Origin of the sequence: Brachybacterium epidermidis (assembly GCF_015209585.1) — a bacterium.
Taxonomy (GTDB): domain Bacteria; phylum Actinomycetota; class Actinomycetes; order Actinomycetales; family Dermabacteraceae; genus Brachybacterium; species Brachybacterium epidermidis.
On record NZ_JADEYR010000007.1, the window covers coordinates 55,813 to 113,483 of the forward strand.

At 70.7% G+C, this 57,671-nt stretch carries 47 protein-coding genes and 2 pseudogenes (1 of these 49 running past the window's edge); 17 read left to right on the forward strand and 32 right to left on the reverse strand.

Annotated features, from left to right (window positions below; genetic code table 11):
• Positions 1-47: 47 nt before the first annotated feature.
• Positions 48-1,064 (forward strand): EamA family transporter, encoded by a 1,017-nt coding sequence (locus IOE58_RS08210; protein ID WP_193865968.1) that lies wholly within the window; start codon positions 48-50, stop codon positions 1,062-1,064.
• 62 nt (positions 1,065-1,126) lie between these two features.
• On the opposite strand, the gene leuA is transcribed toward IOE58_RS08210, so the two are convergent.
• The 6 genes from leuA to IOE58_RS08240 all read right to left on the reverse strand — a co-directional run bounded on the left by leuA (position 1,127) and on the right by IOE58_RS08240 (position 7,352).
• Positions 1,127-2,842, reverse strand: a complete 1,716-nt coding sequence (leuA, locus tag IOE58_RS08215; RefSeq protein WP_228019385.1) for a 2-isopropylmalate synthase — start codon at positions 2,840-2,842, stop codon at positions 1,127-1,129.
• 301 nt (positions 2,843-3,143) lie between these two features.
• Entirely contained in the window at positions 3,144-4,109 is a 966-nt protein-coding gene (gene era, locus IOE58_RS08220) for a GTPase Era (RefSeq protein ID WP_193865917.1), read from the reverse strand.
• Positions 4,099-5,466, reverse strand: coding sequence for a hemolysin family protein (locus IOE58_RS08225; RefSeq protein WP_193865918.1), 1,368 nt, complete (start codon positions 5,464-5,466; stop codon positions 4,099-4,101). The genes era and IOE58_RS08225 overlap by 11 nt, the downstream gene beginning before the upstream one ends.
• Positions 5,463-5,924, reverse strand: a complete 462-nt coding sequence (gene ybeY, locus IOE58_RS08230) for an rRNA maturation RNase YbeY (RefSeq protein WP_193865919.1) — start codon at positions 5,922-5,924, stop codon at positions 5,463-5,465. Before ybeY ends, IOE58_RS08225 begins: the two co-directional genes overlap by 4 nt.
• 1 nt (position 5,925) lies before the next feature.
• On the reverse strand, positions 5,926-6,993 hold the full coding sequence (locus IOE58_RS08235) for a PhoH family protein (protein WP_193865920.1): 1,068 nt from the start codon (positions 6,991-6,993) through the stop codon (positions 5,926-5,928).
• Positions 6,990-7,352: a histidine triad nucleotide-binding protein gene (locus IOE58_RS08240; protein ID WP_193865921.1), complete on the reverse strand. Its 363-nt coding sequence runs from the start codon at positions 7,350-7,352 to the stop codon at positions 6,990-6,992. Before IOE58_RS08240 ends, IOE58_RS08235 begins: the two co-directional genes overlap by 4 nt.
• A 98-nt stretch (positions 7,353-7,450) precedes the next feature.
• Between IOE58_RS08240 and IOE58_RS08245 the strand changes: the two genes are divergently transcribed.
• Positions 7,451-8,002, forward strand: a complete 552-nt coding sequence (locus IOE58_RS08245; RefSeq protein ID WP_193865922.1) for an NADPH-dependent FMN reductase — start codon at positions 7,451-7,453, stop codon at positions 8,000-8,002.
• 8 nt (positions 8,003-8,010) lie between these two features.
• On the opposite strand, the gene IOE58_RS08250 is transcribed toward IOE58_RS08245, so the two are convergent.
• The 3 genes from IOE58_RS08250 to hrcA all read right to left on the reverse strand — a co-directional run bounded on the left by IOE58_RS08250 (position 8,011) and on the right by hrcA (position 11,052).
• Positions 8,011-8,832 (reverse strand): 16S rRNA (uracil(1498)-N(3))-methyltransferase, encoded by an 822-nt coding sequence (locus tag IOE58_RS08250; RefSeq protein WP_193865923.1) that lies wholly within the window; start codon positions 8,830-8,832, stop codon positions 8,011-8,013.
• Positions 8,833-8,834: 2 nt separating this feature from the next.
• Positions 8,835-9,968: a molecular chaperone DnaJ gene (gene dnaJ, locus IOE58_RS08255; RefSeq protein WP_193865924.1), complete on the reverse strand. Its 1,134-nt coding sequence runs from the start codon at positions 9,966-9,968 to the stop codon at positions 8,835-8,837.
• A gap of 73 nt (positions 9,969-10,041) precedes the next feature.
• The gene (hrcA, locus tag IOE58_RS08260) at positions 10,042-11,052 is read right to left on the reverse strand and encodes a heat-inducible transcriptional repressor HrcA (protein WP_193865970.1); all 1,011 of its coding nucleotides are present in this window, start codon (positions 11,050-11,052) and stop codon (positions 10,042-10,044) included.
• 200 nt (positions 11,053-11,252) lie between these two features.
• Between hrcA and IOE58_RS08265 the strand changes: the two genes are divergently transcribed.
• Together IOE58_RS08265 and IOE58_RS14340 are read left to right on the forward strand one after the other, a co-directional pair.
• Complete coding sequence (locus IOE58_RS08265; protein ID WP_193865925.1) at positions 11,253-12,146, forward strand: DUF3097 domain-containing protein; 894 nt, start codon at positions 11,253-11,255, stop codon at positions 12,144-12,146.
• 485 nt (positions 12,147-12,631) lie between these two features.
• Positions 12,632-12,976 carry a DUF4870 domain-containing protein gene (locus IOE58_RS14340; protein ID WP_228019396.1) on the forward strand — a complete coding sequence of 115 codons (345 nt, stop codon included), beginning with the start codon at positions 12,632-12,634 and terminating at the stop codon, positions 12,974-12,976.
• 126 nt (positions 12,977-13,102) lie between these two features.
• Here IOE58_RS14340 and hemW read toward each other — a convergent pair.
• The 6 genes and pseudogenes from hemW to IOE58_RS08300 form a co-directional block, all read right to left on the reverse strand.
• A pseudogene (gene hemW / locus IOE58_RS08275) lies at positions 13,103-14,278 on the reverse strand (radical SAM family heme chaperone HemW); the annotation flags it as partial.
• Complete coding sequence (locus IOE58_RS08280) at positions 14,275-15,081, reverse strand: MOSC domain-containing protein (protein WP_259890633.1); 807 nt, start codon at positions 15,079-15,081, stop codon at positions 14,275-14,277. The pseudogene hemW and the gene IOE58_RS08280, both read right to left, overlap by 4 nt.
• A gap of 8 nt (positions 15,082-15,089) precedes the next feature.
• A complete protein-coding gene (gene lepA, locus IOE58_RS08285; protein ID WP_228019346.1) occupies positions 15,090-16,970 on the reverse strand; it encodes a translation elongation factor 4 in 1,881 nt (626 codons plus the stop codon).
• A gap of 158 nt (positions 16,971-17,128) precedes the next feature.
• On the reverse strand, positions 17,129-17,773 hold the full coding sequence (locus IOE58_RS08290; RefSeq protein WP_193865927.1) for a M23 family metallopeptidase: 645 nt from the start codon (positions 17,771-17,773) through the stop codon (positions 17,129-17,131).
• 43 nt (positions 17,774-17,816) lie between these two features.
• On the reverse strand, positions 17,817-18,731 hold the full coding sequence (locus tag IOE58_RS08295) for an alpha-E domain-containing protein (RefSeq protein ID WP_193865928.1): 915 nt from the start codon (positions 18,729-18,731) through the stop codon (positions 17,817-17,819).
• Positions 18,721-20,382, reverse strand: coding sequence for a circularly permuted type 2 ATP-grasp protein (locus tag IOE58_RS08300; RefSeq protein WP_193865929.1), 1,662 nt, complete (start codon positions 20,380-20,382; stop codon positions 18,721-18,723). The genes IOE58_RS08295 and IOE58_RS08300 overlap by 11 nt, the downstream gene beginning before the upstream one ends.
• A gap of 106 nt (positions 20,383-20,488) precedes the next feature.
• Between IOE58_RS08300 and IOE58_RS08305 the strand changes: the two genes are divergently transcribed.
• Together IOE58_RS08305 and rpsT are read left to right on the forward strand one after the other, a co-directional pair.
• Positions 20,489-21,136, forward strand: a complete 648-nt coding sequence (locus tag IOE58_RS08305; RefSeq protein ID WP_193865930.1) for a type II toxin-antitoxin system PemK/MazF family toxin — start codon at positions 20,489-20,491, stop codon at positions 21,134-21,136.
• Between the two features lie 253 nt (positions 21,137-21,389).
• Positions 21,390-21,656, forward strand: a complete 267-nt coding sequence (gene rpsT, locus IOE58_RS08310) for a 30S ribosomal protein S20 (protein ID WP_193865931.1) — start codon at positions 21,390-21,392, stop codon at positions 21,654-21,656.
• Positions 21,657-21,757: 101 nt separating this feature from the next.
• Here the strand turns inward: rpsT and holA are convergent, their stop codons facing one another.
• The 8 genes from holA to IOE58_RS08350 all read right to left on the reverse strand — a co-directional run bounded on the left by holA (position 21,758) and on the right by IOE58_RS08350 (position 32,917).
• The gene (holA, locus tag IOE58_RS08315) at positions 21,758-22,744 is read right to left on the reverse strand and encodes a DNA polymerase III subunit delta (protein ID WP_193865932.1); all 987 of its coding nucleotides are present in this window, start codon (positions 22,742-22,744) and stop codon (positions 21,758-21,760) included.
• Between the two features lie 125 nt (positions 22,745-22,869).
• Entirely contained in the window at positions 22,870-25,221 is a 2,352-nt protein-coding gene (locus IOE58_RS08320) for a ComEC/Rec2 family competence protein (RefSeq protein WP_193865933.1), read from the reverse strand.
• A 9-nt stretch (positions 25,222-25,230) separates the two neighbouring features.
• Positions 25,231-26,109 carry a ComEA family DNA-binding protein gene (locus tag IOE58_RS08325; protein WP_193865934.1) on the reverse strand — a complete coding sequence of 293 codons (879 nt, stop codon included), beginning with the start codon at positions 26,107-26,109 and terminating at the stop codon, positions 25,231-25,233.
• Positions 26,110-26,262: 153 nt separating this feature from the next.
• A complete protein-coding gene (locus tag IOE58_RS08330) occupies positions 26,263-27,015 on the reverse strand; it encodes a vitamin K epoxide reductase family protein (protein WP_193865935.1) in 753 nt (250 codons plus the stop codon).
• Positions 27,016-27,021: 6 nt separating this feature from the next.
• Positions 27,022-28,023 (reverse strand): NAD-dependent epimerase/dehydratase family protein, encoded by a 1,002-nt coding sequence (locus IOE58_RS08335; protein ID WP_193865936.1) that lies wholly within the window; start codon positions 28,021-28,023, stop codon positions 27,022-27,024.
• Complete coding sequence (locus tag IOE58_RS08340) at positions 28,020-30,728, reverse strand: alpha/beta fold hydrolase (RefSeq protein WP_193865937.1); 2,709 nt, start codon at positions 30,726-30,728, stop codon at positions 28,020-28,022. Before IOE58_RS08340 ends, IOE58_RS08335 begins: the two co-directional genes overlap by 4 nt.
• Positions 30,722-31,753, reverse strand: coding sequence for a 3-oxoacyl-ACP synthase III (locus IOE58_RS08345; protein ID WP_193865938.1), 1,032 nt, complete (start codon positions 31,751-31,753; stop codon positions 30,722-30,724). Before IOE58_RS08345 ends, IOE58_RS08340 begins: the two co-directional genes overlap by 7 nt.
• Positions 31,754-31,879: 126 nt before the next feature.
• A complete protein-coding gene (locus IOE58_RS08350; protein ID WP_193865939.1) occupies positions 31,880-32,917 on the reverse strand; it encodes a sugar phosphate isomerase/epimerase family protein in 1,038 nt (345 codons plus the stop codon).
• A gap of 124 nt (positions 32,918-33,041) precedes the next feature.
• On the opposite strand from IOE58_RS08350, the pseudogene IOE58_RS08355 reads away from it, so the two are divergent.
• Both IOE58_RS08355 and IOE58_RS08360 read left to right on the forward strand, forming a co-directional pair.
• Positions 33,042-33,809, forward strand: a pseudogene (locus IOE58_RS08355) (GNAT family N-acetyltransferase); the annotation flags it as partial.
• 604 nt (positions 33,810-34,413) lie between these two features.
• Positions 34,414-35,025 carry a thymidine kinase gene (locus IOE58_RS08360; RefSeq protein ID WP_193865940.1) on the forward strand — a complete coding sequence of 204 codons (612 nt, stop codon included), beginning with the start codon at positions 34,414-34,416 and terminating at the stop codon, positions 35,023-35,025.
• 157 nt (positions 35,026-35,182) lie between these two features.
• On the opposite strand, the gene IOE58_RS08365 is transcribed toward IOE58_RS08360, so the two are convergent.
• Entirely contained in the window at positions 35,183-35,584 is a 402-nt protein-coding gene (locus IOE58_RS08365; RefSeq protein ID WP_193865941.1) for a hypothetical protein, read from the reverse strand.
• A 257-nt stretch (positions 35,585-35,841) separates the two neighbouring features.
• Here IOE58_RS08365 and IOE58_RS08370 point away from each other — a divergent pair, with 257 nt between their 5' ends.
• Both IOE58_RS08370 and IOE58_RS08375 read left to right on the forward strand, forming a co-directional pair.
• Positions 35,842-39,312 carry a bifunctional proline dehydrogenase/L-glutamate gamma-semialdehyde dehydrogenase gene (locus IOE58_RS08370; RefSeq protein WP_193865973.1) on the forward strand — a complete coding sequence of 1,157 codons (3,471 nt, stop codon included), beginning with the start codon at positions 35,842-35,844 and terminating at the stop codon, positions 39,310-39,312.
• Positions 39,313-39,339: 27 nt separating this feature from the next.
• Entirely contained in the window at positions 39,340-40,515 is a 1,176-nt protein-coding gene (locus IOE58_RS08375) for a glycoside hydrolase family 76 protein (protein ID WP_193865942.1), read from the forward strand.
• A gap of 9 nt (positions 40,516-40,524) precedes the next feature.
• Here the strand turns inward: IOE58_RS08375 and IOE58_RS08380 are convergent, their stop codons facing one another.
• Positions 40,525-41,904, reverse strand: a complete 1,380-nt coding sequence (locus IOE58_RS08380) for a UTP--glucose-1-phosphate uridylyltransferase (protein WP_193865943.1) — start codon at positions 41,902-41,904, stop codon at positions 40,525-40,527.
• Between the two features lie 192 nt (positions 41,905-42,096).
• On the opposite strand from IOE58_RS08380, the gene IOE58_RS08385 reads away from it, so the two are divergent.
• From IOE58_RS08385 to IOE58_RS08395, 3 genes are all read left to right on the forward strand, one after another.
• Positions 42,097-42,750 (forward strand): HAD family hydrolase, encoded by a 654-nt coding sequence (locus IOE58_RS08385; RefSeq protein ID WP_259889366.1) that lies wholly within the window; start codon positions 42,097-42,099, stop codon positions 42,748-42,750.
• A gap of 277 nt (positions 42,751-43,027) precedes the next feature.
• Complete coding sequence (metG, locus tag IOE58_RS08390; RefSeq protein WP_193865944.1) at positions 43,028-44,854, forward strand: methionine--tRNA ligase; 1,827 nt, start codon at positions 43,028-43,030, stop codon at positions 44,852-44,854.
• A gap of 136 nt (positions 44,855-44,990) precedes the next feature.
• Entirely contained in the window at positions 44,991-46,235 is a 1,245-nt protein-coding gene (locus IOE58_RS08395; RefSeq protein ID WP_193865945.1) for a Fic family protein, read from the forward strand.
• A 12-nt stretch (positions 46,236-46,247) separates the two neighbouring features.
• Here IOE58_RS08395 and IOE58_RS08400 read toward each other — a convergent pair whose 3' ends face one another.
• The 4 genes from IOE58_RS08400 to IOE58_RS08415 all read right to left on the reverse strand — a co-directional run bounded on the left by IOE58_RS08400 (position 46,248) and on the right by IOE58_RS08415 (position 50,510).
• On the reverse strand, positions 46,248-47,009 hold the full coding sequence (locus IOE58_RS08400; RefSeq protein WP_193865946.1) for a PIG-L deacetylase family protein: 762 nt from the start codon (positions 47,007-47,009) through the stop codon (positions 46,248-46,250).
• Positions 47,010-47,037: 28 nt separating this feature from the next.
• The gene (locus IOE58_RS08405; RefSeq protein WP_228019348.1) at positions 47,038-48,255 is read right to left on the reverse strand and encodes an FAD-dependent oxidoreductase; all 1,218 of its coding nucleotides are present in this window, start codon (positions 48,253-48,255) and stop codon (positions 47,038-47,040) included.
• A 73-nt stretch (positions 48,256-48,328) separates the two neighbouring features.
• Complete coding sequence (locus tag IOE58_RS08410) at positions 48,329-49,714, reverse strand: O-acetylhomoserine aminocarboxypropyltransferase/cysteine synthase family protein (protein WP_193865948.1); 1,386 nt, start codon at positions 49,712-49,714, stop codon at positions 48,329-48,331.
• 142 nt (positions 49,715-49,856) lie between these two features.
• Positions 49,857-50,510, reverse strand: a complete 654-nt coding sequence (locus IOE58_RS08415; protein ID WP_228019351.1) for a DNA-3-methyladenine glycosylase I — start codon at positions 50,508-50,510, stop codon at positions 49,857-49,859.
• 130 nt (positions 50,511-50,640) lie between these two features.
• Here IOE58_RS08415 and IOE58_RS08420 point away from each other — a divergent pair, with 130 nt between their 5' ends.
• Complete coding sequence (locus IOE58_RS08420; protein ID WP_193865950.1) at positions 50,641-51,939, forward strand: cytochrome P450; 1,299 nt, start codon at positions 50,641-50,643, stop codon at positions 51,937-51,939.
• Positions 51,940-52,012: 73 nt separating this feature from the next.
• Here the strand turns inward: IOE58_RS08420 and IOE58_RS08425 are convergent, their stop codons facing one another.
• Together IOE58_RS08425 and IOE58_RS08430 are read right to left on the reverse strand one after the other, a co-directional pair.
• Positions 52,013-53,050 carry an alpha/beta hydrolase gene (locus tag IOE58_RS08425; protein ID WP_193865951.1) on the reverse strand — a complete coding sequence of 346 codons (1,038 nt, stop codon included), beginning with the start codon at positions 53,048-53,050 and terminating at the stop codon, positions 52,013-52,015.
• A gap of 44 nt (positions 53,051-53,094) precedes the next feature.
• Entirely contained in the window at positions 53,095-53,979 is an 885-nt protein-coding gene (locus IOE58_RS08430; RefSeq protein ID WP_193865952.1) for a siderophore-interacting protein, read from the reverse strand.
• A 92-nt stretch (positions 53,980-54,071) separates the two neighbouring features.
• Between IOE58_RS08430 and IOE58_RS08435 the strand changes: the two genes are divergently transcribed.
• Positions 54,072-55,583: a phytoene desaturase family protein gene (locus tag IOE58_RS08435; protein WP_193865953.1), complete on the forward strand. Its 1,512-nt coding sequence runs from the start codon at positions 54,072-54,074 to the stop codon at positions 55,581-55,583.
• A 120-nt stretch (positions 55,584-55,703) separates the two neighbouring features.
• Positions 55,704-56,204 (forward strand): DUF3592 domain-containing protein, encoded by a 501-nt coding sequence (locus IOE58_RS08440; protein WP_228019352.1) that lies wholly within the window; start codon positions 55,704-55,706, stop codon positions 56,202-56,204.
• Positions 56,205-56,230: 26 nt separating this feature from the next.
• Here the strand turns inward: IOE58_RS08440 and IOE58_RS08445 are convergent, their stop codons facing one another.
• Positions 56,231-57,442 (reverse strand): alpha-amylase family glycosyl hydrolase, encoded by a 1,212-nt coding sequence (locus tag IOE58_RS08445; RefSeq protein WP_193865954.1) that lies wholly within the window; start codon positions 57,440-57,442, stop codon positions 56,231-56,233.
• 92 nt (positions 57,443-57,534) lie between these two features.
• On the opposite strand from IOE58_RS08445, the gene IOE58_RS08450 reads away from it, so the two are divergent.
• Positions 57,535-57,671: the start of a TetR/AcrR family transcriptional regulator gene (locus IOE58_RS08450; protein ID WP_193865955.1), read on the forward strand. 472 nt of this gene lie beyond the right edge of the window; 137 of the gene's 609 nt are visible here — the first part of the coding sequence; the start codon lies at positions 57,535-57,537; its stop codon lies beyond the right edge, outside the window.

Sequence of the window (57,671 nt, forward strand, 5' to 3'; positions counted from 1 at the left end):
GCAGTGCCTCGGGTCCCGTGGGCACCGGCTCCCGCGGTCCGGGCGCCATGCCGGTGCTGATGATCCTGGCCTCCTGCATGTCCCTGCAGTTCGGGGCCGCGCTGGCGGTGCAGCTGTTCCCGGAGATCGGCTCCTGGGGCACCACCTCGCTGCGACTGGGCATCGCCGCGGTGGTGCTGCTGGCCCTCACCCGCCCCAAGCCGCACCGCTTCACAGGCCGTCAGTGGATCGCGGTGGCGGTGTTCGGCGTGGTGATCGGGGCGATGAACGGATCGTTCTACGCCTCCATCGAGAGGATCCCCCTGGGCACCGCGGTGGCGATCGAGTTCCTGGGCCCGCTCACCGTCGCGGCCGTGCTCTCCACCCGCCGCAGCGACCTGCTGTGGGTGGTGCTCGCACTGGCGGGTGTTGGCCTGTTCGGTCTGGAGTCCCTGACCGGGGCAGCTCAGCTGGACGTGCTGGGGGTGCTCCTGGCACTGGTCGCAGCAGTGTTCTGGGGCCTGTACGTGCTCAGCAGTGCCCGCGTGGGCCAATTGGTGCCCGGCCAGGACGGCCTGGCGGTGGCGATGGCCATCGGGGCGCTGACCGTGCTCCCCCTGGGGGCCCCGGGCGCCGTGGCCGGGCTGATGGACCTGCGGCTGCTGGCGCTCGCAGCCGGAACTGCGGTGCTGGCCTCGGTGCTGCCGTACACCCTGGAGCTCTCGGCCCTGCGTCGCCTGCCGCGGCACGTGTTCGGCATCCTGCTCAGCCTGGAGCCCGCGATCGCCCTGCTGGCGGGGGTGCTGCTGCTCAGCCAGGGCATCAGTGTGCTCAAGGTGGCCGCTGCGGCGCTGGTGATGGTGGCGAGCATCGGAGTCACCCTCACCGCGCGGGCGGCGAAGCCGGATCCCGCCACGGTGCTGGGCGGGGACGGCGGTGTCACCGCGGACGAGCCGGATGCTGAGGCCTCCCACGTGGTGGAGCCCGCCCCGTTCACCGACCAGATCCCGGTGATCGCCCACGCCACGGTGACCGGTGAGCTGCAGGCGCTGACCGAGGAGGACCTGGAACCGGACCGCCAGTGACACCCGGGCACGGCCCGGCCTCTCACTCTCCTTCGTATCCCGAGCCCTCGCTGCGGGTACGGTCAGGCCGCGGTGCGAGCGCGGTGCTCCCGGTTCAGGGCCGAGATGATCGCCTCCAGCGAGGCGCGCGTGATCGACCCGTCGATGCCCACCCCCCAGAAGATCCGGTCGCCGATCTCGCACTCGATGTAGGCGGCGGCCAGGGAGTCGTCGCCCTCGGCCAGGGCGTGCTCGGCGTAGTCCAGGATCCGCACGTCGATCTGGCGCTCCGCGAGGGCCTTGACGAAGCCGTCCAGCGGACCGTTACCGATGCCGGTGACCTCGTGCTCCTCCCCGTCCACCAGCAGCTGCACGGTGATGCGGTCGCTGCCCTCGCCCTCGGACTGCTGGTGCACGCCCCGGAAGCCGTAGCGGCCCCACCGCCGGGCCTCGTCGGTGGAGGGCAGGTACTCGTCTGTGAAGCAGTCCCACAGGGCTGCGGGCGAGACCTCCCCGCCCTCGGAGTCGGTGATGTGCTGGACCACACCGGAGAACTCGATCTGCAGGCGGCGCGGCAGGTCCAGGCCGTGCTCGGTGCGCAGGATGTAGGCCATGCCCCCCTTGCCGGACTGGGAGTTCACCCGGATCACGGCCTCGTAGGAACGGCCCACGTCCTTCGGGTCGATCGGCAGGTACGGCACCCGCCACACCAGCTCGTCGCGCTCGACCCCCGCCTTGGCGGCGTCGGCGTCCATGCGCTCCAGACCCTTCTTGATGGCGTCCTGGTGGGAGCCGGAGAACGCGGTGAACACCAGGTCACCGCCGTAGGGGCTGCGCTCGGGCACCGGCATCTGATTGCAGTGCTCCACGGTGCGGCGCACCTCGTCCAGGTCCGAGAAGTCGATCTGCGGGTCGATGCCCTGACTGAACAGGTTCAGGCCCAGCGTCACCAGGTCCACGTTGCCGGTGCGCTCGCCGTTGCCGAACAGGCACCCCTCGATGCGGTCGGCCCCTGCCATGTAGCCCAGCTCCGCGGCGGCCACGCCGGTGCCGCGATCGTTGTGGGGGTGCAGGGACAGCACCACGCAGTCGCGTCGGTCCAGGTGACGGTGCATCCACTCGATGGAATCGGCATAGACGTTCGGTGAGGCCATCTCCACCGTGGCCGGCAGGTTGATGATCACCTTGTCCTCGGGCGTGGGCTGGAACACCTCGATCACCGCGTTGCACACCCGCAGCGCGTACTCCAGCTCGGTGCCGGTGAAGGACTCCGGGGAGTACTCATAGGTGATGGCGGTCTCCGGCACCGTCTCCTCGTACTTCTTGCACAGCAGCGCGCCCTGCACCGCGATGTCCAGCACCGCGTTCTCATCGGCCCGGAACACCACGTCGCGCTGGACCACGGAGGTGGAGTTGTACAGGTGCACCACCGCGCGCTTGGCCCCGGCGATCGCCTCATAGGTGCGCTCGATCAGATGCTCACGGGACTGGGTGAGCACCTGTATGGTGACGTCCTCGGGGATGCGGTCGTCCTCGATCAGGGTGCGCACGAAGTCGAAGTCGGTCTGGGAGGCGGCGGGGAAGCCCACCTCGATCTCCTTGTACCCCATGCCCACCAGTAGGTCGAACATCCGCAGCTTGCGCTCGGGGTTCATGGGGTCGATCAGCGCCTGGTTGCCGTCGCGCAGGTCCACGGCGCACCAGCGGGGCGCCCGGGTGATGCGCTGGGAGGGCCAGGTGCGGTCCGGCAGATCCACCTGGATCTGTTCGTGGAACGGCAGGTACTTGTGGACGGGCATGCCGGAGGGCTGCTGCGGGGCATCGCCGCGGGAGCCGACGACGGGCAGCGAGGGATCGGCGGTCGCGGGAATCTGCTCGGAGGGTGCGGGGGCGGTGCCGGCCGCGGTGGGAATGCTGTTCACGGGTGGTCCTTCAGGCGTTCGATGCGGTTCGCCGGGGTGCATGACTGGTGCCGCGGCGAGGTCCCGGCGGTGTCAGGCCTCGACGCGGCGAAGAAGCAGGAGCGTCCCGTGCATCCCGTCACCGTAGCACTGGTGTGAGCCAGGTCGCCGGTGCGGTCCGGGAGGCGGACGCCCGGGGTCAGAACCCGAGGCGGCCCAGCTGCTTGGGGTCGCGCTGCCAGTCCTTGGCGACCTTGACCCGCAGGTCCAGGTGCACCTTGCGGCCCACCAGCTCGTTGATCCCGGCGCGGGCCCGGGAGCCCACCTCCTTCAAGCGGGACCCACCGCGGCCGATGATGATGCCCTTCTGGCTGTCGCGCTCCACGAACAGGCTGGCGCGCACGGTCAGTCGCCCCGTGCCGGGCTCCACCTGGGCGAAGGGGTCCCCACCCGGGTCCACCTCCACCACCTCCTCGACCACCACGGCGATCGAGTGCGGGAGCTCGTCCCGCACTCCTTCCAGTGCGGCCTCGCGGATCAGTTCGGCGATGCGGTCGTCCCGCGATTCCTCGGTGAGCTGGTCATCGGGGTACAGCGGAGGCCCTTCGGGCAGATGCTGTGCGATGACGTCCAGCAGCACGTCGATCTGCCTGCCCTGCACGGCGCTGATCGGCACGATGTCGTCGGTCTCCAGCATCTCGGAGACGGCCACCAGGTGCTCGGCCACCGCGTCACGGCTGACCAGGCCGGTCTTGGTGACCACAGCGATCACGCGGGGCCCGCGGCGACCCCGTCGCAGGTCGGCGAGATCCTCGGCGATGAAGCGGTCGCCGGGGCCGAGCTTCTGGTCGGCGGGCAGGCAGAAGCACACCACGTCCACCTCGGCGAGGGTCTCGCGCACCAGGTCGTTGAGGCGCTCGCCCAGCAGGGTGCGGGGCCGGTGAACCCCCGGGGTGTCCACCAGCACGATCTGGGCATCGGGGCGGGTGACGATCCCGCGGATCGCCCGCCGCGTGGTCTGGGGCTTGGACGAGGTGATGGCCACCTTGTCGCCCACCAGGGCATTGGTCAGGGTGGACTTGCCGACGTTGGGACGACCCACCAGGGCCACGAAGCCGGAGCGGTGCTGCGCTCGGTCCTGTGGTGCGGTCTGCTCACTGCTCACGGGTGTCCTCCTGCGGGGTGGGGCGGTCAGGGCCGATCGGATCGGCTGCCATGGAGCCGCCGGTGGGATGGTCGTCGTCCTCGCCGGGCCCGGCGGCGCGGGAGACCAGCAGGGTCGAGAGCCGCTTGCGCCGGCCGGTGGTCCTCTCGCCCTCGAGCTGCAGGCCATGGATGCTGCCGCGGGAGCCGACGATGGGGACGCGGCCGATGGCCTTGCCCAGCAGACCGCCGATGCTGTCGACGTCCTCGTCCTCGATGTCCAGGCCGAACAGCTCCCCCACTTCGGTGACGCTCTCCCGGGCCGGCACCCGGTACACCCCGTCGCCCAGGTCCTCGATCTGGGGCTCGCTGCGGTCGTGCTCGTCCTCGATGTCGCCCACGATCTCCTCGACCACGTCCTCGATGGTGACGATGCCGGAGACCCCGCCGTACTCGTCCACCACGATCGCGATGTGCACGTGGCTGGTCTGCATCTGCTGCAGTACCACATCGGCCGAGACGAACTCGGGGACGAAGTGGGCGCGGCGCGCGATGTCCTCGACAGCGCGGTCCGGGCGCGGATCCCACGGGGAGTGGATCGCCCGCATGACGTCCTTGACGTAGAGCATGCCCAGCACGTCGTCGACGCTCTCGCCCACCACCGGGATGCGGGAGAAGCCCGAGCGCACGAACAGCCGCACGGCCTGCTCGGCGGTGGCGCCGGCGGCGATGGCGAGCATGTCGGTGCGAGGCACCATGAGCTCGCGCACGATGGTGTCGCGCAGGTCGAACACGCCCTGGATCATGTCGTGCTCGACGATCTCCAGGTGCTGCTTCTCCAGGGCGCGGTCCACGCTGGAGCGCAGCTCGGGATCGACGCCGTAGGGGCCGTCCTCCCGGTCGGCACCCGGGGTGACCACGCTGCTGACGGCGATCAGTGCGCTCGCAGGCGGCCACAGCAGCGTGCGCACCGCAGCGATCAGACCGGAGGTGGAGATCAGCACGGACTCCGGCCGGCGCCTGCCGATGGTGCGGGGGGAGGCCGACAGTCCGATGAACAGTCCGACGGACGAGATGGCCAGGGCCACCAGCACCGGCACCACCCAGCCGTCCAGCCACAGGAACACCAGCGCGGTGACCGCCACCGCCATCACTGCCTCGGCGAGGATGCGGCCCAGGCCCACGGCGGCCTGGGTGCGGCGGGAGTCCTCGTGCTGGCGCAGCACCCGGCGCCGCAGCCCCTCGGGGCGCTCCTCCAGGGCACGCTCGAGAGCGGAACGGGTCGTGGCGGCGAGGGCCGAATCCGCTGCGGTGAGCACAGCGCCGATCACCAGGCCCACCATGGCCACAGGGATCAGGATCCCGGCGGCGAGCATCATGCGTCGCGGCGGGAGGCCAGGAAGGTCAGCAGCAGCTTGCGCTGCAGGTCGAACATCACCCGCCGCTCCTCCTCCTCGGCGTGGTCGTAGCCGAGCAGGTGGAGGATGGAGTGGCAGGTCAGCAGCAGCATCTCCTCGACGGCGCTGTGACCGGACTCGGCTGCCTGGCGGGAGGCGACGGCAGGGCAGATCACCACGTCGCCCAGCAGCCCCTCGGGGGCGGGACGGTCGGCGGTGCCGGGGGTCAACTCGTCCATCGGGAAGCTGAGCACGTCGGTGGGACCGGGCTCGTCCATCCACTGCACGTGCAGGCGCTCCATGGCCTCCTCGTCCACGAACAGGATGGACAGCTCGGTGGCGGGGTGCAGATGGAGGGCCTCGAACACGAAGCGGGCCAGGTGCACGAACTCCTTCTCGTCCACCTGGGCGGTGGTCTCGTTGCGCACTTCGATGGTCATCTCATGCTCCTCTGCCGGTGCCACGACCCGAGCTGCTGCCGCGGCCGCGGGTGTCCCGGCTGCCGCCGGGACCCACCTCCCAGCGGCCGTAGGCCTCGACGATGTCGCTGACCAGGCGGTGGCGCACCACGTCCCGCGGGGACAGGCGGCAGAAGGAGATGTCCTCCACCCCGCTGAGAACCTGCTCCACCACCCGCAGGCCGCTCTTGGTGCCGCCGGGCAGGTCCACCTGGGTGACGTCGCCGGTGACCACCATGGTGGAGTTGAAGCCGAGGCGGGTCAGGAACATCTTCATCTGCTCGGGCGTGGGGTTCTGCGCCTCGTCCAGGATGATGAACGCGTCGTTGAGGGTGCGGCCGCGCATGTACGCCAGCGGCGCCACCTCGATGGTGCCGGCACCCATCAGACGCGGGATGGACTCCGGGTCCAGCATGTCGTGCAGGGCGTCGTACAGGGGGCGCAGGTACGGGTCGATCTTCTCGTTGAGGCTGCCGGGCAGGAAGCCCAGCCGCTCCCCCGCCTCCACGGCGGGGCGGGTGAGGATGATCCGGTTGATCTGCTTGGAGAGCAGCTGCTGCACCGCCATCGCCACCGCGAGGTAGGTCTTGCCGGTACCGGCCGGGCCGATGCCGAAGGTGATGGTCGAGGACTCGATGGCCTCGATGTAGGACTTCTGCCCCATGGTCTTGGGGCGGATGGTGCGCCCGCGGGAGGACAGGATGGTGCGGGAGAGCACCTGCTCGAGCCTCTCCCCCTGGGCCCGGTCGTCGCCGTACAGGCTCACCGCCCGCTGCACGGCCTCGGCGGTGACGGCCTGGCCGGTGGCGGCGAGCTCGATCAGGGAGCGCACGATGTGCTCGCTGCGGCGCAGCGCCTCCTCGGTGCCGCGCAGCGTGATCTGATGCCCGCGCACGTGCACGTCGGTGTCGGGGACCTGCTCCTCGAGCGCCGCGAGAGCCTGGTCGTTCTCCCCCAGCACCTGGAAGGGGCTGAGATGATCGGGGATGGCCAGGCGACGCTCGATCACCTCTGGGCTGCGCCCGGGGGCGGGAGTGAAGGGATCGGTCACAGTTCTCCTTCTGCGAGCTCTCCGCTCGCCAGGACATGCGCGTGCACGTGGAAGACGGTCTGTCCGGCGTTCGCACCGGTGTTGAAAACGAGGCGGAAGTCGCCGTCGGCGAGCTTCTGAGCCAGGGACCCGGCCACTGCCACCACGTGCGCCAGCTGCTCCGGCTGGTGGGCGAGCTCACGTACGTCGGCGCGGTGCTCGCGGGGCACCACCAGCACGTGCACGGGGGCCTGGGGGCTCAGGTCCTTGAAGGCGACCACCTGGTCGTCCTCGTGGACGCGCTCGGAGGGGATCTCACCGGCGACGATCTTGCAGAACACGCAGTCCTCGTCGCGGCGTTCGGCGGCGTCGTTGTTCATGGGGGGAAGTCTACGGGAGCGTGTGCGGCCCGGCTCAGAGCGATGCACGCCACAGCAGGATCGAGAACATCGGCCATGCGGGAGGGGTTGCACTACCCATGACGAGAATCGGACTGCTCATCGCCAGTGTTCGCCCCAACCGTGTCGGGGAGCACATCGCCCAGTGGGTGCGCGACGGCCTCGATGCCCGCGAGCACGAGGTCGAGATCGATCTGATCGACCTGCGGGAGACCGTCCTTCCCGCCTTCGACGGGCTCACCAGCCCCAAGGCCGATCCCACCAAGACCACCGATCACGCGCGCGCCTGGGGTGAGCGGATCGAGGCGCTGGACGCCCTGATCATCGTGACCCCGGAGTACAACGGCTCCTACCCCGGTGCTCTGAAGAACGCGATCGACTACCTGCACCAGGAGTGGAGCGGCCTGCCGGTGCTGCTGGTCGGCTACGGCTGGGGAGCCGGGGCCGGAGTCCTCGAGCTGCTGGAGAGCCTGATGACCCACGTGGGGGCCGACGTCATGGGCTCCGTGGGCCTCGCCTTCCCGGCGGATCTCTCCCTCGAGGGCGAGATCCACGTGGGCGAGGAGAAGCTCACCGCCCTGCGTGAGGGATTGGAGACGCTCGAGGCCAAGGTGCTCACCTCCGTCGCCTGACGGGGGATTCAACCCCAGCGCCCGATCAGAGCACTGAGCACGGCGATCGCAGCGGGGCCGGCGGTCGAGGAGCGCAGCACCTCGGGCCCCAGCAGCACGCTGCGCGCCCCCGCCTCACGCAGCTGGACGAGCTCGCCGTCGGCGATCCCGCCCTCAGGGCCGACCAGGACGATGATCTGCGCCGCTGCGCCCACGGAAGCCGACGCCGCATCCGCGGCCGATCTGCGGCCCATCCTCCGCAGCTCGTCGGCCAGACTCATCAGGCCCACGGATTCCTGCTCGTGCAGCACCAGCACCAGGGACCCTGCCTCGGTGCATCGGCGCACCTCGTCGACCAGCTGCATGGTGCTCACCGGCTCGTCCACCCTCGGGATACCGGGGCGGCGGCACTGCTTGACCGCTGCTCGGACGGTGTTCTCCCATTTGGCGCGGCCCTTGCGCTGCTTCTCGCCGCGCCACACGGCGACGGACCGCTCGGCCTGCCAGGGCACCACGCGATCCACCCCGAGCTCGGTGGCCGATTCGACGGCCTGCTCGTCGCGTCCTCCGGTGGCCAGGGCCTGCACCAGCGTCAGCCGCGGCGTGCGCCGGGCGGGGGCCGACGGCCCCGCCAGCAGGTGCAGGTCCAGGGCCTCCTTGCGGGCGGCCGTGACCTCGGCGAGCACCTGGCGGCCGGCGGCATCGGTGAGCAGGATCTGCTCCCCTACGCCGAGGCGCGCCACCTTCGCCGCGTGGCGGCCCTCCTCGCCGTCCAGGGTGAGGGCAGCGCCCCTGCCGGCATGCTCCAGCGCGTCGTCGAGGATCAGGAAGGCGGGCGGCGTGGTGGGCATGATCAGAGGTCGCGCAGGCGCTCGCGGAGCTTGGCGAAGGGGCCCTGGCCCTTGCGGCGGGTGGCCTCGTCGCCGCGGATGCGGGCGAACTGCTCGAGCAGGTCACGCTCCTCGTCCGAGAGCGAGGTGGGGATGTCCACGTCCAGCACCACCCGGATGTCGCCGCGGCGCTCGCGCCGCAAGGGGGTGACGCCCAGGCCCTTCAGGGTGATCTCCTCGCCGGGCTGGGCGCCGGGCCGGATGTCCAGCTGCTGCACCCCGTCGAAGGTCTCCAGCGGCACGGTGGCACCGAGCGCGGCGGAGGTCATCGGCACCTCGACGGTGGTGACCAGGTCCTCGCCGTCGCGGTCGAACATGTCGTGATCGGCGACGGTGAGCTCGACGAAGAGGTCTCCAGCCGGCCCGCCGGCCTCACCCACCTCTCCCTCGCCGCGCAGCTGGATCCGGGTGCCGTTCTCCACCCCGGAGGGCACGCGCACGGTGACGGTGCGCTCGGTGGTGACGCGGCCGTGCCCGGAGCACGCGGTGCACGGGGACTCGATGACGTCGCCGTGGCCCTCGCAGGTCGGGCAGGGGGCCATGGTGACCATCTGGCCCAGCAGCGACTGAGCCACGCGCTGCACGTGGCCGGAGCCTCCACAGGCGGTGCAGCGGGTGGGGCTGGTGCCGGGCTCGCAGCACGAGCCGTTGCAGCGCTCGCAGCGACCCGCGGTGCGGAAGCGGATCTCCTTCTCGGTGCCGAACACGACGTCACGCAGCTCGATGCCCACGCGGCGCAGCACGTCGCTGCCGCGGCGCTGGCGCGGGATCGGGCCCTGCCCACGGCCGCCTCGCATCCCGGCGGCACCGGCGAACATGTCGAAGATGTCGTTGAAGTCGAAGCTGGCGCCGCCCCCGGGGAACCCGCCGGGGAAGCCGCCCATGCCGGGGCCTCCGCCCATGTCGTACTGTCGGCGCTTGTCGGCGTGGGAGAGGGTCTCGTACGCCTGGGAGACCTTCTTGAACCGCTCGGCGGCGTCCGGATCGGGGTTGACGTCCGGGTGCAGGGTGCGAGCCAGCTTGCGGTACGCCTTCTTGATCTCCTCGGTGGAGGCGTCACGGGAGACACCGAGCAGGTCGTAGTAATCGTCGTTCACTGTGCGAAGTCCTCAGGAAGGGAGACGGTGGTAGCGGGGGCGCTCGTCCCGGGCTGCGGGACGCGGCGCCGTGTCATTCCAGGTAGCGGGAGACGTAGCGGGCGATGGCCTGCACGGTCGAGATCCCGGTGACGTAGTCCATGCGGGTGGGGCCGAGGATCGCCATGTGCGAGCCCGCACCGTACCCGGCGCCGACCACGGCGGCCTGGGTGAGGGCCTCGGTCTGCAGCTCCGAGCCGATGCGCACCTCGACCGAGCCGGGCTTGGCGTGCATCTCGGTGAACAGGCGCAGCAGCACCAGCTGCTCCTCGAGCACGTCCAGCAGCGGCTCCACATCGCGGGCGAAGTCCTCGGCGGAGCGGGCGATGTTGGCGGTGCCGGCCATCATGATCCTGTCCTCCGCGCGGGAAGCGGCCAGGATGCGCAGCGCCGTGACGACCTCCTCGACACTGGGCCGGTCCGCTGCCGGCTGGGCATCGATCAGCTCCAGCAGCGCCCGTTCGACGTCGGTGACCTCATGGTCGGCGACGGCCCGGTTCAGCTGGTCCCGCAGCCCCTGGTAGAAGGCGTCCTCCCGAGCGGCCAGCAGCGGCACGGTGCGCTGATCCACCCGGCCGGACTCGGTGATCAGCACCACCAGCAGCAGGGAGTCGGCCACCTTCACCAGCTCGACGTGGCGGATCCGCGCCTGCTTGCGGGCCGGGTACTGCACCATCGCCACCTGATGGGTGGTCTGGGCCAGCAGCCGTACGGTGCGCAGCAGCAGCTCCTCGACGTCACCGGCATCCTCCAGGAACGCCTGGATGGCGCGGCGTTCGGGGGCCGACAGCGGCTTCACGGTGGCCACGTGGTCCACGAAGGTGCGGTAGCCCTTGTCCGTGGGGACGCGACCGGCGGAGGTGTGGGGCTGGGTGATCAGCCCCTCCTCCTCGAGCACCGACATGTCGTTGCGCACCGTGGCGGCGGAGACCCCGAGATCGTGCCGGTCCAGCAGGGACTTGGAGCCGACGGGTTCGCGGGTGGAGACGTAGTCCTCGACGATCGCGCCGAGGATCTGCAGCTTCCTGCTGTCCGTTGGTCTCACCTCCTGCAGGGACCTGCTGGTGCCGGGCAGGGCGCTCACGCCCGGCCACCAGGATTAGCACTGGGGGATGTCGAGTGCCAATCCTACGCGCTCACGACCTGTCCTCAGCGAACCGGGCAGGAGGCGTTCGCCACGAGCCGAGACCGCCGCCGTCCGGGACCGATGCGAGACGGTCACCCGGCGTGGCGCCTCGGTGTACGGTGTGCGCCGTGCCCGACCGCTCTTCCCCCTCCTTCGACCGCTACGGCCGCGACGTGCTCTCCTCCGAGCCTCCGCCGCACCACCGCCGCCGTCCCGCCGCCCGCGAGGTTCCCGCCCAGCGGGACCTGGTGGTCGAGGACGCGGCGACCGGGTACACCGGCGCGATCACCCGCGTGGAGAAGGCCGGCGGTGTGCACGTGGTCGAGCTCGAGGACGCACGTGGCCGCCGCCGCGGCTTCCCCCTGGGGCCCGGGTTCATGATCGACGGCAAGCCGGTGGTGCTCACCCTCCCCCAGCGGGCTCCAGCACCCAGCGGCCCCAAGCGCTCCGCGAGCGGCTCGGTGTACGTCGAGGGCGCGAAGGCCAGGACCGCCCGCGCCTCCCGGATCTGGGTCGAGGGCAAGCACGACGCCGAACTGGTGCAGAAGGTGTGGGGTCACGACCTGCGCATCGAAGGAGTCGTCGTCGAGCAGCTCGAGGGCGCCGACAACCTCGTGGAGCGAGTGCAGGCTTTCGGTCCCGGCCCGGGACGCCGGCTCGGTGTGCTGGTGGACCACCTGGTGACCGGCTCCAAGGAGTCCCGGATCGCCGAGCAGGTGATGCGCCTGCCCGGCGCCCCCGGCAACGTGATCGTGCTGGGGCACCCCTACGTGGACGTGTGGCAGGCGGTGCGCCCGGCACGCGTGGGCCTGAAGGCATGGCCGCACGTGCCCCGCGGCACCGACATCAAGGTGGGAACGCTCAAGGCCCTGGGCTGGCCGCACTCCGATCAGGCCGACATCGCCGAGGGCTGGCAGCGCATCCTGGCCACCGTCCGCTCCTACGCCGACGTCGAGCCCACCCTGTCCGGGCGGATCGAGGAGCTCATCGACTGGGTGACCGTCGAGGGGTGAGCACCGCGTGCCCAACGAGGGTGCCCGATGCGCAACCTGCGACCGGGGGCTATCCCCCGCCTGATCGGGAGGCGCGCCGCGGGGCCCAGATCAGGTGCTCTCGGTAGGCTGGGGGCATCCGACCACGACGGCGGCGGCCATCTCGGCTCCCCGTCCTGACGAAGAGGGGACCCATGAACGAGAACTCGCATCCCTACGATCCCTACCGCGATCAGCCCGCGAACCCGGGCCCCGCGGCTGCGTCCGAGGCCGGCGCCGCCCAGCACGGCGCTGGCCACCAGCAGAATGCCGCCTACGGCCAGCAGGGCGCTGGCCATGGTCAGCCGAACGCCGGCTACGGCCAGGCCCAGGGCAGCGCCTACGCCGGGCAGGGCGCCCCGCAGGGAACCCAGACCCTCGATGCTCTGCCCGCAAACGTCAAGGGCGTGTACGAGGGGCCCCTGTCGGGCCAGCCCACCACGGAGTCCGACGCCAAGCTGTGGTCGATGTTCTCGCACCTGGCGGTGCTGCTGGGCCATCTGCTCAGCTGGGGCTTCCTGGGCTGGATCGGCCCGCTGATCATCTTCCTGATGTACAAGGACCGCAACCGGTTCGTGCGCTACAACGCCGCCGAGGCCCTCAACGGTGCGATCGCCGTGGTGATCGCCCAGGTGGTGCTCGGGGTCGTGCTCGGCATCTTTGGGTTCGTCACCCTCGGCCTCGGCTTCGCGGCGTTCCCGCTGGTCGGCATCCCGGCGCTGATCCAGCTGATCTTCGCGATCATCGGTGCGGTCAGGGCCAACCAGGGCGAGTGGTGGAACTACCCGCTGAACATCCGCCTGGTCAAGTGACCTGACCGCAGAGGGCAAGCCCCCGGAGCCGGCCGCGCGTCGTGCTGTCGGGGGCTTCGTCCTGCACGGGGTGCGCACCCGCGGCCCGTACCGGGTGTGGCGGGGGGCCGCCGCGCTGGGGGCTCCGGGCACGAGGGCGCGGATCACCGCGTCGGCCAGGAGCCTGCCGGGTCGCGTGAGCACCGCCCGGCCCGCTGCCAGGGCGTCCGCATCCAGGTGCCCCCGGTCCCGATGCACCTCCAGCATGGGTCGTTGGGCCGGTGGGACCACGTCCACGTCGAGCCCGTCGATGATCCGCAGTTCCAGCATGATGCGCTCCATGCGGCGGGCCTTAGGATCGACCTGTTCGGACTCGGCGACCGGAAGCTCCCCGGCGTTCAGCTTCGCCGCGTAGCGGCTGGGGTGCTTCACGTTCCAGGAGCGCAGGCCGTCGCGATGGCGGTGCGCGCCCGGGCCGATGCCCCACCAGTCCTTGCCCTGCCAGTAGGCGAGGTTGTGTCGCGAGCGGTGCGCGGGGCTGCGCGCGAAGTTGGAGACCTCGTACCAGGACAGGCCGTCGGCTGTGGCGAGGTCGTCGATCAGCTCGTACTTGTCGGCCATGTCATCGCCGTCGGGTGGGGTGATCTCCCCGCGCCGCAGCCGGCGCGCCATCGCCGTGTTCCCCTCGATGATCAGGGAGTATGCGGACAGGTGGTCCACACCGCAGGACAGTGCCGCGCGCACGGAGGTCTCCACATCGGCGAGGGTCTCCCCCGGCGTGCCATAGATCAGGTCCAGGCTGACGGCCAGGCCCGCCTCCCGGGCCCACTGCACCACCTGCGGCACCCGCTCGGGGTCATGGGTGCGGTCCAGGGTGCTGAGCACCGAGCGCACCGCCGACTGCATGCCGAAGGAGACCCGCGTGATGCCGCCCTCGGCGAGCTGGGCCAGGGACTCCGGCGTGACCGAGTCCGGGTTCGCCTCGGTGGTGACCTCCGCACCCGGCGCCAGGGGGATCAGGGAGCGCAGGTGAGCGAGCATCGCGATCAGGTCCCCGGCCGGCAGCAGGGTGGGGGTGCCGCCGCCGAAGAACACGGTGGAGACCTGCTGGTACGGGTACCCGCCTGCCGCATCCGCAGCGAGGGTCAGGTCCATCTCGCGCATCGCGTTGGCGGGGTACTCGCGCTGCGAGCCGCCCCCGCCCAGCTCGGTGGCGGTGTAGGTGTTGAAGTCGCAGTACCCGCACCGCACCGCGCAGAACGGCACGTGGATGTAGACGGACAGGTCCGGGGGCCCGGAGGCAACGGGGGGTGCCGGGGTCACAGTCCCATGCCCAAGCCCAGGCCACGACCGGTGGAGCGAAGACGGTCGGGGAACGCGACGGGCGCCTGATCGGTGCTGCCGGATTCATTGGCATCGCGCTCGAGCACGCGCAGCGCGGCCTGCACCAGGGACTCGTACAGCACGGTGCCGGTCTGCCCGGCCCATGCCAGCAGGTTACGTGCCTGCTCGGCATCCAGGCCGCGGAACGCGTCGCCGATGGTCACGCCGTGCTCGGGGCGGTGCAGCACCTCGATCGCGTCACCGGCGGTGACGTCCCCCTCGGTGAGCACGCGGAAGTAGGCGCCGCAGCGTCCCACCTCGGTGAAGCGCCGGCCGAAGCGACGGTCCCCCATGCGAGCGGTGAAGGTGCCGCACGGGGTGCGGGGGCAGGTGGCCTCGATCTGCGCTGTGCCCACCTGCCAGCGCTCCCCGATCAGGGTCTCGTCGGTGTCGTAGCCGGTGGTCACCAGGTTCTCCCCGAAGAAGCCGTCGGGCAGCTCCTGCTCGCGCTCTGCGGCAAAGGCCTCCCGGGTCTCGCGGGCGTAGGCGTAGACGGCCTTGAAGATGCCGCCGTGGTGCTCACGATCGCCCTGCACATCGCCCAGCACCCCGTGGGTGAGCAGGGTGACGGGATGGTCCACGGGCCGCTTGTCGATGCCGCTCATCAGGCCGCGGTCGGGCACCGGGAACAGCTGGGCGACGGTGCACACGGCGGCGATGCGGGGTGCCCCGGAGGGCTGCGCCGGGGGTCCGGGCGCAGGCTCGGCCGCGGCCGATGCGCTGGGGGCGTGCGCGGGGTCCACGGAACCTCCTACTTCTTCTTGCCGTCCTTGCCGGTGTCCCCGGCGTCGGAGGACAGTGCGGCGATGAAGGCCTCCTGGGGGACCTCGACGGACCCGATGTTCTTCATCCGCTTCTTGCCCTCCTTCTGCTTCTCCAGCAGCTTGCGCTTGCGGGAGATGTCGCCGCCGTAGCACTTGGACAGCACGTCCTTACGCATGGCGCGGATGTTCTCACGGGCGATGATGCGGGAGCCGATGGCGGCCTGGATGGGCACCTCGAACTGCTGGCGCGGAATGAGGTTCTTGAGCTTGCCGGCCATCTCCACGCCGTAGTTGTAGGCCTTGTCGCGGTGCACGACGGCGCTGAAGGCGTCCACCGGGTCGCCCTGCAGCAGCATGTCCACCTTGACCAGGTCGGCGGTCTGCTCCCCGGAGACGTCGTAGTCCAGGGAGGCGTAGCCGCGGGTGCGGGACTTCAGCTGGTCGAAGAAGTCGAACACGATCTCCGCCAGCGGCAGCGTATACCGCAGCTCCACGCGGTCCTCGCTGAGGTAGTCCATGCCGCCCAGGCTGCCGCGCTTGGACTGGCACAGCTCCATGACCACGCCCACGAACTCGCTGGGCACCAGGATGGTGGCCTTGGCGACCGGTTCGCTGATCTCCCGCACCTTGCCCTCGGGGAAGTCCGAGGGGTTCAGCACCTCGACCTGGGTGCCGTCCTCCATGGTCACGTGGTACACCACCGACGGGGCGGTGGAGATCAGGTCCAGGTTGAACTCGCGCTCCAGGCGCTCGCGCACGATCTCCAGGTGCAGCAGCCCCAGGAAGCCCACACGGAAGCCGAAGCCCAGGGCCGTGGAGGTCTCCGGCTCGTAGTTCAGGGCAGCGTCGTTGAGCTTCAGCTTGTCCAGGGCGTCACGCAGCACCGGGTAGTCGGAGCCGTCGATCGGGAACAGCCCGGAGTACACCATCGGCTTGGGGTCCGCGTAGCCGGGCAGCGCTTCGGTGGCCCCGCGCACGGAGGTGGTGACGGTGTCGCCCACCTTGGACTGGCGCACGTCCTTCACACCGGTGATCAGGTAGCCCACCTCGCCGGGGCCGAGGCCCTGGGTGGGGCTGGGCTCCGGGGAGCTCACGCCGATCTCGAGCAGCTCGTGGTGCGCTCCGGTGGACATCATGGCGATGCGGTCGCGGGCCTTGAGGGAGCCGTCGACCACACGCACATAGGTGACCACGCCCCGGTAGGTGTCGTACACGGAGTCGAAGATCATGGCGCGGCAGGGGGCGTCCACCTGCCCTTCCGGGTGGGGCAGGGTGCGCACCACGTGGTCCAGCAGCTCCTCGACTCCCTGGCCGGTCTTGCCGGAGACCCGCAGCACGTCCTCGGGATCGACGCCCACCAGCTGACCGATCTCGGCGGCGTACTTGTCCGGGTCCGCGGCGGGCAGGTCGATCTTGTTGAGCACCGGAATGATGGTGAGGTCGTTCTCCATCGCCAGGTACAGGTTCGCCAGGGTCTGCGCCTCGATGCCCTGGGCCGCGTCCACCAGCAGGATCGCCCCTTCGCAGGCGGCCAGCGAGCGGGACACCTCGTAGGTGAAGTCCACGTGGCCGGGCGTGTCGATCATGTTCAGGGCGTAGTTGGTGCCGTCGACCTGCCAGGGCATGCGCACGGCCTGGCTCTTGACGGTGATGCCGCGCTCGCGCTCGATGTCCATGCGGTCCAGGTACTGGGCGCGCATGAGGCGCTCGTCCACCACGCCGGTCATCTGCAGCATGCGATCGGCCAGCGTGGACTTGCCGTGGTCGATGTGCGCGATGATGCAGAAGTTGCGGATGCGCTCCTGGGGCGTCGAGGCGGGCTGGATGTCCGCGGCCTCGTCGGCGGCGATCCTCGGGGTCACCGGCATCCGTCCTTTCGTGGTGGCAGGTCGTGGTGGCAGGCGCGCACCGCGGTCGCGGCGCGCCGTCCATCGTCTCACGGGCACCGGGTTGGTACTCAGCGGGGCACGGCGCGAGTGCTCACGCTCACCCGGCGAACCGTGCGATGCCCCGGGGCGCCGGCTGCTCACTCGCCTTCGATCACGGAGCCGTTGCGGGGAAGGCCGCCGGGGAAGGTGATGGGCAGTGCCCGGGCCCGGGTGGGATCTGCATCGTCCATCGCCTGCAGGTGCACGTGGGGCTCGGTGGAGTTGCCGGAGTTGCCGCACTGCGCGAGGACCTTCCCGCGGTGCACCTGCTGGCCTGGTCGGACCATCAGGCTGCCCTGCCGCAGGTGGCACAGGGCGAGGAACACGGCGGGGCCGGCGACGCCGGCGTCGGCCTCGATGATCACGTGGTTTCCAGCGAGTCCGGTCCAGCCTTCGGCCGCGCGTCGACGCTGGGTGAGCATGTAGCCCACCGAGGGCAGCCCGCGATGGGCGGCGTGATCCGGTTCGCCGTCGTGCGCGGCCCGCACGGTGCCGTCGATCGGGGCGCGGATCTCACTGCCGAAGCCGACGAAGTGCTCCGGTGCCTCCGGACGCAGGAACGACCGGAGGGTGTAGGCGCCGGAGCGCCCGTCCGCCCCCACCGGTGTGAGGTCGATGGACTGCTCCAGGGCATAGAGGCGCGTGCCGTGGCTGGGCATCCGGTCGGCCGGGCTGTTCTGCACCAGCCAGCGCCCGGGTCCGGGAACGCGCAGCGGAACGGGGGTGCGGGGTCTTCGTGCCATCACGTCCTCATCCGGGGTGCCGGGGTCGGTGGGGCCCGGCCGGTCAGGTGCCGGGCTCGAAGTACGTGCTCTTCAAGGCGCGGCTGACGGCGACGGTGACCCGCTGCAGCTGCTCCATCTCGGTGTCGAAGTCAGCGACGATGTCGTCCAGGGAGCGGTACCGCAGGCTGGCGGCGGCCCGGCCCACGATCCGGCGGGCCGGGTCCTCGGTGCCCATGCGGTCGAAGGAGCTGCCGTGCAGCTTGGCCAGGATGTCCAGGGCCTCGTCCAGCTCGATCAGGCAGTGCGCCGCCGAGCGGGGGAAGATCGAGTCCAGCAGCAGGAACTCGATGGCCCGTGCGGCGCGCACCCGGCCCCGGTAGGAGCGGATGTAGGCCTCGTGGGCGCTGCAGCTGCGCAGCAGCATCACCACGTTGCCGTCGGTGGCGTCCTCCAGGTCGTGGCCCTGCAGGATGCGGGCGACCATGTCCACGCGCTCCAGCAGTTGTCCCACCCGCAGGAACAGCCAGGCCTCGTCACGGGTCATCGAGGCATCGATCAGGCCGTTCACCACGGCGCAGCGGTCCTTGGCGAACTGGAAGGCGCCGTGCATCCGGGAGGGCCGCACCGAGCGGGCCATGCCGAGCGTGGTGGTGTTCAGCGACTCCCACACCTCGGTGGAGAGCACCTCGCGGGCACCCCGGGCGTTCTCACGGGCGGTCTGCAGGGCACCAGCGACGGAGGAGGGGTTCGTCCGGTCGGTCACCAGGCGGTCCAGCACCCGCTGGACGGTGTGGTCCTGCGGGTCCTGCGCTGAGGCGCCGAAGATCGAGTACACGTCCTTGCAGGCACGACCGACGTCGTGGGTGGCGTCCTCGGTGATCGACTGCAGGGACACATCGAGGATGCGGGCGGTCTGGTCCGCGCGCTCCACGTAGCGGCCGATCCAGAAGACGGCCTCGGCGATCCTACTGAGCATCGCTGTGCTCCTCCTGCTCGTCGGGGTCGGGCTGCACGTCGTGGTCCGGCTGGTCCTCGTCCTCCAGGTCGAGGATGGGGATGGCGGCGGTGACGGGTTCGGGCTCGGTGCCCAGCAGGTCCTCGTCCTCGTCGAAGGGCTCGTCCACCCCGGTCTGCTCGACCACGCGCACCTCGCCCTCCGGGGTGGAGACCTCCACCTGCGTGGGGGTCTGCGAGGCCAGCACCCAGGTGTCCTTCGAGCCGCCCCCGCGCGAGGAGTTCACGATCCTCTCTCCCTTGGGCAGTGCCACGCGGGTGAGGCCGCCGGGCAGCACCCACACGTCCTCCCCGCTGTTGAGGGCGAAGGGCCGCAGGTCCACGTGCCGCGGCTCGGGCCCCTCCTCCATCAGGGTGGGGATGGTGGACAGCTGCACGACGGGCTGGGCGATCCAGCCGCGCGGATCCTGCTCGAGGCGGGTGCGCAGCTCCTGCAGCTGGGCGTCGGTAGCAGCCGGCCCGATCACGATGCCCTTGCCGCCGGATCCGTCCACGGGCTTGACCACCAGCTCATCGAGGCGGTCGAGCACCTCGGCGCGGGATTCCGGTTCCTCCAGGCGCCAGGTGTCCACGTTGGGCAGCACCGGCTCCTCGCCCAGGTAGTACCGGATCATGTCCGGCACGTAGGTGTAGGTGAGCTTGTCGTCGCCCAGCCCGTTGCCGATCGCGTTGGCCACGACCACGTTGCCGGCCAGGATCGATCTCACCAGGCCGGGCACGCCCAGCATGGAGTCGGGGCGGAACACCTCGGGGTCGATGAAGTCGTCGTCGGTGCGCTTGTAGATGACGTCCACGCGGCGCAGGCCGGCGGTGGTGCGCATGTAGATGCGGTCGTTGCGCTCGACCAGATCGCTGGCCTCGACCAGGTCCACTCCCATGGTGCGCGCCAGCAGCGAGTGCTCGAAGTAGGCGCTGTTGTACCGCCCGGGGGTGAGCACCACCACCGTGGCCTCCTCCCCCACGGCGTGCGGTGCCGCGGCCTGCAGTGCGGCCAGCAGACGGCCGGGGTACTCACTGACCCGCCGCACGGGCCGATGGGAGAACAGCTCGGGGAAGCCCTGGGCCATGGCGCGGCGGTTGGACAGCACATAGCTGACACCGCTGGGGGGGCGCACGTTGTCCTCGAGCACCCGGAAGCCTCCGGAGCCGTCGCGCACCAGGTCGATGCCGGAGATGTGGATGCGCACCCCGTTGGGCGGGCGGTAGCCCTGCACGGCATCGACGATGTAGGTGGAGGAGTCCAGCAGCGACCCCGGCACCACACCGTCGGCCACGGCTCGACGATCCGTGTACACGTCGTCGAGGAACGCCTCCAGGGCACGTACCCGTTGCTCGATGCCGGTGGAGACCAGCGCCCATTCCTCGGCGGCGATGACCCGCGGGATGGCATCGACCGGGAAGGGACGCTCCTCACCCGCGTAGTCGAAGGTGACACCCTGATCGAGATAGCTGGACGCCAGCGTCTCCGAACGGGACCGGAACTCCTCCAGCCCCAGGCCGGACAGGGCCTCGTGGAGGAATCCGTACGTGGACCGCACGTGGCCGTCCGGCGCGAACATCTCGTCGCCGTCGCCTGCGGCGTCGTACTCCTGGAAGAGGGTGTTGCCTGGCATGGCCCCATCTAACACCGTCATCACACGAGGCACGTCCTGGCCCGTCAGCATGATGGCGGGGGCCGTTGCACACTAGGGGGACGAACCGTCCGGAGAGGTGAACCCCATGTCATTCGGATCCCGTCTGAGCTCCCTGCTGCGCACCGCCGCGCGCTCCCCCGCGGTGCGCCGCACGGCGCGTGACCTGGGCCGGGCCGCGGTGCGCTCGGTCTCCGAGACGCGCTCCGGCCGCTCCGGGTCGGCCGCGCGGCGGCGCGCGAACGATCATGGGGGCGAAGCGGGAGTGTCCACCGCGACAGCATCGGCCCTCGCCGACCGTGACGGCTCGGCGCCTCTGGCGATCACGTACGCGCCGCGGCTGGACGGCCACCCGGATCCCGGGGAGATCGTGTGGGCGTGGGTGCCGTACGAGGAGGACCTCTCCCGCGGCAAGGACCGTCCCGTGCTGGTGCTCGCGGAGGAGGATGCTCGCGCGGGCGGCCGCGACGGCGAGGGCGCGGTGCTGGTGGCCCTGATGCGCACCTCCCGTGACCGCGCCGAGAACGACGGGGTGCACGTTGACGAGCACGGCGCCACCTGGATCGACGTGGGATCGGGATCCTGGGACAGCAAGGGGCGACCCAGTGAGGTGCGGGTGGACCGGCTGCTGCGGCTGAGCCCGCAGGCGGTGCGGCGCGAGGGATCGCGCCTGGCTGAGGACCGCTTCGACCGGGTGGCGGCGGCCGCGCGCGAGGTCCACGGATGGGACGGATGACACGTCACCGGGGCAGTGCCGCTGATCAGCGATTCTGGTAATGTCGACGCTCGTATGTGTGACATACCGTTCGGTGTGCGCATGCTGGAGGCCCCACCGTGTCAGGGTTCGCCGGTAGGTGCGACCCGGGCGAGTACCCGCGGCAGCGACCCGGTACCGACGTCTCCAGGCGAACCCCACCGCCCGTCCCCGTCGGCAGCGGTCCTCGGCCGCCGCGGATGTTCCACCTCCACAGCACAAGAGAGAAGTCTTCGTGGCAAACATCAAGTCCCAGATCAAGCGGAACAAGACCAACGAGAAGGCGCGCCTGCGCAACCGTGCGGTCAAGTCCGAGCTCAAGACCTACGTGCGCAAGGTGCGCACCGCCGCCTCCGCCGGTGACGCCGAGGGCGCCGCCAAGGCCCTGAAGGATGCGTCCCGCAAGCTGGACAAGGCCGTCTCCAAGGGCGTCATCCACAAGAACCAGGCCGCCAACCGCAAGTCGGGCCTGGCCAAGCTGGTCTCCAAGATCAGCGCCTGAACGACTCCGGTCAGCCCCTGAGCTGAACCACTCGAGCCCCGTACGCCACCGGCGTGCGGGGCTCGTCGCATGCCGGGGGGATGCGCCCGGGGGCGGTGACCTCAGCGCGCCCGGCGGGCGCGGCCGATCTCGATCACCATGTGCTGGACGGACCAGCGGGGGTCACGGCCAGCCCCCTTCACCTCGTGATCGGCGCGGGCCACGGCCTCCAGGGCCCGGGCCAGCGAGCGGTCGTTCCAGGCGCGGGCGTCACGGCTGAGGTTGCGGATCATCCAGTCAGGCATGCCGAGACTGCGGGCGTTCGCGCCGGGGGTGGTCACCTTGGCCAGCGATCGCATCTTGGAGGCGATCGCGGCGACGATGGGGACCGGGTCGGCCCCGGCCAGCTGAGCCTGCTGCAGCAGTTGGAGGGCTTCGCGCTCCCGGCCGGCGATCGCGGCATCGGCCACGGCGAAGGCGGTGGACTCCACACGGCCAGCGGTCACCTGGCGCACGTCCTGCAGGGTGAGGGGCTGCGCCTGCGTGCCCTCGTCGGGGGTGGTGTCCTCGATCAGCTGGCGGCTCATCGCGGCGAGCTCGGCCAGGTCTGTTCCGAAGGCGTCGACCAGGGCGGCCACGGCCTCGGGCTGGATGCGGCGGCCGGCCCGTGCGAACTCGGCCGCCACGAAGGCCTGCTTGTCGCCGACGCGCTTGAGCGGATCGGCCGGGACGCGGGGCACGCCCGCCTTCTTCAGGGTGTCCAGCAACTTCTTGCCGCGGTTGCCGCCGCGGTGCACGAGCACCAGGGTGACGTCGTGCTCAGGGGCGGGGATGTACGCGAGGATCTCGGTGATCAGCGACTCGGGCGCGGCCTGCAGCTCGGGCACGATCACCATGCGCGGCTCCCCGAACAGGGAGGGGCTGGTGACCTGGGAGAGGGACCCGGCGGTGATGGTCTCCGCAGTGAGCTCGTGGAAGGCAACGGCATCGTCCTGCTCCCGGGCCAGGGAGCGCAGCCGTTGCACGGCGCGTTCGGCGATCAGCGATTCGGTGCCGTGGACCAGCACGATCGGGGCGAGGGCGACGCTGTGCCACTCGACATCGCTCACGGGCACTCCTTCACAACGGGACGTGGCGATCCTATCGGGCGGGTGCGACAGCCGGGATCGCAGAAAGCGGTAGACGCGGGGCGGAGGCGCGGCGGGCCGCTGGCTCGAAAGGATGGCCGGCCCCGTCATCGGGGTGGTCCGACGGACAGCGGCTCGTCGATGGCATCGGCCGGGAGGATCACGGTGCCGTGCCTGTCCGTGCGCACCACCTGCGCGCCCACGTCGCCCAGCAGGTCCAGGGCATGGTCGGTGGGGTGACCGAAACTGTTCTCCTTCCCCACCGTGACCAGTGCCAGCTCAGGGGCGAGGTGCTCGTACAGTCCCGCATCCTGCCGCCGTGAACCGTGGTGGGCCACCTTCACGATGCGCGCGGGCCCCGGTACCGTCGCGGCGAGCTCTCGCTGGGCAACGGGTTCGAGGTCCCCGAGGGACACCAGGCGGGTGCCGTCAGGCCAGGTGGCCGAGACCACCACCGAGCAGTCGTTGGCGGCGTCCCCCTCCCCCGAGCCGTCCTCCCGCAGCGCCGCGGATTCCGCGGCCCGCGCCGAGGGCGGCCACAGCACCTCGAGCACGAGACCGTCCTGCTGCCAGGTCTCCCCTGCGACGACGGAGCTGACCATGTCACCGGCGGCCACGTCCCGCGTTGCGTGGGGCAGCGGGCACACCCACTGCTCGGCGGGGGCCCGTTCCCCGGTGAGGGCGCTGCGGCCTCCCGTGTGATCGGCGTGTGGGTGGGTGAGGATCAGCAGGTCGATCGCGTCGACGTGCAAGCGGTTCAAGCAGTCCCGCAGTGGTTCCGGCTCCGGGCCGGTGTCGATCAGTACGGTGGATCCACCGCTGCGCAGCAGCACGGCATCGCCCTGCCCCACTGCGCAGGCAGCGACGCTCCACTCCTTCCCGGCCCGACCGGGCAGAAGGGGAGCGAGCGCCGGGGCTGTCCCCGCGACCAGGAGCGCCGCCATCACCCAGCGCACGGTGCGGGATCGCCGCCCCGCCACTGCGACCGCAGCAACGGCGAGGGCGGCGATGGCCAGGAGCACTCCTGGCGTTCCCTCGGGAACGGGGATGCGGGAACCGGGCAGAGCATCGGCGGTGCCGGCGATGAGCAGGACCACGTGAGCACCGCCCGCGGCGATCGTGTTGAGAAGCTGCGCGGCGGCTGGCCAGACGGGACCCAGCAGCAGTGCGATCACGCCGATCACGGTGGTGGGGCCGACCACCGGACCCACCAGCATGTTCACCGGCACGGCCCAGGCGGAGACCTCAGGGGCCAGGGTGATCAGGATCGGGGTGACAGCAAGCTGCGCCACCAGCGGCACGGCCAGCACCAGGGCGGGTACCCGACTGACCCTCTCGCCAGTCGCCTCGGTGATCGCGTTTGCGAGGGGCGGTGCAGCGATGAGGATCGCCCCGGTGGCGAGGGCGGAAAGAGCGAAGCCGATGGATGCGGCGGTGACCGGATCCAGGACGGACCACAGTGCGACCGTGAGGGCCAGTGCTGCGACCGGTGAGGCTCTCACCCCCGCGAACCTGGCGATCAGAACCGGCGCAGCCATGGTGGCGGCGCGCTGCACACTGGGCTCCTCCCCCACCAGGAACACGTACCCGGCCATGGCGATGCCGGCGATCATCAGGCGCGGGCGCCTGCGCACCCCGGCCAGCAGCAGGGGCGCGATCACCGCGGCGAGGATCAGCGCTATGTTCGCGCCGGAGACCGCCACCAGGTGCGAGATGCCGGCGCGCTGCATGATCTCCTCGCTGCGCTGCCCGAGGCCGTGGGTGTCCCCCGAGGTCATGCCGCGCACCAGGGCGGCCTCATCGGCCGGGAGATGGGCGGTGTTCTCCCGGGCGAGGTCCCGCAGCCGGTGACGCAGGTGCTGCGCGGTGGCCGAGATCCCGGTGTCAGGGATGGGCCGTGCCTCGGTGACGCTCAGCACCAGCAGACCGCCGGAGCTGCGGACGGTCCCGCGCACCCACACGTCCTGGCCCCCGCGCACCTGGCCCAGGGCAGCCTGGGACTCCTCGCCGGAGGAGCGCACCAGCACCGGCACGGAGGCGGGCACGCTCCCCTCCTCGGCGCCGATCCGTACCCTCGCAGGGATCGTGCGGGCCATCATCTGCAGACCTGAGCGGGACCATTCCGGTCCGCTGCTGGGTGCCGCCGGATCAGCGCGGGCCGTGACGGCCAGCTGGACGACCAGCCCTTCCTCGGCCGCAGTGTGCAGGGCGCGGCTGGTCTCATCGTGGCGCAGCAGCACGGGGAACAGCAGCACCCCTGCCAGTGCTACCACGGCCAGGTGCGCGAACAGGATGTGGGTGATGGCTCGCCGCGGGATCACCACGATGGCCGCCAGCACGCTCGAGCACAGCACCGCGCACGCCGCGATGGCCGCCTGTGCACCGAGCAGGATGCCGACCGCGGCGAGGCTCCAGATGGCCGCGGCGCTGGGCAGCAGGCGCAGATCGTTCCACCGCATCGATCGCCCTCATCCGCTCACGGTGGCCTGGTCGCGGATCTTCTCCAGGGTGGCCGGTCCGATGCCGGAGACCTCCATCAGGTCGTCCACCGAGCGGAAGGGGCCATTGGCCTCCCGGTGGTCGATGATCCGCTGGGCGATTGCCGGTCCCACGCCGGGCAGTTCCTCCAATTGGGATGCATTGGCAGTGTTGATGTCGATCAGGACATCTCTCGAGGTGCCGCCGGCCCCGCTGCCCGGGGAGCCGCCCGTGCCTGGTGCCTGCCCCAGCTCCGGGGCTGCCGCAGGTGGCGGTTCCTCGCCCGGCAGCGGGAGGTGGATCTGCTCACCGTCCGCAACGGGGCGGGCCAGGTTCACCGCCGCCAGGTCCGCTTCGGGCGCTGCTCCGCCGGCGGCATCGACCGCATCCTGCACCCGGGCGCCCAGCTCGAGCCGGACCACGCCAGGATTCTCCACGGCACCGGAGACATGGACCACGACCTCGGAGGGCGCCTGATCCTCGGCCCGCTCGCCCCCTGCAGTTCCGCTGGCCTCCTCCGACGAGGCATCAGGATCGTGAGCGCCCGGAGGCTGCGAGTCCGCATCGTCGGTGGTCGCGTCCCCGCTCGACCCTCCAGCCGCCGGGGAGGGATCGGCGGTCTCGGACATGCTCACCGGGGAGCGCTCCTCCAGCGGCACGGCAGAGCCGGCGGACCCCAGGTGGATGGCGCCCGCGGCGATCAGGACCAGCACCGCGATGCCCACCAGGGACGACGGGCTGGGCGCCGGGAGCGACAGTCGACGCGCTGGCGTCTCGGCCCTGTGATCCACGTGCTCGACGAGCGGCTCTCCACCGCGTCGATGCCGCCCGGGCCGGTTGCGCAACGGCCGTCCGTGTCCTGCTCCCATGGGTCCGACGCTAGGGACTCGGCACCGCCCTCACGGGACTACGGCCGCTGATGGGGAGAACCCGTCATTGGGGAGGAACCTCACCGGCGTGGGAGACAGGTCTTCCCGCACTGCGCGCGTATGCGACCTCGCTGGGGGCCGACTCGCCGCTCATCAGCCGATGCCGAGGGTCGCCATCCACTGGCCCCAGAAGGCGATCAGGATCACCAGGGCCACCAGCAGGTACCAGGCCAGGGTGAGCAGCACCCAGCGGCGCAGGATCCCCGCCAGCGGACCGGGCAGTCGCAGGTCGCCGCTCTCCACGGTGTGGGCGAGGGTCGCGAAGAACATGGGGGCGGTGGCGACCCACACCACCATGCACCACGGGCACAGAGTGCGTATGATGACGATCGCGGAGAACGCCAGGAAGTGCACGAAGGCGAAGGCGAAGGTCATCCCGCCCAGCCGTGCCCAGCGCATCCACGGGGGCAGGGTGGTGCCGCTGAGCATCAGCGCACCGAGCACGCCCATGATGGCGAAACCGCCCAGCCCGATCGCCATGTTGGGGATGCCGAAGGCCTCGGCCTGCCAGGTCATCATCACGGTGCCGCAGGAGATGAACGGGTTGATGTCGCAGGCGAGGGTGGCGCCGGGGTTGGACAGCAGGTACAGCTTGTCCACCAGCAGGTTCAGCGCTGCGATCCAGCCCACCAAGCCGCCGATCAGCAGCACCGCACCGGTCAGTGCAGTGCTGGCGCGGGGCTTGGCGCGGCGCTCGGCCGCGAGCTCCGCGTCGATCTCCGCGATCAGTGCGGCATCGTCCTCGGCCCGGGTGCCGGCCGGCTCCGTACCCGTGCCATCCTGCTCGGCACGGGGGCCGGCCTGGTCCTGGGCCCGGTTCTGGTTCTGGTTCAGGCTCTGGTTCATCAGGGGCTATTGTGCACCCACGACGGGGTGAGCGCGATACCAGTCCGCGAGTCGTTCGAATCCCTCGTCGATGCTGACGGCCGGGCTCCACTGGAGGCGCTCGCGGGTGCGGCGCTGGTCGAACCAGTGCGCGGTGGACATCTGCTCGGCCAGGAACTCCGTCATCGGCGGTTCGTCGGCCCCGGGGCGGATCTCCCACAGCCGTTCCACCACGCGCCCGGCCGCGCGGGCCACCGAGCCGGGGACCTTGATGCGGGGCCGCGGGACCCCGGCGGCGTCGCACCAGCCGTTGAACACGTCCCGCACGGTGCGGGGCTCGCCGTTGGTGACCACGAAGCTCTCGCCGTGGACGTCCTCGATGCGGTCCAGAGCCGCCACGATCGCGTCCGCGGCGTTGGTGACGTAGGTGGTGTCGATCAGCGCCATGCCGTCGTCCAGCAGGGGCAGGCGGCCGCTGCGGGCGCGGTCCACGATGCGCCCGACGAGCTGGGTGTCCCCCGGACCCCACACCACGTGGGGGCGGATGGAGGTCACCAGCAGGCCGTCGCGGCCGTCGGCCTCCATGGCCAGCAGCTCGGCGGCGGCCTTGGTGCGGGCGTAGGGGCCGCGGGCGTGCTCGGGATCCGCAGGCGTCGCGCCCAGGCCGACGATCGCGGTGCCCAGGTGAGCGACCGACGGAGACGACACGTTGACCAGCTGGCCGCCGCCCTGAGCACGCAGGGCGCCGACCACGTTGCGGGTGCCGCCGATGTTGATATCCCGGTACTCGCTCTCCGGACCGGAGATGGACACCTTCGCGGCCAGGTGGATGACCGCATCGCAGCCGTCCGCCGCACGGCGCACGTCCTCCGCGCTGGTGAGGGAGCCGTTGACGTCGGTGACCCCGTCGATGCCGGCGGGGCGGCGCTGGAAGGCGCGCACCTCCTCACCGCGGTCGCGCAGGGCGGTCGCCACGGCACCGCCCAGCATCCCGGAGGCGCCGGTGACCAGGATCCTGCGGCCGCTCACAGTGCCTCCGCCCGCTCGCCGCGCAGGGTCTGCTCCGACCAGCGCGACAGTGCCGCCCGGTCGATCTTGGAGTTGTGGCGGATGTCGGTGGGCAGGGCACGGGTGGTGAACACCGCGGTGACCTCCACACCAGCGCGCTCGCGCACGGCACGGCGCACGGCCTCCTGCAGGGAGGTCTCGGCCGGCCGGGGCCGCCCGGGCGCACCGGGGCGGTAGCCGTCCTCGGTCTCCAGGATCACCACCACCTGCTGGGTGCCACGCGGGCCCACCACCGCGGCGCCGGCACGGCGCACGGTGGGCACGGTCTCGGCTGCGTCCTCCACCTGCACCGGGGTGAACAGTCCGTCGGCGGTGGCCAGCACGTGGGCCGCACGGCCCTCCACCCACAACCGCCCGTCAGCGTCGAGATGGCCCACGTCGCCGGTGGCGTGCCATCCTTCGAAGCGCATGGCGCTGCGGGTGGTGCCGTACAGCATCAGGTAACGGTCGCGCACGTGGGGGGCGCGGATCAGGATCTCGCCGGTGACATCCGCGCGGTCGGTGATCTCCCCGGTGGTCTCCCCCTCGGCGTCCATGGCGGCGATGGCGACCTGGACGCGGCTGACGGGCCTGCCCACGCACACTCCGGCGCCGGGGCCCGCGTCCTCGATGCCCTCGAGGTCGATGGCGGTGGCGACCAGGCACTCGGTCATGCCGTACGGGGTGAGGGCCCTCGCATTCGGCATCAGGCCCCGCAGCTCCCGCAGCATGTGCGCGGCGATCGGCGCACCGGCGGAGAAGAAGCTGGGCACACGCGCCAGGGCGGCCCGGCCCGCATCGTCCAGCTCAGAGGCGGTGCTCAGGATGTTCCGCAGAGCGGCGGGCGCGGTGAACACGGCCGGGGAGCCGAGGGCGTCGACCGCGTTGGCCAGGGCGCTCGCGGTGAGCTCCCCGGGACGGGTGATGTCCATGTCGGGCACCACGCTGGGGGCACCCAGGGCCGGGCCCAGCAGCGCGAAGGGCGCGAAGCCCGCGACCAGGCCACGCTCGGGGTCCAACTGCAGAGTGTCGCCCACCGCGGTGAACATCGCGGACATCTGGCGGTGGGTGTACACCGCCCCCTTGGCGGGCCCGGTGGAGCCGGAGGTGAACAGGATCGCCGCATCGACCTCGGGATCGGGCCAGGGGGCGTCCAGCGGGGCACCCAGGTCCCGCATCTGCGAGCCGGAGGCGGCCAGCTGTGCGACGGAGGTCTCCACGCCCAACACGGTGCGGTCCACTGTGGGCAGCTGGGCCACGCTGATGCGGCGGCCGGGCCAGCCCAGGGCGCGAGCGCCGACCAGCGCCCGGTTGATGCCGATGATCCAGTCCGGATGGGATCCGATCACGGCGCGGGTGAGGCCATCGGTGCCCAGGCCGGCATCGGCGATCACGGCGACGGCGCCGATGCGCAGGCAGGCGTACAGCACGCCGGTGAGGTCAGCCCCGGGAGTGATGAGGATCGACACCCGGTCCCCCGGCCGGATGCCGTGGGCGAGCATGCCGGCGGCGATGTCCTCCACGCGGCGGTTCAGCAGCGACCAGGAGATCTGGCGGCGCTCGCCGTCGGGTCCGGACAGCTCCACCACGGCCGGGCGGTGGGCATGGGCGGGATCGGCGGCGAGACGGCCGATGGGCTCGCCGACGTACCGCTCGGGGGCCTGCTCGGCATAGGTGGACACGGCGCGGCGGGAGCGCTGCTGAGGATCGGCGATGTCCACGCGGCGTGCGCGGTCCTCGGTGCCGAAGGTGTCCTGGAGCCATCCGGCCACCAGCGTGGACACATCGGCGTCCTCCCACACCAGGTGGGAGGCCTCCTCGAAGCGGTGCACGTCCGCGTGGGGCACCCGCTCCAGCAGGTCGCGCAGGTAGCGGTCGGAGAAGGTGATGTCGCGCGGGCCCCAGGCGAACAGGGTGGGCACGTGCAGTTCACGGATGCCCTCGGCGAGCCGCTCGAGGGTGGCGCGGGAGGGGTGGGAGGCATCCGCCGGGATGTCGGCCACGAAGGTCTCGATGCCCTTGCGGCGGGCGCGGCTGCGGTAGGGCGCCAGGTACGCGTCCTGCACCTCGGCGGGAAGTGCTGGCTTGGACAGCGACAGCGTGGTGCGCAGGAACGTGTCGGTCAGGGAGGTGGAGGCGGGCAGGAAGGCGGGGGTGGTCGCCAGCTGCAGCGCCTTGGGCAGGCTCTCCCCGATCTCCTGATGGATGCCGGTGTTGGTGAGGATCATGCCCACCACGTCGTGGCGGTTGTCCAGCGCCCATCCGGTGGAGATGATCCCGCCCCAGTCGTGGCCCACGGTCACCACCGGCCCGCGCAGGGACAGGGCGTCGGTGAGCAGGGACAGGTCGGTGATGCGGTCCTGCAGGCGGCGGGTGACGCCGGTGCGTTCGGACCAGCCCATCTCCAGCTGGTCCACGGCGATCACACGCCAGGGGATGTCCTCGCGCACCAGGCTGCGGTACAGGAAGGAGTAGGTGGGGTTGCCGTGCACGGCCAGCAGAGTGCCGCGGGGGGTGACGCCCCGCTCGGCGAGCAGGGGCGCGGAGTCCAGCAGATGCCAGCGGCGCATCTCGCCGGCGTGGTCGCGCACCTCGAGGGTGCGGGAGATGCGGGGGTCCACGCCGGGCATGGCGGGGACCTCGGGGATCTGGGCGCGGCGTCGGCCCTTGGGGGTCGTGCTCACCATTCCACCTCCATGAAAGCGGTGTTCAGTCCGGAGCCCACGCCGAGCAGCAGCACCCGCTCGCCGCGGGCGATGTTCTGCTGGTGGTTCGCCAGGGTCATCGGCACGGCTTCGGCGGCGATGTTCCCCCAGTCGGGGAAGGAGACCGGGATGCGCTCCATCCCCACTCCGGTGATCTTCGAGAAGTTGCGGGTGTACACCATGGACACCTGATGCGGGATGACGTGCTCGATGCTGCGGAAGTCCAGGCCGGCGTCATTGGCGTCCTTCCAGGTGTCCAAGATCAGGGCGATGCCGTTCTCCAGCAGGCCCGAGGAGTCGGTGCGCATGTCCTGCATGTTGGCCACGCACAGCTCGTGGTGCTGGGTGCCGGCGCGGGACTGCGTGAGCTTGAGGCGGTGCCCCTCGGGATGCTTGTCGCTGGGGCCGATCACGGCGGCGGCCGCCCCGGAGCCCAGGGTGAGGGAGGCGAACTGGTTGTTGAAGTCGGCGCGGGTGGCGGTCTTGGAGTTCAGGCGGTCGATGGTGCCGCGCTGCACCTCCTCGACGTCCTCGGCACCGACGATCAGCGCGTACTGGATCTGCCCGGCGTCGATCATCCCGGCGGCCATGCTCATGGCGTTGACGAAGCCCAGGCAGGCGTTGGTGATGTCGAAGTTCATGCAGCTGGTGGGCATGCCCAGCGAGTGGTGGATGGCGGTGGAGACGGCCGGCTCGAGATAGGGGCGGGACACGGAGGCGTTGATCATCAGGCCCACCTGGTTGCGGGTGATGCCGGCATTGGCCATGGCGCGCTCGGCGGCGCTGACCACGCCCTGCCGCCAGCCGTTGTGGGAGTCCTGCCACCAGCGCCGCTCGTACACCCCGGCCACGCGCTGCAGCACACCGCGGGGAAGGCGCAGACGCTTGCGGGCGGGAGTGAGCATCTCGTCGATCTCGTCGGAGGTGACCGTCACGGAGGGCAGAGTCATCTCCACCGAGAGCAGTGAGGCGTTCCTGTGGACGAATTGCGTGTTCCCGTTCCCCATCAGCGTGCACTACCTCGTTCTTCGTCGTGTCTTGAACCGCGGCGCCCATTGTCCCACCGCTTCCCTGTGACCGGCTCACGGGTGTCCGATCACACGTCGGGCAACAGTTCTCGTCCCGTCGGCGGCTCACACCTCGGTGCCGGAGCCCACCGTGTCCGCTGCCGTGGCGTCCTTGGAATCCCGGCCGACCTGAGCATTCCGGCCGTCCTGGGCGTCCTCGAGGTGGTGCCCCAGGTGGTGGCGCGCGAACAGCAGGCACTGGCGCAGCACCTGCTCACGCTGCCCCTCTTTGCGGTACGGGCGCGTGTTGACCTCCACCAGCACCGAGCCGCCCCAGCCGCTGTTGGCCAGGCGCCGCAGCACCTCCGCGCAGGGCTGGTTGCCCTCCCCCGGGGGCAGGTGCTCGTCTTTGGTGGAGTTGCCGGAGCCGTCGGCCAGGTGCAGGTGGGTCAGGCGCTCCCCGAGGCCCTCGATCAGCACCAGGGCGTCGTCCCCGGCGGTCGCGGCGTGGGAGAGGTCAACCGTCACGTGCGCGTAGTCCTCGTCAGTGGGGTCGTGATCGGGAAGGTACACCATCACCTCGCGCACTCCCAGGCGCCACGGGTACATGTTCTCCACCGCCACCGCGACCCCGTAGCGCTCCTCGATCTCCGCGACGCCGTGCACGAACTCCCTCGCGTAGGAGCCCTGCCAGCGGAACGGCGGGTGTGCCACCACGGTCGGCACCTCCAGCTCCACGGCGAGCTGGACGGTGCGCTCGATCTTGACCCAGGGGTCGCCGCCCCACAGCCGCTGCAGGAAGAACAGCGTGGGCGCGTGCAGGGACAGGATGGGCTGCTGGTAGCGCCCCACGTACGCCCGCAGCTTGTCCGGGTCCTGCGAGTCCTCGGGGTAGGAGACCATCACCTCCACGCCGTCGTAGCCGATGCTCTGGGACAGGCGGAAGCACTCCTCCACCCCGGCAGGGAACACGGAGGAGGTGGACAGCCCCACGGGGATGTGCCGCTGCGGCCGCTGCTGCTCACTGCGCAGATCACCCTCCCTCAGGCGCCGCGAGAGGTTCTCGCGGGCGCTGCGCTGCGCACTGTTGGGGCGGGTGTAGGGCTTGCGCGCCCCGTTGCGGGGCGCGCTGTCGGATGTGCCGCGCTCACGACGTGGGTTCACAGTTCCTCCTCGACGCTCGGATGCGTCCCTGTCAGTATGCCGCGCACGCGGGGCCGGTGGGCGGGCCGGGAGGCACAGGCTGTCGTGGCCGCACCCCGGCCGGGGCCGCGCCTAGACTCGCCCCATGCGAGTACGTGACCTGAGGGCCGAGGACGCCCGCGCCTACCGGGCGCTCAGCACAGGAGCCTTCGGCGGGCGCGAACCGGCCGAGTCACCACGGCCGTTCAACCCGGCCGAGACCGCGATCGGCATCGATTCCTCCTCCCTGCCCGGCGGTGTCGACGGAGTGATCGCGGCCGGTGCCCGCATCCGCCACGACCGCATCGCCGTCGGAGGCGGGGTCGCCGCGTGCGGGGGGATCGGCGGTCTGGCGGTGCATCCAGCGCACCGAGGCAACGGACTGTTCGGCCCCCTGCTCACCGCGGTGATCGCGCGCTGCCAGGGAGAGGGCATGGCCTTCTCGATGCTGTACCCCTCCAATCCCGCGCTCTACCGCCGCTACGGGTACCAGGAGGTGGCTCGGGAGACCGAGGTTCAGGTGCCGCTCGGAGACCTGCAGCGACTGCGCCCCGTGGGCGACAGGCGCCTGGTCCCTGTCACCGAGCGGACCATGCCGCGCCTGCGCGCCCTGTACCGGGAGCTGACCTGCGAGGACAACGGCATGCTGCTGCGCGAGGGGCCACTGTTCCCCGAGGGCGTGCCGGGCGATGGCTGGTCGGCGCTGCTGCTGGAGGACGTCGACGGCCGCGACCACGGCTACATCTCCTGGACCCGTGCGGCCGACCACACCTCCGAGGAGGGCCTGGAGGTGCACGAGATCCTCGGCCGCACCCGCGAGGATCTCACCGCCCTGCTGCGCTCCCTGGGCTCCTGGTCCACGGTCACCTCCACCGCACGCCTGCGGCTGCGCACGGAGGACCCGGTGTTGAACGTGCTGCCCAGCGGCAGGCTGCGCCCGGCCCCCGACATGCCCGGCATCGTGATGATGCGGGTGATCGATACGGCCGCGGCGCTCGAGGCCAGGCCCGCGCCCGATGGCCTCGAGGGCGCGATCCTGCTGACGGTCGAGGACCTCACCGTTCCGGAGGGCACCTGCCGGGCCGCCGGCAGCTGGAAGGTCCGGGCGGCAGGTGGACGCATCACCGCCGATCCTCTCCCGCAGTCCTCGGCCGACCCGGCGGCCGGCCCCTCGTCGGGGACCGAGGGGCTGGTGGGTGTGGTGCGCCTGGACATCCACGCCGCCTCGCTGCTGCTGACCGGCGGACGCACCGTGGCCGACGCCCGCCGCCTGGGCCTGGGCGCTGATGCCGATCCCGCAGCCGGGCGCTTCCTCGACGCCCTGCTGGCGGGCCCCCCCCTCGGTGCTGGATGCGTTCTGACCCGCCCGCCTCCTCTGCCCCGCACGCCTCCTCTGCCCCGCACGCCTCCTCTACCCCGCCTGCGCCCCCAGACCCGCACCAGTCCCACCGCACCCTCGACCCCTGGAGCACTCCCGCATGGCCAAGCTGCACTTCAAGTACGGAGCGATGAACTCCGGGAAGTCCGACACGCTGATCAAGACCGCGTACAACTACGACGAGCGGGGCCTTGCCACGATCACCGTCAAGCCCGCCCTGGACACCAAGGGCGAGGACTGGGTGGTGGCCCGCGGCGGTGCGAAGCGCCAGGTGGACGTGCTCGCCGCCCCCGGGGAGGACATCCGCTCCCACATCCACACCGTGGCCGATGACAAGGGCCTGCGCCCCCTTCACTGCGTGCTGGTGGACGAGTCGCAGTTCCTGGAACCCGCCCAGATCGACCAGCTGTTCCGCATCGCCAAGGAGGACGGCATCTCGGTGATCTGCTACGGGCTGCGGGCCGACTTCCGCACCCGCACGTTCCCCGGTGCCCTGCGCCTGTTCGAGCTGGCCGACAACATCGAGAAGCTGCCCACCATGTGTCGCTGCGGTTCCCAGGCCGAGTTCAACTGCCGCGTGGTGGACGATCGTCATGTGTTCGAGGGCGATCAGGTGGCCATCGACGACGGGGCCGCCGTCACCTACGAGTCGCTGTGCGGGGCATGCTTCATGCGCGAGCAGGAGGACGCCGGGGTGCACGTGCTGGGCTGACCTCACCCCCGCGAGGGCCCGGGCCCGATCGCACGGCATCGGGTGTCCGCGCTGGCCGCGCGGGCACGCAACCGGGGCAGGCGGGGGGCGGACGCAGTGACGGGGCGGTGCCGGATGATCCGGCACCGCCCCGTCGTCGTCCTGGGAACGGGAGCGCTCAGGAGCTGAGCGGACGGTCCTCGCCCACCTCGGCGTCACCGCCTGCGGTCGCAGTGTCCTCGGAGGCCTCGTTCAGCGATGCCTCCTTCTCCTCGTCCTGCTTCGCGCTCTGCTTCTCCGCCTTCTTCTCGGAGACGCGCTCCTTGGCGCCACCGGCCAGGCCGGCGGCCTTCTCCTTGGCGCTCTCCGCAACGCCGGGGGCCTTGTCCTTCACGGTCTCCGCGGCGTCATGCGCTGCCTTCCCGGCGGTATCCCGGGCCTGGGCGGCCTTGCGCTGGACCTCGGGATCCTCGACGATCTGCCGAGCGGTGCGCTCGAGCGACTCGTAGGGGCCGCGGCCCATGCGGGAGCCGACGACGAAGCCGATGGTCAGACCGGAGATGAACAGGAACCTCTTCACGGGGTGCCTCCTACGTTCGGGGATCGTGTCGCGTGCATCGTCCCACACATCCATGTGACCCACTGCTCGGGGCCCCGCCCGCGAAAGCGTCGACCAAGCGGTCCGCAGCGGCGTGGGCCCCTCCCCTGTCAGGTCCGTTCTTGTTCCTGTCCTCATCATCGGCGAGCGGGATCTACGATCGTTCCCGGGAGAGGACCGGTCACAGTACGCCCGGCCCGCCCCGCGGAGCTTTCGAGGAGCAGACGACGGTGTCATCCATGCAGTCCCCCGGCCAGACCACCCGCATCACCATCGAGGACGTCGCCGATCAGGTCCGCACCTGGGTCCAGGCTGCGCGCACCCGCCCGGTCCCGCCCCCGGCGAAGCTCCTCGCGGATCTGCTGAAGGATCCGAAGGGCCTGGAGTTCACCCTCGCCTTCGTGGACCGGGTGATCCGCACCGAGGATCCGAAGGCCGCCGCGGTGGAGCTGCGCCGGCTGGCCCAGGATCCGCCCGCGTTCCTGCCTCCGGCGCTGCGTCGCGTGGTGGCACTGGGCGGCTCCGCCTCGAAACTGGCACCCCAGGTGGTGGTCCCCACCGCGCAGGCCGTGATGCGGACGATGGTCTCCCACCTGATCCTCGACGCCCGCCCCGGCCCGCTCACCCGCTCGATCGCGAGGATGACGGCCGACGGCACCAAGCTCAACATCAACCCCCTCGGCGAGGCGGTGCTGGGGGCGCAGGAGGCCGCCCGCCGCCTGCAGGGGGTGCGGGAGCTGGCCGCACGGCCTGATGTCGACTACGTCTCCATCAAGGTGTCCTCGATCGTGGACCATCTCCCGTTGTGGGCGGCCGACCAGACCGTCGACCATATTGTGGAGACCCTGCTGCCGCTGTACCTGGACGCCGCCCGGGGAGAGCACCCCACCTTCCTGAACATGGACATGGAGGAGTACCGGGACCTGGAGCTGACCCTGCGGGTGTTCGAGAAGCTGCTGGACCGGCCGGAGCTGGCCGGCTACCGCGCCGGCATCGTCCTGCAGGCGTACCTGCCCGACTGTCCCACCGCGATGGCGCGCCTGCGCGAGTTCGCCGAGAGGCGCGTCGTCTCAGGCGGTGCTCCGATCAAGGTGCGCCTGGTCAAGGGAGCGAACCTGGCGATGGAGCGGGTCGACGCGTCCGTGCACGGCTGGCCGCAGGCGCCGCTGCTCAGCAAGGAGTCCACGGACGCGCAGTACAAGCGCATGCTGATGGAGGCCCTGGACCCGGCGAAGCTCGAGGCCGTGAACATCGGCGTGGCCGGGCACAACCTGTTCGACATCGCCTTCGCGCACCTGCTGATGCGCGAGCGCGGCATCCGCCCCCTGCCCAGCAGCGGCATCGAGTTCGAGATGCTGGCGGGCATGGCGCCCGGTCAGCAGGCGGTGGTCCGCGAGTCTGTGGGGTCGATGCGGCTGTACGTGCCGGTGGTGGCCCCGCAGCAGTTCGACGTGGCGGTCTCCTACCTCGTGCGTCGTCTGGAGGAGAACGCCTCCAGCGAGAACTTCATGTCGGCCGTGTTCGAACTGGACTCCCAGCCGACCCTGTTCGACCGCGAGATGGAGCGCTTCTCCCGCGCCCTCACCCGCGCCCTGGAGGAGACCTCCCCTCGCACCCACCGCGACCAGGATCGCGCCGCCGAGGCGAGCGAGGGATTGCCGGAACTGGGCTCTCCCGCGATCCCCGCGGTGCCGGGTCGCTTCCGCAACACCCCGGACACCGACATGTCCACCCCGGGTAACCAGCGGTGGGCGGAGATGATCACGCACCGTCTGCGCGGGTCCCGGATCGGCGTCGAGGAGGCGCAGCGGATCCGGGTGGACTCGGTCGAGGGCGTGGACGCGGTGCTCTCGAAGGCGATCGACGCACAGCGGGGTTGGGCGGCCCTGCCCGCCCAGAAGCGTGCCGCGGTGCTGCGACGAGCAGCCAGGGTGCTGGCCGCCCACCGCGCGGAGCTGTTGGAGGTCGCGGCCTCGGAGACCGGCAAGACCCTGGACCAGGGGGATCCGGAGATCAGCGAGGCCATCGATTTCGCGCTCTACTACGCCGATCAGGCGGAGGCCCTGGCCACGGATGCGGAGACCGCGTTCACCCCGCGGCGACTGACCCTGGTCACCCCGCCGTGGAACTTCCCCATCGCCATACCCACCGGCAGCATGCTCGCGCCGCTGGCCACCGGCAGTGCCGTGGTGATGAAGCCGGCGCCCCAGGCGCGACGCTGCGGCGCCTACCTGGGCCGTCTGCTGCACGAGGCGGGGGTGCCCGAGGGCGTGCTGACCGTCGTCGACGTCCCCGAGGACGAGACCGGAAGGGCGCTGATCACCGATGAGCGCGTGGACCAGCTGATCCTCACCGGCGGCTACGAGACCGCCGAGCTGTTCGCCTCCTGGCGCCCAGAGCTGCGCATCATGGCCGAGACCAGCGGCAAGAACGCCATCGTGGTCACCCCGCACGCGGATCTGGACCTCGCAGCGAAGGACGTGGCCGCGAGCGCCTTCGGCCACGCGGGCCAGAAGTGCTCGGCCGCCAGTCTGGTGATCACCGTGGGGTCGGTGTCCCGGTCCCGCCGTTTCATGGCGCAGCTGGCCGATGCCGTGCTGAGCCTGCACGTGGGGCACCCGATCGATCCCACCGTGCAGATGGGCCCGGTGATCGAGCCCCCGGGCGAGAAGCTCGCCTCCGGACTCACCGAGCTGGGCGAGGGAGAGACCTGGCTGTCGCGGCCGCGTCAGCTTGACGAGGAGGGCCGCGTGTTCACCCCCGGTGTGCGCGAGGGCGTCAAGGAGGGCTCCCCCTTCCACCTCACTGAGTACTTCGGGCCGGTGCTCGGGATCATGCACGCTCCCACCCTCGAGGACGCGGTGCGGATGCAGAACGGCACGGCCTACGGGCTCACCGCCGGCCTGCACTCCCTGGACCCGGCCGAGATCTCCTGGTGGACCGAGCATGTCGAGGCCGGCAACCTGTACGTCAACCGTGGCATCACCGGCGCGATCGTGGAGCGGCAGTCCTTCGGCGGCTGGAAGCGCTCGGCCATCGGGAAGACGGCCAAGGCCGGCGGCCCCAACTACCTGGTGCACTTGATGGACGCGGCGGACCGCGAGCCGGGCGACGCCGCCGGTGGTGCCGATCCGGCGCAGCTCGAGGCGGCCTGGCTGGACGAGGCCCGCCACTCCGATCGGGAGCACTTCGCCAGCACCTACGCGCCGCGCGACGCCCAGGATCTGCACGGGGAGATCAACGTGCTGCGGTACCTGCCGCTGCCGGTGATGGTGCGGGCCGCCTCCGATGCGCGACCCGTCGAGCTGGTGCGCGTGCTGCACGCGGCGGCCACCGTGGGTGCCGCGGTGGAGGTCTCCGTGGCCTCCGGCGGCGGGGCCGCCGAGCTGGAAGCGGCGGCGCAGCGGGCAGGTCTGGACGGCGGCCTGGTGCGGGTGGAGGACGATGCCGCTTTCGCCGCGCGGATCAAGGAGCTGGCGCAGCGCCGGGTGCGGGTGATCGGCACTGTCGATGCCTCGCTGCGCCGGGCGATCGCGGACCGCGTGGAGGTGGCGCTGTTCGACGGCGCGGTGGTCTCCAGCGGTCGCGTGGAGCTGCTGACGTTCCTGCACGAGCAGGCGATCAGCGCCACCGATCACCGCTACGGAAACCTGCTTCCCCACCGGCAGGACCTCACCGGTGGCCGGGGCTGGGAGCGCGGCAGGCTCTGAGCAGGGCCCGCCGAGAGGACCCCAGCCATGCCCGATGGAGCGAACCCCCGCACGGATTCCGAGGTCACGCCGCTCCCGCCGAAGGAGGCCCTGGATCGGGCGCGCCGCGCCACCTCGGCCCTGCTGGAGCACTTCCGTGCCGAGACGGATCCGGACATGCTGATCGAGCGCACTCCTCGGCAGGAGGGCGACCCGGAGTTCACCTACGTCTGGCCGCTGTCCCAGGCCCGGGCCGCCGTCACCGAGCTGATCGCTGCCCACGGCAGCGGTACTTCCGGGGACAAGCGCCCCGACGAGGATCTGCTCGCTGCCGATGAGTCCCTGCTGCGGGCACAGGAGAGGTACTGGTACCCCGCCGGAGGTACGACGGGCCTGCCCGGGTACACCGCCGCCACCGATTTCGAACAGGGCGCCCACGGCGACTTCTTCTACGACGACAACGACTGGGTCGCCCTGCTGGAGATCGAGCAGCACCTGCTCACCGACGGTGCCTTCGGGAACCTCGAGCGCGCCCAGCAGCTGCTGGAGCTGTTCCGTTCAGGTGAGGCGACCGATGCCGCCCTTCCCTCCCTGGGCGGGATCTGGTGGACGCAGGGCGACTGGAACGACGACCGCAACACGGTCTCGACCGTGCCGTCGGCGAAGGTGGCCCTGCGCCTGTATCAACTGACCGGCGATCCCTCCGCCCTGGAGGACGCCCTGCGCTGGATGGACTGGGCCCGCGAGACCCTGCTCGCGCCCGAGGGGCTGTACTGGGACAACATCAAGCCCGACGGCACCATCGACCGCACATTCTGGACGTACAACCAGGGCGTGCCCCTGGGGACGGAGGCCCTGGCCTACGAGATCACCGGCGAGAAGGCCCATCGGGACCGTGCGCTGGAGCTGGCTGAGGCGATCGCGGCGAATTACCGGCCCTTCGAGGCCGGCGGCCCGATGGACGAGCAGCCGATCCAGTTCAACGCGATCCTGCTGACCAACCTGCTGCTGGCCGAGTCGATCCTCGGAGCCCGCGTCCAGGGCCGGAAGATCACCGAGGCCTACGCGCAGCGCCTGTGGCAGGACCGGCGGGACCCCACCACGGACATGGTCACCGGCTCGCGCGAGACCGGCGTGGGGACACACCTGCTGGACCAGGCCGGCTTCGCGCGCACCCTGGCGCTGGCGGCGATGCCGCGACCGCTGTGGACGTACCTGAGCTGAACGACGTTCTCAGGCAGTGCCCACGCGCGCACCGTCGGGCACCTGACCACCCTCGGTGCCGAGCACCGCATCACCGATCACCGTGACGTCCTGACCGAAGGTCCAATCGCCCTGCACGTCCAGGCTGGTGGCCTCCTTCAGCGACGGGATGCCGTGCGGGAAGCGGGCCTCGAAGTCGCCGATCAGCTTGTAGGGCTCGGAGGCGAGCGTGACGGCGGGCACCGACGGCACCTGCTGCACCAGGGCCTGGCGCTGATCGAGCGCATACAGGTCCGAACGGATCAGTAGCAGGTCGCTGGTGGCCTTGACCGGCAGGAACCGGTCGCGTCCCACCACGATCGCGGTCGCACCCTCGAACACCTCGATCGCCGCACCCATGGCGGATTCGATCTGGTACACCTTCGGGCTGGTCTTGTCGGAGGGGTCCACCGTCTTCTCGTTGCGGATCAGCGGCAGTCCCATCACGCCGTCGCGCTCCTTGAGCACCGCATCCAGCTGCTCGAGGTCGAACCACAGGTTGTTGGTGTGGAAGTACGGGTGGCGGTGCTCGTCGGTGAAGTAGTCCATCTCCTCCTGCGGGGTCTGCGCGGTGTCGCGCAGGATGAGCCGCCCATCGGACTTGCGCACCGCGAGATGGCCGCCCTTGCGGTCGGCAGCAGTGCGACGGCACAGCTCAGCCGCGTAGGGGGCACCGGTGGAGGCGAACCACGAGGCGATCACGGGGTTGGGCACGGTTCCGAGGTTGTCGGAGTTGGAGACCGAGGCGTACCTGAAGCCGGCGTCCAGCAGCTGCTGCAGCACGCCGGAGGTCTGCAGGGCGGTGTAGATGTCGCCGTGACCGGGCGGGCACCACTCCAGCGACGGATCCGCCTCCCACTGGACGGGGGTGAGATCGTCTGTCCGCAGCTTGGGCTCCTTGTTCTGCAGGAAGTCCAGCGGCAGGTCCCCGACGGGAAGGTCCGGATACTTCGCGAGCACCTCGAGGGTGTCCTCGCGGGTGCGGAAGGAGTTCATGAAGATCAGCGGCAGGCGCGAGCCCGTGCCGCGGCGGGCCGCCAGCACCTGCTCGACGATGATGTCCAGGAAGCTCTTGCCGTCCCGCACCGGCAGCAGGGACTTGGCCTTGTCCAGGCCCATCGAGGTGCCCAGGCCACCGTTGAGGTTGATGATCGCGAGCTTGTCGAACACCTGCTTGGCGTGCGCGGGGTCGATCCGCACGTCGTCCAGCTTGGGCGGGTCCAGGTACGGCTCGATGGTGTCCTCGGGGATCGAGCCGGTCACGCCCTCCTCGAGCTGGCCGTAGTAGTGGGTGAAGACGTCGATGGCGGTCTGCGGAACGCCTGCGTCGGCCATCTTCTGCTGTGCTGTGGAGAGTCCGTCGGTGCTCATGCCGACAGGGTATCGGGGGCCAGCCCCGACCGGTGTCAGTGCCCCGGTGCCCCGGTGCCGCGACGCCCCGACACCCCGGTGCCCCGACGCTCCTGCGCTGAGGCGTTCACTGACCCGGGATACCTCTACCCTCGAAGGATGCTTGCCTCCTTACGCGCCGTTCGTCACCTGCTCGACTCCGGCACCGCGCGGGTGCTGGTCAGCGATCTGGACGGTGTGCTGCGCGTGTTCGACCAGGGGCTGTGGGATGAGCTCGACGCTGAGCTCGGGGTGGATACCGGCAGTAGCTTCCGCGCGATCCTCGGCCATCCCTACCTTGATCAGGTCACCCGGGGCCGCGGCACCCATGCCCGGTGGCGGGAGCTGGCGGTGGAGCATCTGGTCGCCGCGGGTGCTGCTCCCGGCGCGGCCCGCCACAGCGTCGATCGGTGGGCCGATACCCCGGCGACGGTCGACGAGGACGTCCTCGCGTTGCTGGAAGACACCCGTGCAGCTGGAACGCCGGTGTTCGTGTTCACCAATGGCACCGATCGGGTCCCTGCCGAACTGGCGCAACTGGGTCTGGAGGCCGTGGTGGGAGCGCATGGTGAGCATCTGATCAACAGCGCCGATCTCGGTCACGCCAAACCTGACCTGGAGGCCTTCGGGCGGGCCCACAAGAAGATCGAGCATCACGTGGGGCAGGAGCGAGGAGAGCACGGGCGAGCAGATCGGGAGCGCGGAGAGCCTTTGCATCTGCGAACCGACGAGGTGCTGTTCCTGGACGATTCCCCCCGCCATGTAGCAGGTGCCCGCGCGTTCGGGTGGCAGGCCGTGTTGCACCCGAGCGGCACGACCGGCGACTGATGGAACCCCCGACAGAAAGCACATGCTCACCTCCGGTGAGGAGGCCGGCCCCGACGGAACGGCACCTCATCACCCGAGCCGCGACTCAGTTCGAGCTGCGGGAGCCCTTGGCGCGCATGAGGCCCAGGTCGGTGATCCTGCCGATCACGGCCGATCTCTCGCGGGGCGGCATGTCCGATTCAGCACGGCGGCGCAGCGGCTGCGCCCCAGCAGCCCCCGGCCGATGCCAAGGCCCGCCGGACGCATGCCTGCATCCGCCCCCGTAGAATCCACTCCCATGAGCACAGTCCTGTCCGCGGTCGCCTGGCCGTACGCCAACGGTCCCCGTCACATCGGTCACGTCGCCGGATTCGGCGTCCCCTCGGACGTCTTCTCCCGGTACATGCGGATGGCCGGGCACGACGTGCTGATGGTCTCCGGCACCGACGAGCACGGCACCCCGATCCTGGTGGAGGCCGACCAGCAGGGTGTCACCGCCCGTGAGCTGGCCGACCGCAACAACCGGATCATCGTCGAGGACCTGGTGGCGCTGGGGCTGAGCTACGACCTGTTCACCCGCACCACCACCCGCAACCACTACCGGGTGGTGCAGGAGATGTTCCTGGCCGTGCGGGACAACGGGTACATGATCGAGCAGGCCGCCTCCGGGGCGATCTCCCCGTCGACCGGCCGCACCCTGCCCGACCGCTACATCGAGGGCACCTGTCCCATCTGCAAGACCCCGGGTGCGCGCGGCGACCAGTGCGACGCGTGCGGCAACCAGCTGGACCCCACGGATCTGATCGATCCCGTCTCCCGCATCAACGGGGAGACCCCGCAGTTCGTGGAGACCACGCACTGGTTCCTGGACCTGCCGTCACTGGCGGCCGAGCTGGGCAGATGGCTGGACGAGCGCGAGAGCACCGGGCTGTGGCGGCCCAACGTGATCCGCTTCAGCCAGAACATCCTCCAGGACATCCGCCCCCGCGCGATGACCCGCGACATCGACTGGGGCATCCCGGTGCCGGGCTGGGAGGACCAGCCCAACAAGCGCCTGTACGTGTGGTTCGACGCCGTGATCGGCTATCTCTCGGCCTCCATCGAGTGGGCGCGCCGCAGCGGCGATCCCGAGGCGTGGCGCCAGTGGTGGAACGATCCCGAGGCCCTGGCCTACTACTTCATGGGCAAGGACAACATCGTCTTCCACTCGCAGATCTGGCCGGCGGAGATGCTGGCCCAGAACGGCAAGGGCGACAAGGGCGGCGAGCCCGGGAAGTTCGGCGAGCTGAACCTGCCCACGGAGGTGGTCTCCAGCGAGTTCCTCACCATGGAGGGCAAGAAGTTCTCCTCCTCCAAGCGCGTGGTGATCTACGTGCGCGACATGCTGGACCGCTATCAGCCCGATGCGCTGCGCTACTTCATCTCGGCCGCGGGCCCGGAGAACCAGGACGCGGACTTCACCTGGGTGGACTTCGTCTCCCGCACCAACAACGAGCTGGTGGCCGGCTGGGGCAACCTGGTCAACCGCACCGCGGCGATGATCGCCAAGAACGTCGGGGAGATCCCGGCCGCCGGTGAGCTGGAGCCGATCGACGAGAGGCTGCTGGGCGCCATCAGGGACGGCTTCGGCACCGTCGGGAAGCTGATCGAGACCCACCGTCAGCGCGCCGCCATCGCCGAGGTGATGCGCCTGGTGGGCGAGGCCAACCGGTACGTCTCCGAGACCCAGCCGTTCAAGCTGAAGGCCCCCGAGCAGCGCGATCGTCTGCTGACCATCCTGCACGTGCTGGCCCAGGCCGTCACCGATCTGAACACGATGATGGCGCCGTTCCTGCCGCACTCCGCCAACGAGGTGGAGAAGGCGCTGGGCGGCGACCGGGTGATCGCCCCGATGCCGCGGATCGAGGAGGTCGAGGACCTGGACGGCGGGCCCGGCTACCCGATCATCACCGGGGATTACGCGGGCGTGCCCGTCTGGGAGCACCGCCCCGTCACGGTGGGCGCCACGGTCTCCAAGCCCACGCCGATCTTCATCAAGCTTGATCCGACCACCGCTGAGGTGGAGCTGGAGCGTCTTGAGGAGCAGACGGCGACGAGCAGGACGACGGGCGAGGACGAGAGCTGAGGCTCACGCGGTCTCAGGCCGGCGAGGGTTGAGGGCGGCGAAAGCTGAGGCTCACGAGGGCTGAGCTTCGGGCCCGCGCGCAGCGAGGAGCCTCCCTTGCTAACAGTTTCTCCAAAAGTGTTAGTACAGTTGATCCATGATCACAGTTCCAGGGCCGGTCACCGTCCCTTCTGCGGGGGTACGGCCCGGGACCTGGTATGTGCCGGATGACGGTCTGTCCTCCCGTTCGGCGCGTGCCCGAGGGTCCGGTCCGTACGAGGCATCGCTTCCTGCACGTCTGGCCGGGCTGGAACTGGCGCTTCCAGGAGATCTTGCGGCCGACGTGGGCGATGCCGAGGCGGCATTGGCCGCTTTCGATGCGCATTCGACCTCTGCCCTCGGCACCGACAACCCTGCCTTGGGGCCCATGAGTGCTGTGCTGCTGCGTACCGAATCGGCCTCCTCCTCGCAGATCGAGGACCTGACGGTGGGCGCGAAGCAGCTGGCCCTGGCAGAGCTCCACCAGTCACGCAGTGCGAACGCGCGGGCCGTGGTGGCGAACGTGCGCACCATGGAAGCGGCCCTGCGCCTGGCCTCCGACCTGGACCTGGACGCGCTGCTGAGCATGCATCGCGAACTGATGACCGATGCCGCAGTCGGCTCCGGTCGCTCCGGGCCCACCGGGGATGCAGGTTCACTGCGCACCCGCCTGGTGTGGGTGGGGCGCAGCGGCTCCAGCCCACGAGGCGCTGTCCACGTAGCGCCCGAGGCCGAGGACGTTCCCCCGGCGATGGCGGACCTGATCCACTTCATCGCACGGGATGGCCTGCCTGTGCTGCTCCATGCGGCGCTGGCCCATGCCCAGTTCGAGACCATCCATCCCTTCACCGATGGCAACGGCCGTACCGGCCGCGCACTGGTCCACGCCATGCTGCGGGGAAAGGGTCTGCTGCGCAGCACCACCGCCCCGGTCTCAGCCGGCCTGCTCACCGACCTCGACGGGTACGTCTCCGCGCTCACCGCGTTCCGCACCGGCGATGCCCGCCCGATCATCGAGCAGTTCGCGCACGCCGCCCGCTACGCCGCCACCACCGGCAGCCGCCTCGTGGATGATCTCGCCGCAGTCCTGGCACACTCCCGTAACCTCATGTCCGGCATGAGACGGCAGGCCACAGGGTGGAAGGTGCTCCCCCTGCTGATCGCTCAGCCGATCGTGGACAGCGCCTTCGTGCGAGATCGGCTCGGGGTCAGCGCCATGACGGCCCAGAGGGCGCTCGATCAGCTCACCGATGCCGGCGTGCTGCGGGAGACCACGGGGTTCTCCCGCAACAGGGTGTGGCAGCAGGGCGAGATCCTCGCCGTGCTCGATGGGTATGCCGCAACCGTGCGGCGGGACGGCTGACCGGCGGGACGGTCAGCCTTGCTCCGCCTCCAGCCCACCCAGGTCGAACACTCTGAACGGCACCGCGTACTCGACGCCGAGGCCCTCTCCCCTGCCTCGCAGGATCTCGGGGATGAACTGGGCGGGCTCGGGGTGGTCGCCGATGTGCTCGAGGTAGGCGTCGTGAGCGCTGAGCGAATCGACCGCTGCCTGGACCTGCGCCTCGTCCACCTGCTTGACGTGGGTGGCATCCGGGTGACCGGCCACCAGGATCGCCCGGGCCTGCCAGGGCTCCAGTCCCTCGCTCTCGCCCAGGTCGCGGAACACCCAGGGGTTGGCGGCGTCGCGCACGGCGTCGATGACCGCCAGGCCCGCCACGCGGTGATCAGCCTGGTTCAGGCCGCCGTAGGCCTCGAAGTCGAAGTTCGCGGTGAGCACGAGGTCCGGGCGCACCTGGCGCACCACGCGGGCGATGTCGCGGCGCAGCGGGAGCCCGTACTCGAGCATCCCGTCAGGGTGATCGAGCATGCGCAGCTCGGAGACTCCCACGATCTCGCAGGCGCGCCGCTGCTCCTTCTCGCGCAGCGGCGCGACCTTCTCCGGGGCCTCGGCCATGCCGGCCTCGCCGCGGGTGAGCAGCAGGTAGGTGACCTCCACGCCGGCACCGGTCCAGGCGGCCACGGCCGCGGAGGTGCCGTACTCCATGTCGTCGGGATGGGCGACGACGCACAGAACGAGCCGCACTCCCGTCTCGGGCAGAGGCTGCAGGGCGGGCTCGGTGTCGTGGTCGGTCATCGGGGTCTCCTTCGACGGGTCGACGTCATCACGCCACTGTACGGGCGGAGATGCTCCGATCCTCATCTGCGGCCTCCAGCTCGTCGTCGGCCTCCAGCAGCCGTACCAGTTCGGCCACGGCCGCACGTCCGGCGCGGTTCGCTCCGATAGTGGAGGCGCTGGGGCCGTAGCCCAGCAGGTGGATGCGGGGGTCCTCGGCGACGGCGGTTCCGTCCATGGTGATGCCGCCGCGGTGGTTGTGCAGGCGCAGCGGGCGCAGGTGCGTGAGCTCGTGCCGGAACCCGGTGGCCCACAGCAGGACGTCCAGTTCAGTGGTGGTGCCGTCGGCCTCGATCACTCCGCCGGGCACGATGCGACCGAACATGGGGTGGCGCTCCAGGATCCCGCGTCGGTCGGCCTCGCGCAGGGTGGGGGTCCAGAACAGTCCGGTGGCGGAGACGACGCTCTGGACGGGAAGCCCTTGGGCAACGCGCTCGGCCACCCCGGCCACGGCGCGGCTCCCCCGTTCTGCCGTGAACGCCTCCTCGGTGAACACCGGTTCGCGGCGGGTGTACCAGTGGGTGGTGGCGCCGGCGTCGGCCAGCTCCATCAGATGCCCCAGGGCGCTGATGCCGCCGCCGATCACCGCGACGCGCTTGCCGGTGAAGTCGCCTGCGCGGGTGTAATCGGCTGTGTGCAGCTGCCGGCCGGTGAAGTCGGCGGCCCCGGGATAGGCGGGGAGGAAGGGGCGGGTCCAGGTGCCGGTGGCGTTGAGGATCGCGCGGGTGCGTATGAGCGGCAGCGAGGTGCCGTCGGGGCCGACGGAGTGGATCAACAGGCGGCGGCGCGGGAGCGGACCCTCGGGGTCGTCAGGAGCGTCGGGATCGTTCTCGACCCGGACCACGCGCACGGACCGTTCGGTCGGCACCTGGTAGCGGGCTTCGAAGTCCGCGAAGTAGGCGGGGACGGCCTGGTTGGAGGGCTCGCTGGGGTCGGATACCACCTCGGGCATGCCGGGCAGTTCGCGGATACCGTTGACGGTGGCCATGGTGAGGCTGTCCCAGCGGTGCCGCCAGGCTCCACCCGGGCCCTGTTCGGCGTCCAGCAGGATCACGGTGCGGTCGGATGATTCAGAGATGTAGGTGGAGTCGGCGCGGTCGGAGGATTCTGAGGATTCGGTGGAGCGGAAGCCGCGTCGCCACAGGTGGTAGGCGGCCGAGAGTCCTGCCTGGCCTGCGCCGATCACCACCACGTCCGCTTCGCGCATATCCGTCCTCATGACCGGCTGAACACCGGCGCAGGAAGGAGTGTTCCCACCCGAGGTCGGGCTGACACCGAGGTCACACGATGTGGAGGCTGCGCTCCGAGTGCTCGGTTCCGGCGGGCGCTTGCCTCTTCCCCTGCACATCAGCCAGGGCGCGATCCGCAGTGGGCACGACGCGGGGAGGCTCAAGAGCAGCGACAGCGGCAAGCGCGCGATCCAGGTCCGCCTGCAGGTCCGTCAGGTCCTCCAGGCCGATGCTGATGCGCACGGTCCCGTCGGTCACCCCGCAGGCGGCGCGCTGCTCAGGCGTGAGGTGGGAATGAGTGGTCGTGGCGGGATGGCACACCAGGGAGCGGGCATCGCCGATGTTGACGGCGATGGTGAACAGCTCCAGTGCGTCGCAGAATGCCGCAGCGGCGTCCTCTCCCCCGGCCAGATCCACCGAGAACACGCCGGAAGTGCCGCGGGGGAAGTCCCGGGCGGCGATCGCGGCATCACGTCGGCCGGGGATCGCGGGATGGTTCACTCGCGCGACCCCGGGCCGCTCGTGCAGGCGGGAGGCGAGCTCCTTCGCAGTCGCGCTGATGCGGTCCATGCGCAGATCCAGCGTCTCGATGCCCACCAGGATCTGCTGGGCACTTGCCGCGGGGAGGGTGGCGCCGAAGTCGGTGACGTACTTGGCGCGGGCGTAGGAGAGCAACCCCGAGCAGCCGCGCTCGTAGTCATCGGCGAAGGTGACGCCGAACCGCCGGTTCGGGGTGGTCAGGCGCTGCCAGCGTTCGGGCCGACGGTGGGGGTCGAAGCGGCCGGTGTCCACGATGAGTCCCGCGATGGTGGTGCCGTGACCGCCCAGGTACTTGGTGGCGGAGTGGACGATGACGTCGGCCCCGTGGTCCCCGGGGCGGTACAGGGCAGGGCTTGCCAAAGTGGAGTCCACCACCACGGGCACGTCGTACCGGTGGGCGATCTCGGCGATCGCGGGCAGGTCCACCAGTTCCGCCCCGGGGTTGGCGATGGATTCGAGCAGCACCGCTCGGGTCTCGGGCCGGATCGCGGCCTCCCAGCCGTCCAGGTCCCAGGGATCCACGGTAGTGGAGGTGACGGCGAGGTCGGCCAGGGTGTCGTCCAGGAACTCGGTGGTCCCGCCGTACAGGCGGTTCGAGGCGACCACATGGCTACCCGGTTCCAGCAGTGCGCACAGGGCGATGGTGGTGGCCGCCTGCCCGCTGGCCACGGCGATCACCCCGATGCCGCCCTCGAGCAGGGCGATGCGCTCCTCGAGCACCGCGGTGGTGGGATTGCCGGAACGGGAGTACGCGAAGCCCTCGCAGCGACGCGCGAACAGCGCCTTCAGCGACTCGTGGCTGGGGTGGGCGTACGCACTGGTGGCATAGATGGGCGGCACCACGGCCCCGTGGGGGTCCCGTGCTCGCCATCCCCCGTGGATCGCTGCGGTGGACATGCTGCGCCTCCTTGAATCGCTGACGCCCTCAGCTTCGGGCAGGAGGCACGATGGGGCGCAGGAATGTGACGGTGTGTGGCGTGGGTGCGGAACCGGCGGCGGCGCGGGGCCAGTGCAGTCGCCCGTCGTACGACCTGACTCGTCAGTCGAGAGGCGTGCCGTCCTCGGCCCACAGCCCGGAGCAGCCGCGGCGGTGCGACCCCACCAGGTGGGTGTCCACGATGCCGATCGCCTCCATCAGCGCGAACATCGTCGTCGGCCCCACGAAGCGGAAGCCGCGCTTCTTCAGCTCCTTGGCCAGAGCCGTCGATTCGGCAGAGACGGTGGGGACCTCTGCTGCGGTGCGGGGCATCGGGGTGCGCTCGGGGCGGTAGGACCACACCAGGTCCGCCAGTGTGGCGCCGGGGCCCAGCTCCCCCCGTGCGCCGAGACCGTCGGCACCGCGCAGCGCGAGGGTGGCGCGGGCGTTGCTGATGGTGGCCTCGATCTTGCCGCGATGGCGGATGATGCCGGTGTCCTCCAGGAGCCGCTCCACGTCGGCCTCATCGAAGACCGCGACCGCATCGGGATCGAAACCGGCGAAAGCGTCCCGGAAGCCTTCGCGCCGGCGCAGGATCGTGGCCCAGCTCAGCCCCGACTGGAAGCCCTCCAGGGCGAGCCGTTCGAACACCCCGCGCTCATCGCGCACCGGCATGCCCCACTCGGTGTCGTAGTACTCCCGCAGGTCCTCGTGCCGCGAGGCCCACAGCGGACGGTGCAGTCCGTCCTCCCCCGCCAGCAGGTCCTCGTTCGTCATCGCCGCCATTTCCCCTGTCCGTGAACACCGCAGGAGTTCGCCTCCTGCTCGACCTGCCCGATGGGCCGGGCCAACCGGTCGGCTCCATCGTTCCCAAGCAATGCCACGGTAGTGCGCATAGGTTGGCCCGATGACAGCACCGCAGAAGACAGATGATCGCACCTGCCCCTTCCACGGCCTCACCGACAGTGTGGACCTGCTGAAGCAGGGCTACCTCTTCGCCGGGAAGCAGCGAGAGCAGCACAGCAACGCCGGCAGCGATAAACCACTGTGGGTGCGCCTGCTGGGCAAGCCCAGCCTCCTGGTGCGGGGCGATGAGGGCGTGCGCCTCTTCTACGACGACACCCGGATCAAGCGCGAGGGCGCGATGCCACTGGCGATCCGCGGTTCTCTGTTCGGCAAGGGCTCCGTGCACGGCATGGACGACGAGGCCCACCGGCATCGCAAGGCCACCTTCGTGAAGGTCTGCTACGACGACGCGCAGGTGGAGCGGATCGCCCCGATGGTGGAGGCGGAGCTGCGCGAGGCCGCCCAGCGCTGGCGGAAGCACCCCGACAGCGTGTACGACTCCGCCGTGATCGCCTACGGCCGCGCCGCCATGCGCTGGGCCGGCATCGAGGGCCGGGACGCCGAGCTGGACGTGCAGGCACGCCGCCTGGGAAGGATCGTGGAGGGCTTCGCCCACGTGGACCTGGACCACCTGCGCTCCTGGCGGGACCGCCGTCTGACCGACCGCTGGTGCGCCCAGGTGATCCGCGAGCAGCGCTCCGGCAAGCGCAACGCCGCGCCGGGCACCTCGCTGTACGAGTGGGCCAACCACCGGGAGCTGGACGGGCAGCTGCTGGATGCGAAGACCGCCGGCATCGAGATGCAGAACACCATCCGACCGCACATCGCGGTGGCCCGTTTCGCCGCCTTCGCCACCAAGGCGCTGTTCGAGCACCCCCAGTGGCGCGAACGGATCCAGGCCGAGACCGCCGAGCGCGGCACCCTGGTGGGCGGTCCGCTGGCCACGGCCTTCGCGCAGGAGGTGCGACGCTGCTACCCCTTCGTGCCGATGCTGCCGGCCTTCGCCCGCACGGACTTCGAGTTCGAGGGCGAGCACGTCAGCGAGGGCGACCGCATCCTCATCGACATCCTGAACACCAACGTGGACCCCAACTCCTGGGAGCGGGCCGACGAGTTCGACCCCGAGCGGTTCCTGGACGTGGACTTCGAGCAGATCACCTCATTCATCCCCCAGGGCGGCATGGATGTGGCGACGGGCCACCGCTGCCCGGGCGAGAAGATCGCGGTGGGCTCCCTCGCCTCCACGATCGCAGCGCTGTGCGAGCCGGAGGTGGAGATCCTGCCGGATGGTCTGGACTTCTCCTGGACGCAGATGCCGACCCGGCCCTCCAGCGGTGGCCTGGTGAGGGCCCACGGCTGAGGCGAGCCACTGCGGTCCGGCCCGGTTCTGACGGAGCCGCATCGCACCGCAGCATCAGTCCCGTTACTCACTGTTACTGAGGGTGCGAGCCGGCGAGGATGTCGAGGGTGGCCCCGACGATCTGATCCTGTGCATCCGTGCGGCTGATCCCCGGCGTACCGTCCCCGGACTGTTCCCCGTAGTCCCCGAAGAAGGCGTGAACGGCTCCGTCGATCACCACGTACGTGGTGTCGGCGGGAAGGTCGTCGCGGGAGGCCTCCACGTCCTGCGCGGTGGTGAGCCCGTCAGCCGTGCCGCTGATCGAGGTGACCGGCATGCCACCGGTGACCTCGATCGGGCCGGCGGGGTAGGCGGCCCACAGCACCAGTGCGTCGATGTCCGGGTCCTCGGCGGCGAGCGACGCGACCACCCCGCCCAGGCTGTGGCCGGCGAGCACCCACTGGTCGATCTCTGGGTGCTGATCGATGATCGCGCGGTGGGCCCCGGTGGCCAGGAACCCTATCTGCAGTGGCTGCTTCACGATCACCACGGTGTACCCGGCCTCAGCTACGCGGCTCAGCATCGGGACGTAGGCGCGGGGGTCCACTCGCGCACCGGGCTGGAAGAGGAGGCCGGTCCGGGCCACCTTCTCGGTCTCGGAGGCGCCCGATGGGGCCGCCGTGGAACCGGCGGCGGGGTGCAGGGTGATCGTGGTGGCGGTGCTGGTCAGCTCTACCTTAGCCCGATCGAGAGTGCTCAGCGCCTCGGCGTCGGCCGGGAACGGTCGCAGCCATGTCGTTGCCGCCAGCAGGACGATCGAGAGCAGCACCATCGCAACGCGCCCTGTAACGGCGAGCACGCCACGACGCTTCCGTGAGGCTGCGTGGGAATCGTCGGCGTCGGTCGCAGCTCGACGCCGGGCAACGCCGGCGCCGCGCAGAGCGAGCGCGCCGTGCAGCAGCCCCAGGGCGATCACCACCAGAACCAGCACCAGCAGTGCGGGGTGCGCCGAGCGCAGCACCTCCCATCGGGTCAGGAGAATCCAACCGCCGATGGACAGGTGGGCCAGGGCCAAGGCGAGGCCCAGCAGTGGCAGGACGCGGCGGGCCGACGACGATGCGGGGTCAGCCACCGGTCATCAGGGACGTCCGTACTCGTGCAGGACGACGGCGCGCATCAGTCGTCGATCTTCCCGATGTCCTCGCGTTTCTCGGCCTGGAACTGGTCCTCCACCCGCCCGAGGGCCCAATAGGCGGAGATTGAGATCGCCTCGCGGGGGATCTGACGCTCCGTTACCAGCAGTCGGCGCAGCTGCTTGGTCAGGCCCCGCTCTGCGTGGCAGAACACCTGCAGCCCGGTCGGGTCGGCAAGATCCAAGGCAGCGACTTCCGCCAGCAGCTGCTCGCGCTCGCCGATCACCCAGCGCACTTCCAGCCCGGCAGGATGCTCGAGCTGCAGGGTGTCCTCCGCGTGGTCCAGATGGATCAGGGCCGTGCCCTGGGCCGCGGAATCCATGGACTCCAGGGCTGCGGCGATCGCGGGCAGGGCCGCGTGGTCACCGATCAGTAGGTGGCGACTCGATCCCGGGGAGGGGCTGTACCCGCCGCCGGCACCGGACATCGCAATCTGGTCACCGGGCTGGGCCTCGTCGGCCCAACGGGCGGCGATGCCGTCATCGTCGCCACCGTCGCCGTGGCCGTGCAGCACGAAGTCCAGGTCGACGGTGCGGGCCTCCAGGTCCCACCGGCGCACGGTGTAGGTCCGGCGGGAGGGGAGCTGCGCGGGATCCTGCTCGCGGATGGCGTCGAGGTCGTACGGGGGCCGCAGTCCGGATCCGGGGACGGCGATCAGCAGCTTCACGTATGCGTCGGTGTGGTCGTTGCGGCGCAGCACGGAGAACTGCTCCCCGCCCAGTCGTACCCGGAGCAGGCGAGGGGAGATGCGGGTCTTGGAGATGACCTCGAGCACGGCCTGCGCCCGTGGCTTGCGGGGACCGCGCCCCTCGGTGGTGCCGGCGTCCCTGGTGGGCGCGGGCTCGGATTGCGGGGTGTCGAAAGGCATGCCTGACAGATTACGCGACACGATCGTTTCCTAAATCAAGCTCGGGGATTGCTCACACGATCTGTCCCGCGTGAGGGCTCTACGCTGGGTCCATGAGCGCCATCCCGCCCTCCCCCGCCGGCGCGGGCACCGTCGACGCCGTCGTCGTCGGCTCCGGGCCCAACGGTCTCGCGGCAGCGGTGACCCTGGCGCGCGCCGGCCTGCGGGTGCAGGTGCTGGAAGCGCAGGATTCCGTCGGTGGCGGCTCCCGCACCCTGGACCTCGGTCTCGCCCCGGGCATCACCCATGACCTGTGCTCCGCCGTGCACCCGATGGCACTGGCCAGCCCCTTCTTCCGGGCCTTCGACCTGCCCGGGCGCGGCGTGGAACTGGCGGTGCCCGAGGCCTCCTACGCCCAGCCCCTGGACGACGAACCGGCCGCGATCGCCTGGCACGACCTGGACCGCACGGCGGACGGCCTCGGGGTGGACGGCCCCATGTGGCGGCGCACCCTCGGCACCCTTGCCGAGCACAGCGAACTGGTGGTGGACCTCGCCCTCGGTGACAAGCGCTCCGTGCCGCCCGCGCTGCTGCGCTCCCTCGATGGCCTGCCGGTGGCCGCCCTGTTCGGCGCGATGGTCGGCACCCAGGGCTCCCCCGCCTGGGACCTGCCCCTGCGCACCGAACGAGCCCGGGCGCTGCTGACGGGGGTGGCCGCCCACGCGATCGGCCCGCTGCCGTCGCTGGCACCGGCGGCCACCGGGGTGCTGCTGACGTCGCTTGCCCACGCGGGCGGCTGGCCGATCCCCGTGGGCGGTTCGCAGGCGCTCGTGGACGCAATGGTGACAGACCTCGAAGCCCATGGCGGGCAAGTGATCACCGGTCACCGGGTGCGCACCTGGCGGGATGTTCCCCCGGCGCGGGCCATTCTGCTGGACACCACGGCCGGTGCGGCAGCGGACATCCTCGCGAACCGCCTTCCCGCCGGGCTGGAACGCCGGCTGCGGCGGTTCCGGCACGGCAACGCGGCGGCGAAGGTGGACTTCGTGCTCTCCGACCCGGTGCCGTGGCGCGATGCAGACGTGGGCCGTGCAGGCACCCAGCACCTGGGCGGGACCCGGGAGCAGATGGCCCGCGCCGAGGCGGACGTCACCGCAGGCCGCATGCCCGCACGCCCCCTCACCCTGGTGAGCGACCCGTCGGTGGCCGACCCTTCCCGCATACACGACGGGCTGCGGCCCCTGTGGGCCTACGCACATGTGCCGGCCGGGGACCCGACGGACCCCACGGAGGCGGTGACCGCGCAGATCGAGCGCTTCGCCCCCGGGTTCCGGGACCTGATCGTGGCCTCCCGCGGCGTCAGTGCGGCCGACATGTCGAAGCACAACCCGTCCCTCGTGGGCGGGGACATCGCGATGGGCCGGGTGACGATGTGGGACATGGTGGCCCGCCCCACCGCGCGATGGGACCCGTACCGGCTGGGTGGGACCGGCTGGTACCTGTGCTCGGCAGCCACCCCGCCCGGCCCCGGGGTGCACAGCATGAGCGGCTGGCATGCCGCCCGACGCGTACTGAGCCGAGAGTTCGGGATCCAGCAGGCCCCGCACCTCGGCATTGCCGGATGAACGGACCTGACGGGCCATCCCGCAGGTAAGGTGGCCGCGTCGGCGACGGGGGTCGTCGTCGATCAGGTCGGCGCGGAGCGTTCCAGCGCCGATGGCGACAGCCGCACCGAAGGAGGCCCGATGAGCACACCAGGCATGAGTGCCATTCCGATCCTGTTCGTGATCGTCCCGGCGCTGCTGGGCCTTGCTGGCCTGTGGCTCCTGATCGGCTCGGTGAGGGAGCTGCTGCGCAACAGCGCCCTGGCCCGCAACGGGCTGACCGTCGACGGCCGCGTGGTCTCCTCGAACCTCAAGATCACCAGCAGCGGCGGCCGCGACTCCAATGCCCGTTCACGGTTGGTCGAGACGATCGAGTTCACCACTGCCAACGGGCAGCGCGTGCGCGGCGTGCCCGTCCACAGCGATGTGGGCATGCTGGATCGGACCGGGGAGCAGGTGACGGTGCTGCACCACCGCGACCGCCCTGATCAGTTCATCGCCCCCAGGAACGGCCGGTCCATCTCCCCGGCCGGCCCCCTGCTGAAGATCGTGTTCAGCTTCGTGTTCCTGGGGTTCCTGGCGTTCTTCATCACGATGTCGCTGAGCATGTTCGGCCAGATGGGCCAGATCTTCGGCGGGTGACTGCTTGCCGATCGATCACAGCCAGATCAGCCTGCCCACTCCAGCACGGTCTCGCCGTTCAGCGTGACCACGGCACGAGGCTGCGGGGAAAGGGCGACCTCCGCCTCCAGCCGGTCGTGCTCGGCGGTCACGGCGTAGCGCAGCAGCTCGTTCTCGGTGTGCTCCGCCTCGACCACTGCCCGGGTGATCCAGGAGCAGCGCCGGCGCAGGGCGATCAACTCGCGGTACAGGTCGTGCAGCCACCAGCCGTTCGGTGCCAGCTCCTCGGGTCCAGCGGGCAGGGGCGGGCGCAGCGGGTCGTCGGCCGCGAAGCCCTCGGCCTTCTCACCGCGGAAGGCCTGCTCGTCGCCGTAGTAGACGCTGGGGATGCCCGGCAGAGTGAGCAGCATGACCGCAGCCAGCGCTGCTCCTGCATCGCCCACGGTGCTGGCGATGCGGGGCACGTCGTGGTTGCCGACGAAGGTCTGCATGGGTGCGGCCTGCGAGAACTCGACGTGGCGCCCCAGTGCGTGCTGGAGCTCCCACAGGTTCCGGTCCTTCAGCGAGCTCCAGACGGCCTTCCACAGCTCGTACTGGGTGATGGTGTCCAGGGTTCCCTCGCGTGCGATCGCGGCGTAGTCGCCGTGGATCACCTCCCCCAGGAACATGGCACCCGGGTGCTGCTGCCGCACCGCGGGCAGCACCTGTGCCCAGAACCGGCCGGGCACGGCATAGGCGACGTCGAGGCGCCAGCCGTCCGCACCGCGCTCCAGCCAGTGCAGCATCACGTCCCGCACCAGGTCGTGCACCTCGGGCCTGCTGTGGTCCAGCTCCGCCAGGCCGCCGTGGCCCTCCCAGGCCACGGGGTGGCCGTCCTCGGTTCGCTGCAGGCCGGGCCAGGCAGGATCCTGCGCGAGGGGGTGCTCCGCGCCGAGATGGTTGAACACACCGTCGAGCATGATCGCCAGGCCGCGACCGTGGGCGTGGTCCACGAAGGCCTCCCAGTCGTCCTGATCCCCGAGTCGAGGGTCGATCCGGAAGTGGTCCAGGGTGTCGTAGCCGTGGGAGGTGGACTCGAAGATCGGGCCCAGCAGCACGCCGGTGAAGCCGAGATCGGCCGCATAGTCCAACCAGGGCTCCAACCGGCGGAGGCGATGCCCCTCCCAGGGCACATCGCCCTGCACCTCACGACGCGGCGGGGCACCGGCGGCACCCAGCGGGTAGAGGTGCCACCAGATCCTGCTCTCGAGCTCGCGCATGCGTTCCTCCCGGAACTCTATTGATCGTCGGTCAACAGTGGTCCACGCTAGGGCACTGTTGATCGACACTCAACAGCGCTAGGGTGTGATCCATGCCTGCATCCTCCCCCTCCCCCCGCAGGCGTCTGGACGTGCAGCAGCGTCGCGCAGCGATCCTGCGCGCGGCCCAGCAGGTCTATGCCGAGACCCCGTACGCCGAGGTGCCCACCGCGCGGATCGCCCGGGCCTG

Bases quoted from the DNA above. Each gene is read 5' to 3' on its own strand.
- IOE58_RS08340 (WP_193865937.1), bottom strand. From the start codon at position 30,728: ATGGTGAGCACGACCCCCAAGGGCCGACGCCGCGCCCAGATCCCCGAG.
- IOE58_RS08435 (WP_193865953.1), top strand. From the start codon at position 54,072: ATGAGCGCCATCCCGCCCTCCCCCGCCGGCGCGGGCACCGTCGACGCC.
- leuA (WP_228019385.1), bottom strand. From the start codon at position 2,842: ATGCCCGTCCACAAGTACCTGCCGTTCCACGAACAGATCCAGGTGGAT.
- IOE58_RS08245 (WP_193865922.1), top strand. From the start codon at position 7,451: ATGACGAGAATCGGACTGCTCATCGCCAGTGTTCGCCCCAACCGTGTC.
- IOE58_RS08295 (WP_193865928.1), bottom strand. From the start codon at position 18,731: ATGCTCAGTAGGATCGCCGAGGCCGTCTTCTGGATCGGCCGCTACGTG.
- IOE58_RS08330 (WP_193865935.1), bottom strand. From the start codon at position 27,015: ATGAACCAGAGCCTGAACCAGAACCAGAACCGGGCCCAGGACCAGGCC.
- metG (WP_193865944.1), top strand. From the start codon at position 43,028: ATGAGCACAGTCCTGTCCGCGGTCGCCTGGCCGTACGCCAACGGTCCC.
- IOE58_RS08405 (WP_228019348.1), bottom strand. From the start codon at position 48,255: ATGCGCGAAGCGGACGTGGTGGTGATCGGCGCAGGCCAGGCAGGACTC.
- IOE58_RS08400 (WP_193865946.1), bottom strand. From the start codon at position 47,009: ATGACCGACCACGACACCGAGCCCGCCCTGCAGCCTCTGCCCGAGACG.
- IOE58_RS08320 (WP_193865933.1), bottom strand. From the start codon at position 25,221: ATGCGGTGGAACGATCTGCGCCTGCTGCCCAGCGCCGCGGCCATCTGG.
- IOE58_RS08300 (WP_193865929.1), bottom strand. From the start codon at position 20,382: ATGCCAGGCAACACCCTCTTCCAGGAGTACGACGCCGCAGGCGACGGC.
- IOE58_RS08360 (WP_193865940.1), top strand. From the start codon at position 34,414: ATGGCCAAGCTGCACTTCAAGTACGGAGCGATGAACTCCGGGAAGTCC.
- IOE58_RS08305 (WP_193865930.1), top strand. From the start codon at position 20,489: ATGTCATTCGGATCCCGTCTGAGCTCCCTGCTGCGCACCGCCGCGCGC.
- IOE58_RS08445 (WP_193865954.1), bottom strand. From the start codon at position 57,442: ATGCGCGAGCTCGAGAGCAGGATCTGGTGGCACCTCTACCCGCTGGGT.
- IOE58_RS08380 (WP_193865943.1), bottom strand. From the start codon at position 41,904: ATGAGCACCGACGGACTCTCCACAGCACAGCAGAAGATGGCCGACGCA.
- IOE58_RS08240 (WP_193865921.1), bottom strand. From the start codon at position 7,352: ATGAACAACGACGCCGCCGAACGCCGCGACGAGGACTGCGTGTTCTGC.
- IOE58_RS08430 (WP_193865952.1), bottom strand. From the start codon at position 53,979: ATGCCTTTCGACACCCCGCAATCCGAGCCCGCGCCCACCAGGGACGCC.
- IOE58_RS08410 (WP_193865948.1), bottom strand. From the start codon at position 49,714: ATGTCCACCGCAGCGATCCACGGGGGATGGCGAGCACGGGACCCCCAC.
- IOE58_RS08345 (WP_193865938.1), bottom strand. From the start codon at position 31,753: ATGGGGAACGGGAACACGCAATTCGTCCACAGGAACGCCTCACTGCTC.
- IOE58_RS14340 (WP_228019396.1), top strand. From the start codon at position 12,632: ATGTTCTCGCACCTGGCGGTGCTGCTGGGCCATCTGCTCAGCTGGGGC.
- IOE58_RS08290 (WP_193865927.1), bottom strand. From the start codon at position 17,773: ATGGCACGAAGACCCCGCACCCCCGTTCCGCTGCGCGTTCCCGGACCC.
- IOE58_RS08375 (WP_193865942.1), top strand. From the start codon at position 39,340: ATGCCCGATGGAGCGAACCCCCGCACGGATTCCGAGGTCACGCCGCTC.
- IOE58_RS08440 (WP_228019352.1), top strand. From the start codon at position 55,704: ATGAGCACACCAGGCATGAGTGCCATTCCGATCCTGTTCGTGATCGTC.
- IOE58_RS08420 (WP_193865950.1), top strand. From the start codon at position 50,641: ATGACAGCACCGCAGAAGACAGATGATCGCACCTGCCCCTTCCACGGC.
- IOE58_RS08210 (WP_193865968.1), top strand. From the start codon at position 48: ATGCCGGTGCTGATGATCCTGGCCTCCTGCATGTCCCTGCAGTTCGGG.
- IOE58_RS08225 (WP_193865918.1), bottom strand. From the start codon at position 5,466: ATGATGCTCGCCGCCGGGATCCTGATCCCTGTGGCCATGGTGGGCCTG.
- IOE58_RS08250 (WP_193865923.1), bottom strand. From the start codon at position 8,832: ATGCCCACCACGCCGCCCGCCTTCCTGATCCTCGACGACGCGCTGGAG.
- IOE58_RS08370 (WP_193865973.1), top strand. From the start codon at position 35,842: ATGCAGTCCCCCGGCCAGACCACCCGCATCACCATCGAGGACGTCGCC.
- lepA (WP_228019346.1), bottom strand. From the start codon at position 16,970: ATGCCGGTGACCCCGAGGATCGCCGCCGACGAGGCCGCGGACATCCAG.
- IOE58_RS08395 (WP_193865945.1), top strand. From the start codon at position 44,991: ATGATCACAGTTCCAGGGCCGGTCACCGTCCCTTCTGCGGGGGTACGG.
- ybeY (WP_193865919.1), bottom strand. From the start codon at position 5,924: ATGACCATCGAAGTGCGCAACGAGACCACCGCCCAGGTGGACGAGAAG.
- IOE58_RS08415 (WP_228019351.1), bottom strand. From the start codon at position 50,510: ATGACGAACGAGGACCTGCTGGCGGGGGAGGACGGACTGCACCGTCCG.
- IOE58_RS08325 (WP_193865934.1), bottom strand. From the start codon at position 26,109: ATGGGAGCAGGACACGGACGGCCGTTGCGCAACCGGCCCGGGCGGCAT.